This is a genomic window from Bacteroidota bacterium (assembly GCA_018816945.1).
GTDB lineage: Bacteria > Bacteroidota > Bacteroidia > Bacteroidales.
Genome location: JAHIVC010000069.1, coordinates 1 through 57,671, shown reverse-complemented (window position 1 = coordinate 57,671; position 57,671 = coordinate 1). Strand labels below are relative to the sequence as shown.

The 57,671-nt window shown below is 36.4% G+C and carries 48 protein-coding genes (1 of these 48 running past the window's edge); 37 read left to right on the top strand and 11 right to left on the bottom strand.

The genetic code is table 11. The features are described from left to right. The 24 genes from KKG99_10360 to KKG99_10245 form a co-directional block, all read left to right on the top strand. A protein-coding gene (locus KKG99_10360) for a PRC-barrel domain-containing protein (protein MBU1013400.1) crosses the window boundary here: on the top strand, positions 1 to 411 show its 3' portion. The gene continues 117 nt to the left of window position 1, outside the view; the window shows 411 of its 528 coding nt (coding positions 118-528); its start codon lies off the left edge, out of view; it ends in the stop codon at positions 409 to 411. A gap of 38 nt (positions 412 to 449) precedes the next feature. Beyond that, the gene (locus KKG99_10355) at positions 450 to 1,241 is read left to right on the top strand and encodes an alpha/beta fold hydrolase (GenBank protein MBU1013399.1); all 792 of its coding nucleotides are present in this window, start codon (positions 450 to 452) and stop codon (positions 1,239 to 1,241) included. A gap of 8 nt (positions 1,242 to 1,249) precedes the next feature. Continuing rightward, positions 1,250 to 2,404 (top strand): hypothetical protein, encoded by a 1,155-nt coding sequence (locus KKG99_10350; protein MBU1013398.1) that lies wholly within the window; start codon positions 1,250 to 1,252, stop codon positions 2,402 to 2,404. Between the two features lie 14 nt (positions 2,405 to 2,418). Beyond that, on the top strand, positions 2,419 to 2,733 hold the full coding sequence (locus tag KKG99_10345; protein MBU1013397.1) for an HPF/RaiA family ribosome-associated protein: 315 nt from the start codon (positions 2,419 to 2,421) through the stop codon (positions 2,731 to 2,733). 1 nt (position 2,734) lies between these two features. After that, the gene (locus KKG99_10340) at positions 2,735 to 4,222 is read left to right on the top strand and encodes a catalase (protein ID MBU1013396.1); all 1,488 of its coding nucleotides are present in this window, start codon (positions 2,735 to 2,737) and stop codon (positions 4,220 to 4,222) included. 27 nt (positions 4,223 to 4,249) lie between these two features. After that, entirely contained in the window at positions 4,250 to 5,101 is an 852-nt protein-coding gene (locus KKG99_10335) for an alpha/beta hydrolase (protein MBU1013395.1), read from the top strand. Between the two features lie 309 nt (positions 5,102 to 5,410). Then, entirely contained in the window at positions 5,411 to 5,596 is a 186-nt protein-coding gene (locus KKG99_10330; protein MBU1013394.1) for a hypothetical protein, read from the top strand. Positions 5,597 to 5,771: 175 nt separating this feature from the next. After that, entirely contained in the window at positions 5,772 to 9,653 is a 3,882-nt protein-coding gene (locus KKG99_10325; GenBank protein ID MBU1013393.1) for a PAS domain S-box protein, read from the top strand. A gap of 63 nt (positions 9,654 to 9,716) precedes the next feature. After that, entirely contained in the window at positions 9,717 to 10,439 is a 723-nt protein-coding gene (locus KKG99_10320; protein MBU1013392.1) for an RluA family pseudouridine synthase, read from the top strand. Positions 10,440 to 10,699: 260 nt separating this feature from the next. Further along, positions 10,700 to 12,544: a U32 family peptidase gene (locus KKG99_10315; GenBank protein ID MBU1013391.1), complete on the top strand. Its 1,845-nt coding sequence runs from the start codon at positions 10,700 to 10,702 to the stop codon at positions 12,542 to 12,544. 299 nt (positions 12,545 to 12,843) lie between these two features. Further along, positions 12,844 to 13,281, top strand: coding sequence for a hypothetical protein (locus KKG99_10310; GenBank protein MBU1013390.1), 438 nt, complete (start codon positions 12,844 to 12,846; stop codon positions 13,279 to 13,281). A 1-nt stretch (position 13,282) separates the two neighbouring features. Beyond that, positions 13,283 to 16,510 carry a M4 family metallopeptidase gene (locus KKG99_10305; protein ID MBU1013389.1) on the top strand — a complete coding sequence of 1,076 codons (3,228 nt, stop codon included), beginning with the start codon at positions 13,283 to 13,285 and terminating at the stop codon, positions 16,508 to 16,510. Positions 16,511 to 16,849: 339 nt separating this feature from the next. Then, positions 16,850 to 17,620 (top strand): N-acetylmuramoyl-L-alanine amidase, encoded by a 771-nt coding sequence (locus tag KKG99_10300; GenBank protein ID MBU1013388.1) that lies wholly within the window; start codon positions 16,850 to 16,852, stop codon positions 17,618 to 17,620. A 330-nt stretch (positions 17,621 to 17,950) separates the two neighbouring features. Continuing rightward, positions 17,951 to 19,150, top strand: coding sequence for an MFS transporter (locus KKG99_10295; GenBank protein MBU1013387.1), 1,200 nt, complete (start codon positions 17,951 to 17,953; stop codon positions 19,148 to 19,150). Between the two features lie 152 nt (positions 19,151 to 19,302). Then, positions 19,303 to 21,705, top strand: a complete 2,403-nt coding sequence (locus KKG99_10290; protein MBU1013386.1) for a glycoside hydrolase family 127 protein — start codon at positions 19,303 to 19,305, stop codon at positions 21,703 to 21,705. A 101-nt stretch (positions 21,706 to 21,806) separates the two neighbouring features. Next, a complete protein-coding gene (locus KKG99_10285; GenBank protein ID MBU1013385.1) occupies positions 21,807 to 22,280 on the top strand; it encodes a hypothetical protein in 474 nt (157 codons plus the stop codon). A gap of 34 nt (positions 22,281 to 22,314) precedes the next feature. After that, entirely contained in the window at positions 22,315 to 23,148 is an 834-nt protein-coding gene (locus tag KKG99_10280) for a GntR family transcriptional regulator (GenBank protein MBU1013384.1), read from the top strand. Positions 23,149 to 23,572: 424 nt separating this feature from the next. Beyond that, positions 23,573 to 23,944 carry a hypothetical protein gene (locus KKG99_10275; GenBank protein MBU1013383.1) on the top strand — a complete coding sequence of 124 codons (372 nt, stop codon included), beginning with the start codon at positions 23,573 to 23,575 and terminating at the stop codon, positions 23,942 to 23,944. A 292-nt stretch (positions 23,945 to 24,236) separates the two neighbouring features. After that, entirely contained in the window at positions 24,237 to 25,583 is a 1,347-nt protein-coding gene (locus KKG99_10270; GenBank protein ID MBU1013382.1) for a DEAD/DEAH box helicase, read from the top strand. Between the two features lie 46 nt (positions 25,584 to 25,629). After that, positions 25,630 to 26,595 carry a 23S rRNA (adenine(1618)-N(6))-methyltransferase RlmF gene (gene rlmF, locus KKG99_10265; GenBank protein ID MBU1013381.1) on the top strand — a complete coding sequence of 322 codons (966 nt, stop codon included), beginning with the start codon at positions 25,630 to 25,632 and terminating at the stop codon, positions 26,593 to 26,595. A 163-nt stretch (positions 26,596 to 26,758) separates the two neighbouring features. After that, a complete protein-coding gene (locus KKG99_10260) occupies positions 26,759 to 27,574 on the top strand; it encodes a ZIP family metal transporter (protein ID MBU1013380.1) in 816 nt (271 codons plus the stop codon). Positions 27,575 to 27,761: 187 nt separating this feature from the next. After that, positions 27,762 to 28,679: a hypothetical protein gene (locus KKG99_10255; protein MBU1013379.1), complete on the top strand. Its 918-nt coding sequence runs from the start codon at positions 27,762 to 27,764 to the stop codon at positions 28,677 to 28,679. 3 nt (positions 28,680 to 28,682) lie between these two features. Further along, positions 28,683 to 29,129 carry a YhcH/YjgK/YiaL family protein gene (locus KKG99_10250; protein MBU1013378.1) on the top strand — a complete coding sequence of 149 codons (447 nt, stop codon included), beginning with the start codon at positions 28,683 to 28,685 and terminating at the stop codon, positions 29,127 to 29,129. A gap of 170 nt (positions 29,130 to 29,299) precedes the next feature. After that, positions 29,300 to 30,214, top strand: a complete 915-nt coding sequence (locus tag KKG99_10245; GenBank protein ID MBU1013377.1) for a hypothetical protein — start codon at positions 29,300 to 29,302, stop codon at positions 30,212 to 30,214. Between the two features lie 81 nt (positions 30,215 to 30,295). Here KKG99_10245 and KKG99_10240 read toward each other — a convergent pair whose 3' ends face one another. Further along, complete coding sequence (locus KKG99_10240; protein MBU1013376.1) at positions 30,296 to 31,540, bottom strand: NAD(P)/FAD-dependent oxidoreductase; 1,245 nt, start codon at positions 31,538 to 31,540, stop codon at positions 30,296 to 30,298. A 371-nt stretch (positions 31,541 to 31,911) separates the two neighbouring features. Here KKG99_10240 and KKG99_10235 point away from each other — a divergent pair, with 371 nt between their 5' ends. Then, complete coding sequence (locus tag KKG99_10235) at positions 31,912 to 32,913, top strand: methyltransferase (GenBank protein MBU1013375.1); 1,002 nt, start codon at positions 31,912 to 31,914, stop codon at positions 32,911 to 32,913. A 143-nt stretch (positions 32,914 to 33,056) separates the two neighbouring features. Continuing rightward, positions 33,057 to 33,815 (top strand): NYN domain-containing protein, encoded by a 759-nt coding sequence (locus KKG99_10230; GenBank protein MBU1013374.1) that lies wholly within the window; start codon positions 33,057 to 33,059, stop codon positions 33,813 to 33,815. Positions 33,816 to 34,046: 231 nt separating this feature from the next. On the opposite strand, the gene KKG99_10225 is transcribed toward KKG99_10230, so the two are convergent. The 3 genes from KKG99_10225 to KKG99_10215 all read right to left on the bottom strand — a co-directional run bounded on the left by KKG99_10225 (position 34,047) and on the right by KKG99_10215 (position 35,517). After that, the gene (locus KKG99_10225) at positions 34,047 to 34,739 is read right to left on the bottom strand and encodes a CPBP family intramembrane metalloprotease (GenBank protein ID MBU1013373.1); all 693 of its coding nucleotides are present in this window, start codon (positions 34,737 to 34,739) and stop codon (positions 34,047 to 34,049) included. Between the two features lie 65 nt (positions 34,740 to 34,804). Beyond that, entirely contained in the window at positions 34,805 to 34,996 is a 192-nt protein-coding gene (locus KKG99_10220) for a helix-turn-helix transcriptional regulator (GenBank protein MBU1013372.1), read from the bottom strand. A gap of 11 nt (positions 34,997 to 35,007) precedes the next feature. Then, positions 35,008 to 35,517, bottom strand: coding sequence for a hypothetical protein (locus KKG99_10215; protein MBU1013371.1), 510 nt, complete (start codon positions 35,515 to 35,517; stop codon positions 35,008 to 35,010). Between the two features lie 161 nt (positions 35,518 to 35,678). Here KKG99_10215 and KKG99_10210 point away from each other — a divergent pair, with 161 nt between their 5' ends. From KKG99_10210 to KKG99_10200, 3 genes are all read left to right on the top strand, one after another. Continuing rightward, complete coding sequence (locus KKG99_10210; protein ID MBU1013370.1) at positions 35,679 to 36,788, top strand: aminotransferase class I/II-fold pyridoxal phosphate-dependent enzyme; 1,110 nt, start codon at positions 35,679 to 35,681, stop codon at positions 36,786 to 36,788. 282 nt (positions 36,789 to 37,070) lie between these two features. Continuing rightward, complete coding sequence (locus KKG99_10205) at positions 37,071 to 37,763, top strand: aspartate/glutamate racemase family protein (GenBank protein MBU1013369.1); 693 nt, start codon at positions 37,071 to 37,073, stop codon at positions 37,761 to 37,763. A 91-nt stretch (positions 37,764 to 37,854) separates the two neighbouring features. Continuing rightward, the gene (locus tag KKG99_10200; GenBank protein MBU1013368.1) at positions 37,855 to 38,943 is read left to right on the top strand and encodes a ketoacyl-ACP synthase III; all 1,089 of its coding nucleotides are present in this window, start codon (positions 37,855 to 37,857) and stop codon (positions 38,941 to 38,943) included. Positions 38,944 to 38,971: 28 nt separating this feature from the next. On the opposite strand, the gene KKG99_10195 is transcribed toward KKG99_10200, so the two are convergent. Then, on the bottom strand, positions 38,972 to 39,457 hold the full coding sequence (locus KKG99_10195) for a low molecular weight phosphotyrosine protein phosphatase (protein ID MBU1013367.1): 486 nt from the start codon (positions 39,455 to 39,457) through the stop codon (positions 38,972 to 38,974). Positions 39,458 to 39,569: 112 nt separating this feature from the next. On the opposite strand from KKG99_10195, the gene KKG99_10190 reads away from it, so the two are divergent. The 3 genes from KKG99_10190 to KKG99_10180 all read left to right on the top strand — a co-directional run bounded on the left by KKG99_10190 (position 39,570) and on the right by KKG99_10180 (position 42,126). Beyond that, entirely contained in the window at positions 39,570 to 40,208 is a 639-nt protein-coding gene (locus KKG99_10190; GenBank protein ID MBU1013366.1) for a cyclase family protein, read from the top strand. A 95-nt stretch (positions 40,209 to 40,303) separates the two neighbouring features. Then, positions 40,304 to 41,662, top strand: a complete 1,359-nt coding sequence (locus tag KKG99_10185; GenBank protein ID MBU1013365.1) for a M28 family metallopeptidase — start codon at positions 40,304 to 40,306, stop codon at positions 41,660 to 41,662. A 35-nt stretch (positions 41,663 to 41,697) separates the two neighbouring features. Next, complete coding sequence (locus KKG99_10180) at positions 41,698 to 42,126, top strand: GNAT family N-acetyltransferase (GenBank protein ID MBU1013364.1); 429 nt, start codon at positions 41,698 to 41,700, stop codon at positions 42,124 to 42,126. A gap of 16 nt (positions 42,127 to 42,142) precedes the next feature. Here the strand turns inward: KKG99_10180 and KKG99_10175 are convergent, their stop codons facing one another. Together KKG99_10175 and KKG99_10170 are read right to left on the bottom strand one after the other, a co-directional pair. Beyond that, positions 42,143 to 42,952 (bottom strand): carboxypeptidase-like regulatory domain-containing protein, encoded by an 810-nt coding sequence (locus tag KKG99_10175; protein MBU1013363.1) that lies wholly within the window; start codon positions 42,950 to 42,952, stop codon positions 42,143 to 42,145. Between the two features lie 233 nt (positions 42,953 to 43,185). Further along, entirely contained in the window at positions 43,186 to 44,856 is a 1,671-nt protein-coding gene (locus tag KKG99_10170) for an LTA synthase family protein (GenBank protein ID MBU1013362.1), read from the bottom strand. A gap of 698 nt (positions 44,857 to 45,554) precedes the next feature. Here KKG99_10170 and KKG99_10165 point away from each other — a divergent pair. Beyond that, positions 45,555 to 45,938, top strand: a complete 384-nt coding sequence (locus tag KKG99_10165; GenBank protein ID MBU1013361.1) for a hypothetical protein — start codon at positions 45,555 to 45,557, stop codon at positions 45,936 to 45,938. A gap of 74 nt (positions 45,939 to 46,012) precedes the next feature. Here the strand turns inward: KKG99_10165 and KKG99_10160 are convergent, their stop codons facing one another. From KKG99_10160 to KKG99_10145, 4 genes are read right to left on the bottom strand one after another with little or no spacing between them, the layout of a single operon-like run. Continuing rightward, a complete protein-coding gene (locus KKG99_10160) occupies positions 46,013 to 46,339 on the bottom strand; it encodes a hypothetical protein (GenBank protein MBU1013360.1) in 327 nt (108 codons plus the stop codon). Between the two features lie 20 nt (positions 46,340 to 46,359). Then, positions 46,360 to 46,839, bottom strand: a complete 480-nt coding sequence (locus tag KKG99_10155; GenBank protein MBU1013359.1) for a hypothetical protein — start codon at positions 46,837 to 46,839, stop codon at positions 46,360 to 46,362. A gap of 39 nt (positions 46,840 to 46,878) precedes the next feature. Continuing rightward, positions 46,879 to 47,385 carry a hypothetical protein gene (locus KKG99_10150; protein ID MBU1013358.1) on the bottom strand — a complete coding sequence of 169 codons (507 nt, stop codon included), beginning with the start codon at positions 47,383 to 47,385 and terminating at the stop codon, positions 46,879 to 46,881. Positions 47,386 to 47,405: 20 nt separating this feature from the next. Beyond that, the gene (locus KKG99_10145; GenBank protein MBU1013357.1) at positions 47,406 to 49,100 is read right to left on the bottom strand and encodes a patatin-like phospholipase family protein; all 1,695 of its coding nucleotides are present in this window, start codon (positions 49,098 to 49,100) and stop codon (positions 47,406 to 47,408) included. A 391-nt stretch (positions 49,101 to 49,491) separates the two neighbouring features. On the opposite strand from KKG99_10145, the gene KKG99_10140 reads away from it, so the two are divergent. From KKG99_10140 to KKG99_10125, 4 genes are all read left to right on the top strand, one after another. Then, positions 49,492 to 50,646 (top strand): hypothetical protein, encoded by a 1,155-nt coding sequence (locus KKG99_10140; protein MBU1013356.1) that lies wholly within the window; start codon positions 49,492 to 49,494, stop codon positions 50,644 to 50,646. A gap of 24 nt (positions 50,647 to 50,670) precedes the next feature. Continuing rightward, entirely contained in the window at positions 50,671 to 51,585 is a 915-nt protein-coding gene (locus KKG99_10135) for a cyanophycinase (GenBank protein ID MBU1013355.1), read from the top strand. Between the two features lie 336 nt (positions 51,586 to 51,921). Next, positions 51,922 to 54,987, top strand: a complete 3,066-nt coding sequence (locus KKG99_10130; GenBank protein ID MBU1013354.1) for a hypothetical protein — start codon at positions 51,922 to 51,924, stop codon at positions 54,985 to 54,987. Positions 54,988 to 55,399: 412 nt separating this feature from the next. Beyond that, positions 55,400 to 57,508, top strand: a complete 2,109-nt coding sequence (locus tag KKG99_10125; GenBank protein ID MBU1013353.1) for a carboxypeptidase-like regulatory domain-containing protein — start codon at positions 55,400 to 55,402, stop codon at positions 57,506 to 57,508. Positions 57,509 to 57,671: the final 163 nt, after the last annotated feature.

Sequence of the window (57,671 nt, the reverse complement as noted above, 5' to 3'; positions counted from 1 at the left end):
ATTGGAAAAGTGGATCATTTACTTGTAAATAAGATCGCCGAACGTGTGGTTTATCTCGATGTTGAAGTTGATGAAACATTAATAGAAGAGGGATTTAACACGTATCAAGATCGCGTAAGCGACGGTGTACACGAGTTTTTAAACAAGGATGGGGAAAATCACCTGATTATTCCCATCGGCATGGCAGTTATTGATAAGAAAAATAAATTAGTGAATACCAAGCAGATTGATGGTTCAACTTTTGCTAAAACCAAACGGTTCAAAAAAGGAGATGTTATTGATTTTGGGTACGAATTAAATGTAATTCGCCATTACAGGGGAGATCACACTATTCATAGTTCGAATACTGTTGATGGATTTTACGACCGCGAAGAGTTCAGAAATTCATTTCATAAGAGAGATGTGGAATAAATGAAAGCAAAAAGCGTATGCGTAGCTCGGGTAAAAATATGAAAATTATAGCAAACAATATCATTGTCAGCTACACAGACGAAGGATCGGACAATAACCCTGTTATTATTTTTATTCATGGCTTTCCACTGAATAAAGCGATGTGGAACAAGCAGGTCGGAGAATTAAAGGAAAATTACCGTGTAATTACCTATGACATTCGTGGGCATGGAAATTCCGATGCAGGTGATGAGGATTTCTCTATTGAGCTTTTTGTAATTGATCTGCTCAGTTTGATGGATGCCCTGAAGATTGATAAAACCATACTCTGTGGCTTTTCCATGGGCGGATACATTGCGTTAAACGCCATTGAAAACCATCCCGAGCGTTTTATTGCGCTTCTTTTATGTGATACAAATTGCACAGAAGATAAGCCCGAAGCAAAAGAAAAACGGATGAAGGCCATTGAAAGTATCAAGGAACAAGGATTGGAACAATATACGGAAGAAAGTCTGAAAAAACTTTTTGCTCCAATATCATTTTCAAAACATATAGAAGAAATAGCTATTGTGAGGGAAATGATCATGAAAACATCAAAACAATCACTCTACAAAACCTTGTATGCTTTAGCGGAACGTAAAGAAACCTGCTCTAAACTGCATCAAATAAAGGTGCCGGCACTTATTATGGTGGGAAAAGAAGATGAAATTACGCCTCCTGATATAGCCTTGTCGATGCATGAAAAAATAAAAGGTTCCACCATTCATATTATTGAACATGCCGGGCATTTAAGCAATATGGAAAATCCGAACCAATTCAATGAACAATTAAAGAAATTTTTAAAAAAATAATATAAACTATGGAATTGCTTACAAAAGAATTGATTCAGGAGCTCCTTTCAGTAGATCGGTCGCCCTGTCTTTCGCTATATATGTCAACGGACAAAACCCATCCTGAAAACCTTAAGAATCCTATCAGGTTTAAAAACCTGGTCAGTCAAATGGAGGAATCGTTGCTCCAAAAGTATTCAGTCAATGAGGTAGAGAGATACCTGGAGCCTTTGGAATCTCTTGTTAACGACAATAATATTTGGAATTATACTAAAGATGGACTGGCTGTTTTTAGTGCAAAAGGAATGTTTAAAGTTATAGGATTGCATAAATCGGTTGAAGAATTGGCAATTGTGGCCGATAGCTTCCATACCAAACCGCTCCGGCAATATTTGCAATCGCTTGATCATTTCCACGTTTTGGGTTTAACCCTTCATGATATTCGTCTTTTTGAAGGTAACCGTCACTCACTTACTGAAGTTGAACTCACTTCGGATACTCCAAAAACCATAACAGAAGCACTTGGTGGTGAATTGACCGAAAAACATTCGACAGTTGAATCGTATGGCGGCATCGGAGGTGAAAGTACGCCAATGCACCACGGTCAAGGTGGCAAAAAAGAAGAAACTGAAAAAGACGCTGAAAGATTTTTTCGTGTGGCTGCGAGCGCTATTTACGAACATCATTCGAAACCTTCAGGCTGGCCACTTATTCTTGCTGCTTTACCCGAACACCATAACCTTTTTCAAAAGGTAAATAAAAATCCTTTGTTGTTATCCAAAGGAATTGCAATAAATCCTTCATCAGTTTCACCGGATAAACTTGCAAAAATGGCCTGGGAAATAATGGAACCGGAGTATAGCCTGAAACTTGACACCCTGGTCGAGCGGTTTGAGCAGGCTAGAGCAAATGGCAAAGGTAGTGATAACTACAAGGAAGTTGCTGTGGCGGCAGTTGAGGGACGGGTTGATACACTAATTGTTGAAGCCGACCGGATTATTGCTGTCAGGGTAACAAATCTGGTGACAGGAAATACACAGAAAAAAGATATGAAAAATCCTAAAGTAGATGATCTGCTTGATGATATGGGAGAACTTGTAATAAAGATGGGGGGGCAAGTAATGGTACTTCCACCCGAAAAAATGCCTTCTGAGACAGGGCTGGCAGCAATATTTCGTTATTAATTAAATGAAAAGAAATGAAAATACAATTTAATACAGATAAAAATGTAACCGGGAATGAAGAACTTATTGCTTCGTCAAATTCCTTAATATCGGAAGAACTAAGCAGGTTCAGTCAACACATAACAAGGGTAGAAGTTCATCTCTCGGATGAGGATGGCAATAAAGACGGGTTAAACGATAAACGCTGCATGATGGAAGCCCGACTTGCAGGTATGAAACCAATCGCAGTTACCGACCATGCAAACACCCATGAGCAGGCTATTTTTGGCGCAATAGACAAATTGAAAACTTCTTTGGAAAAAATAACCGGACGTTTAAAAAATTATTAAAATGGAAAAGAAAAAATTATCAACAGCAAGCGGCAGGCCTTACACTGAGTTTGATAATTCGCAGTCTGTTGGCAACCGCGGACCCATTTTGTTACAGGATTATTTTCTTCACGAAGATATGGCGCATTTCAATCGGGAACGTATTCCTGAAAGAGTAGTTCACGCAAAAGGGACAGGTGCATTCGGCACCTTTATCGTAACCCATGACATCACCCGATACACTAAGGCGAAAATATTTTCAAAAATAGGCAAGCAAACAAAATTATTTGTCCGCTTTTCAATTGTTGGTGGTGAAAAAGGTGGTGCTGACAGTGAACGTGACCCTCGTGGTTTTGCGGTGAAGTTTTATACCGAAGACGGCAACTGGGATTTAGCGGGCAATAATACACCGGTATTTTTTATAAAGGACCCGAAAAAATTCTCTCACTTCATACACACGCAAAAGCGGGATCCCAAGACAAATTGTAAGAGCCCTACCATGATGTGGGATTATTTTAGTTTGAATCCCGAAAGTTTGCATCAGGTAATCATCCTGATGAGCGACAGAGGAACTCCGTTTTCCTATCGGCACATGCATGGTTTTGGTAGCCATACCTTTTCTCTTTTCAACAAAAACAATGAGCGGATTTGGGTAAAATTTCATTTTGTAACCTTACAGGGGGTGAAAAATTTCACTGCAAAAGAAGCCGATGAAATGAAAGGAATTGACCTTGATCAGGCACAACGGGATATGGTGGAAGCCATTGCCAAAAATGATTTTCCGAAATGGGCATTAAAAATTCAGGTAATGACCGACGAACAGGCTAAAACGTTTAAATGGAATCCGTTTGATATCACAAAAGTATGGTTCCACAAAGAATTTCCATTGATTGACGTGGGTATCATGGAATTGAATAAAATTCCGGAAAATTATTTTCGTGATGTAGAACAAGCTGCATTTGACCCGGCCCATGTTGTTGACGGCATTGGTTATTCACCCGATAAACTGCTGCAAGGACGATTGCTTTCTTATCCCGATGCACAGCGTTATCGCTTAGGGGTGAACTATGAGCAGATTCCTGTAAACCAATGTCCTTACGGACATTCAAATTACCAACGTGACGGACTTATGCAGGTTGGAGATAATGGAGGTGCCAATCCGAATTATCGCCCCAATAGTTTTGATGATATTGTTGTTGACGAAAGTTATAAAGAACCGCCTATGCAGATGGAATCGACTGTTGCCGATTGGTTTGACCGTAACGAAAACGATGATGATCATTTCACACAGCCGGGCTTGTTGTACAGCAAGGTTATGTGCGAAAAGAACAAGGAAAATCTTGTCGGCAATATTGTAGGTTCAATGAAAGGCATTTCCGGAAAAAAGAAAGATGAAATTATCAACAGACAACTGTCTCATTTCTTTCGTGCCGATCGTCAGTTAGGAATGGCCGTAGCAAAAGGATTGGGAGTTACTATTGACGATAAGAAATTGAATCATTTAAAGTAATATCAAAATAATTTAATATTCAACATAATGGAAAAATTAACTGAAAATTTAATTTCCGGTAAGGCCAGAGCAGAATACATTGAAGTTAAACCTAATGTTCGCCTTCATATTACAGATGCAGGTGAAGGCAGACCAATTGTTTTGATACACGGTTGGCCCTTAAGTGACGAAATGTATGAATACCAATACAATACTTTGATAAAAAATAACTTCAGGGCGATAGGTATTACCTTACGGGGTTTCGGCAAATCAGATAAACCCTACGGAGAATATGGTTACGACGTACATGCTTCGGATATTAAAGAGGTTTTATGTAAACTGGATGTAAAAAACGCTGTTTTGGTAGGTTTTTCGATGGGTGGTGCTATTGCGATCCGGTATGCTTCAGTGGACGATGGAGCTCATGTTTCCAGGTTGGTATTGGCGGGAGCAGCAGCCCCGATTTGGACACAACGCAACGATTTCAAATTCAACCTCCCTAAAAGTGCAGTTGATGAATTAATTGCATTGAACGATAAGGACAGGCCACAGTTATTGGCCAATTTTGGTAAGATTTTCTCTGCAACCGAAACTTCATTAAATGAAGGAATACGTAGTTGGTTAAATAACATTAATCTCAGTGCATCTTCTTATGCAACTGCCCAATGTTTAATTGCTTTACGTGATACCGACCTACGAAATGATATGAAGAAAATTAACATTCCAACTTTGATCATGCATGGCAAAAAAGATAAAATATGTTCTTTTGATTTAGCTGAACAGATGAAAGCCGGTATCAAAAATTCACACATTGTTGCCTTTGAAAAAAGCGGTCACAGCATGTTTTTGGAGGAAACCGACAAGTTTAATTCAGAGTTGATAAAATTTGCCAAAAAATAAGTCGCAAAACAGAATGTCATGGCAAAAAATTCAAAAAAGGGATCAATCTTAATAGAAGAATAATATGCTTCTGAATTCCGTCTTTCGCCGCTTATTTTAATCGGCGAAAGACGGAATTCTAATCCTCAATGCCAATTTCCTTCAAAAATGGCTTATTTGAGGATAATGGTAAACAATTAATTCTCGGAATTGAATAAACATAAAATTGTGTGAATAATGTAACTCTTATGCAGAATTGTGTAATGTTTTTTAAAGGAATGATCCTGAACTTTGTGAAGTACGATTTAGTAACAATTTAAATTTATTATTATGCCATTATTAACAATCATTATCGTCATTTTAGTTGTTGGGGTGATACTTTGGCTGATCAATAGCTTCATTCCCATGCAACGCACAATTAAGGGAATTCTTAATGCAGTTGTTGTAATCATCCTTGTGATTTGGCTGCTGAAAGTATTTGGATTTCTGGACAGTTTGCAGAACATAAATATTTAATGGGTTCAATGTCTTGTAATTAATTATTAAAAAATGACCTGAACTGGGATTCATTGACTGTGTGCCGTATTTGTCAATATAATATGCCAGGGAATATGAGATCAAATGTGAACTAAGGTTATTTTAGAAGATTGCAGTGCTGATCATATTGGTGCTGCATTAACAATTATATATCATGAGAAAGTCAATAGTTACAAATAATCATGAGAAAAAATCCAAAAAAAAGGGATCAATATTTATGATAGAATTATATGCTTCCGAAACCCGCTACCGTCGGCTGTTTGAATCGGCGAAAGACGGGATTCTGATTCTTGATGCTAAAACCGGGAAGATTGTTGACGTTAACCCGTTTTTAATTGATTTGCTGGGCTATTCAAAAAAAGAATTTATTGAAAAATCAATCTGGGAAATTGGTGCTTTTCAGGATATTATTGAAAATATAGATAAATTCCAGGAATTGAAACAAAAAGAATATGTTCGCTATGAAGATTTACCATTGGAAGCATCGGATGGACGTAAAATCCATGTTGAATTTGTCAGCAATGTTTATTTAGTAAACAATACTAAGGTCATTCAATGCAATATACGCGATATCACTGAAAGAAAAGAAACGGAAGCTGTTCTCGAAAAAACCAGAAAAGAACTCGCGAAGATTAAAACATCCGCAGATGAATTAAATGAATTCACTGAGAATATAATCGACACGGTACGTGAACCATTACTTGCAATTGACAAAGATTTAAGGGTAATAAAAGCCAGCAGTTCATTTTATAAATTTTTCAAAGTAAGCGCTGAAGAAACAATTGGTAAGCTTATCTATGAATTAGGGAATCACCAATGGGATATTCCAAAACTGAAAGAATTGCTGGAAGAAATCATTCCTGAAAAAAATTTTTTTGATAATTACGAGGTTGAACACACCTTTTCTGCCATCGGTAAAAGAGTAATGCTTTTAAATGCACGTCAGGTAAAAAGGGCATATGGAAAAGAAAAGATTATTCTTCTTGCCATTGAGGACATTACTGAACGAAAAGCCAAAGAAGATACCTTACAAGAAACACAAAGGGAAACAAGTGGTTCTTTAAACATTCTTTTGGAGCTTATGCATGCACCAATTATTATATGGGACACTTCCATGATAATAAAACGTTTCAACCACAAATTTGAATTACTGAGCGGTTATGATTCAACTGAAGTTATCGGTAGAAGAATTGATTTTCTTTTTCCAAAAGAAAAAATTGCTGCAACACTTGAATTGCTAAAAAATCATCTTGACGATGAACAAGATATTGATGAAATAGACATTTTAACAAAAGACAATCATATCAAAACAGTTTTGTGGAATTCGTCGCGTATTCTGGATGAGGAAGGAAAAAATATTATTGCAACAATTTCACAGGATATAACAAATCGAAGGCAATCGGAGTTGGCACTGCGAAAGAGTGAATCTCACCTCCGCACACTTGTGAATACTATCCCCGATTTAATCTGGCTAAAAGATACGAATGGAGTGTTCCTCTCGTGCAATCCGATGTTCGAACGTTTTTTTGGAGCAATTGAAGCTGACATCATTGGTAAAACCGATTATGATTTTGTTGACCGGGAATTGGCCGACTTTTTTCGCGAAAATGACCAAAAAGCTATAGAGGCAGGTAAACCGACCAGCAACGAAGAGTGGGTTACCTTTGCTAACAATGGACATCGCGCCTTTCTGGATACCATCAAAACCCCTTTATACGATTCAGACGGAACAGTTCTAGGTATTCTGGGAATTGGGCGAGACATTACCGAACGGAAGCAGGCAGAGGAGAAATTGAAAAATTCTGAAGAAAGATTTAAGATTTTATTTGATTACGCACCGGATGCTTATTATCTGACTGACCTGAAAGGTACATTTATCGACGGCAATATTGCAGCAGTTAAAATGCTGGGCTATAGTAAAATTGAGCTGATTGGGAAAAGTTTTTTTAAGTTAAAACTCATTTCTCCGATTCAACTCTCAAAAGCATCTGTGCTACTTGGTAAAAATTTATTGGGCAAGGCTACCGGTCCCGATGAATTTGTAATAAATAATAAAAATGGTTCAGAAATAACGGTTGAAATCAGCACGTACCCAATAAAAATACAGGATCAAAGTATCGTATTGGGTATAGCAAGAGACATCTCTGGGCAAAAACAGGCAGAAAAAGAAATCGCAATGCTTGCTCATTCGTTGAAGAGTATAAATGAATGTGTAAGCATTACCGATCTGGAGGATAAAATCATTTTCGTGAACCAAGCGTTTTTAGATAATTATGGCTATAAGCTTAAAGAGTTGATTGGGAAACCAATTAGTTTGGTGCATTCTACTAAAAATGAGCAGAACCAGGTTAGTGAAATTCTACCCGCCACAATTAGAGGTGAATGGCATGGTGAGCTATTTAACAAAAGAAAAAATGGGAGCGAATTCCCTGTTTACCTTTCAACAACCGTTGTAAAGGACAAAGACAATAAAATATTAGGACTTATTGGTGTTGCAACCGATATAACCGAACGAAAAAATTCTGAAAATAAACTTAAAGAAAGCGAAGAAAAATTCAAGACAATTACCGAGAACTCCGCTGATGCAATTTTCATTACCGATAAAGAAGGCAAATACATATACGTCAACAAACAGGCTGTTGATTTATTGGGTTATTCAAAGGAAGAATTACTGAAGTTTACAATTGCCGATATAACACCCAAAAACAGAATGGAAGAGTATTTTCAAATCTTTCAGCAATTGTTTATAACCGGCAGTTCCTATTCCGAGATAGAACTTGTGAAGAAAGACGGGAGCTATGTAGACACAGACCTGAATACCGTTCAGCTTCCCAATGGATGGATTTACGGCAGTTGCCGCGATATTTCAGAACGAAAAAAATTAGAAAACGAATTGATCAAAGCCAAGGAAAGAGCCGAGGAAAGCGACCGCCTAAAAACCGCTTTCCTGAATAATGTTTCGCACGAAATCAGAACTCCCTTGAATGCCATAATGGGCTTTTCAGGATTTCTTAACGACCCTGACTTGAAACCAAAAAAACGCCAGGAATTTACCGATATCATCCTTCAAAGCAGCGATCAGTTGCTTGCCATTATTGATGATATAATTCGAATTTCCTCTATTGAGGCCGGGCAGGAAAAAATTCAGAAAAATGAAATTAACATTAATTTAGTATGTGACCTTATAAAAGAGCAATTCTCCTCAAAAGCCAGTGAAAAGAATGTTAGGCTTAGTTTGAAATCCAGATTAACCGATGATCAGGCAATTATTATTACCGATGCAACCAAACTAACGCAAATACTCACCAATCTTATAAGCAATGCCCTTAAATTTACCCAACATGGTTATATCAACTACGGCTATAAGGTAAAAGACAGCCAATTGGAATTTTATGTGGAAGATTCAGGTATAGGTATTCATTTGGATATGCAAAAAATAATATTTGATCGATTTCGTCAGGTTGAAACCACCGCTACACGAAATTTTGGCGGTTCTGGATTGGGTCTGTCTATCTCAAAAGCCTATGTTGAAATGCTTGGCGGTAAAATGTGGTTAACTTCCGAATTGGGTAAAGGTTCAGTATTCTATTTTACCATTCCATACAAAAATACAAATCCGAAAAAATTACCTGAAATACCCTCCATCAAGGGATTGAATTTTGGATTTAATACCACTAAAACATTATTGATCGCTGAAGATCAGGACTCTAATTTTATGGTTTTGGAAGAAATGTTGTCGCATTCTGGAATAAACATTATCAGGGCTGAAAATGGCCTTGAAGCTGTTAAGTTATGTAAATTTAACCCGCATATTGATTTGGTGTTGATGGATCTTAAAATGCCTGAGATGGATGGTTACGAAGCCACAAAACAGATAAGAGAATTTAAGCCTGAATTACCCATAATTGCCCAAACAGCATACATTACCGAAGCTGACAGAATTAAAGCCTTAGCTTGTGGTTGTTCCGATCATATAAGCAAACCGATTAACAAACAATTGTTGCTATTTAAAATTAATGAACAACTTCATAAATAGATACTAATTTTTAGACAAAGGCACAGCTTCAATCCATCACATTTCTTCATATATTTGTTGTATATGCAAGAAATAACCCCATCTTTTAAGGGCCCTTCCAAAAAACACCAACCCAAGGGGCTCACCATTCTATATGAAGATATGGATATTTTGGTCGTTAATAAAGAGTATGGCCTCTTAACCATTAGTACCGACAGGGAAAAAGAAAAAACAGCTTACTTTTTGTTGAATGATTATGTAAGGAAAGGAAATCCAAAATCAAAAAACCGTGTATTCATCGTGCATCGCCTCGACAAAGACACTTCAGGAATCCTGGTTTTTGCTAAAAACGAAAATGCTAAACGTTTTTTACAGGAAAATTGGAACAGCTTTAGTAAAAAATATTTTGCGGTTGTTCATGGCCCGATTCAGGAAAAAGAAGGCATGATCACCTCCTATTTACTCGAAAATGCTGCACACAGGGTTTATTCGGTAAATGATCCTGAAAAAGGGAAATTATCGCAAACAGGATATAAGGTAATTAAAGCGTCAGGGAAATACAGTTTGCTTGAAATCGCCTTGTTGACGGGCCGAAAAAATCAAATTCGTGTACATTTTTCAGAAAAGGGACATCCTGTATTAGGCGACAAAATTTATGGGATCCCCGAAAAAGGGATCAAACGACTGGCCTTGCATGCCGCTTCGCTGAATATCTTGCATCCCTATACAAAAAAGGAAATGAGTTTTGAAACCGAAATCCCGGCTTATTTTAAAACGCTGGTTGTAACTAATCAGTGTCAAGAATGAGCGGTTGTGAAGATGTCTTCTTTGTGATACTTAGTGTCTTCTTTGTGGTTCTTTGTGACACAGCTATTACACAAAGTTACCCAAAGTAGCTCAAAGAGACACAAAGCAAAGAAAGATTTCATTCAAATACCTTAATTTTATTGACTTGCTGTTGACTGATTAGTTACCGCTGGTTTAATCAAAAGAATTCCCCCTCACGAAAGCATCACCCTAAAAGAATATGGAGCGAAAAGCGTTGTATATTTGCCCTTTTGTTTGAGATGAAGGCAATTGAACTTTTAGCACCCGCAAAAAATCAGGAAACAGGCAAGGTTGCCATAAACTATGGCGCTGATGCCGTTTATATTGGAGCTGATCGATTTGGGGCCAGGGCAGCTGCCGCTAATTCGGTGGCAGATATTGAAACGCTGATTGAATATGCCCATAAATACAAAGCAAAGGTTTTTGTCACGCTGAATACCATTTTGTACGATCATGAATTGGAAGAAGCCGAAAAGCTGATCCATCAGATTTATAATGCAGGTGCTGATGCACTGATCATTCAGGACATGGGGATTTTGCAGATGAAGCTCCCTCCCATCCCACTCCATGCCAGTACGCAAACCAATAATTATGATCCCGAACGGATCCGCTTTTTTGACGAACTAGGGTTCGAACGCATTGTGCTTGCACGTGAACTCTCGCTCAACGAAATCCGGAATATCAGAAGCCAAACAAAAACTGAACTGGAGTTTTTCGTTCACGGTTCCTTATGCGTAAGTTTGAGCGGACAATGCTATTTCAGTCAGGCTGTTACAGGGCGAAGTGCAAACAGGGGCATGTGCGCCCAAATGTGCCGTCACCCCTATAACCTGATTGATGGAGAAGGCAATAAAATTATATTGAACAGCCATTTGCTTTCTCTTAAGGACCTGAATCTAAGTAATCATTTGAAAGAATTGATTGATGCAGGAATTACAAGTTTGAAAATTGAAGGAAGGTTAAAAGACAGCAATTATGTAAAGAATGTGGTCAGCTATTACCGAAGAAAACTGGATGAAATTTTTGCATTGGGATCCGATTATAAAAAACCCTCATCCGGAAAAACTCAAATCAATTTTGAACCTGATCCGGAAAAGAGCTTCAGCAGGGGAAGTACAAATTATTTTTTATCAGGGCACGGGAAAAATCTGATCAACAAATATTCGCCTAAATCGATGGGCAAAAGACTTGGGATCGTAGATATGGTGGGTTCGGATTTTATTACCATAACCACGAATGAAATATTGCACAATGGAGATGGGCTTTGTTTTATTAAAAACAATGAATTGATTGGGATCAGGGTTGAGAAAGTACTGGATCATAAAATATATGTCAACAACAAATCAAATCTTATTCATGGGACCGAGCTTTATCGTAACTACGATCATGAATTCAATAAAACACTTGATGCTGATAAATCCATACGCAAAATTTCCGCAACTATTAATTTGGCAGAGAAAGAATCCAAACTTCAATTTGAGCTTATCGACGAGGATCAAATCAGCTCTGTTTATATCCTTGATTCTTTACCCGAACTAGCAAAAGATTCGGAACAGGCAACAAAAAATATTATTGCTCAGCTTTCTAAATCAGGAAGTTCAATGTTCGATATAAAAGAGGTGAAAATTAATTACGAAACTGCCTATTTCTTTCGTATTTCCGAATTGAATGAAATTCGCAGAACCCTTTTTGAGAAACACGAAAAGCTTCGCATTTTAACTTTTGCCCGAAAAGATTCGAAGGTAGAAAGTAAGAATCCAAAATTACCTCACACTGAGGTTGGGTTTTCTGAAAATATCTCGAACAAGAAAGCAATCCGGTTTTACAAAGAGCATGGGGTAGAAAAACTTGAGGAAGCATTGGAAATCAGCACAGTGAAAGAAGCTCAACTGCTGATGACCACTCGTTACTGCATCAAACATGAATTGGGATTTTGTGAAAAATTTCAGCATGCGAAAAATACCCCGCCTGAACCACTTTATCTGGAGGATCAGAACCGGAAATACTTGTTAAAGTTTGACTGCAAACATTGTTTGATGCAAATAAGACTTGACAATAAGCAAATGAAGGATAGCAAATACTAAAAAATAATTCCAGGGTACTGAATGCTTGTTTAATGAAATTGTGAAATAATAAAATATTTACTCTACTAATCTTAGGCTACTTATAATTTTCATTTAATATTACTCATAATAAATTTTTCATATATTTATGATGAAAATCTTTCCGCGGGGATTCAAATTGCAGATAAAAGATTTTCTACTACAATCTTGTTATGTGTTCAATCGACCTAAAAATCGATAAAATATAAATAAAAAACGGTCTTGCTCCTTACTTTACAGAGAATGGAGTATTTAATATTTTTTTAAACAAATTGTAGCTCATGCATAATATGACCTCACGCAAACTGAAAATTACGGTTCTAATCTGTTTTCTTTTTTTGGTAATCAGTTGTGCCACAGAAAAAAACCGAACCGAATTAGCAAATATTTTTACCGAAATATCATTTGGAAGTGGTGGCGGTTTTACAGGGGCAAGCAGCAATTATCTCTTAAAAAATAACGGTGAGGTTTATAAAATTGTAAATACAATCCCAGAAAAAATAAATAAAATTTCAAGGAAAGAAATTAAAAGAATCACAAACTATGTTAAAGAAATTGGGTTTCAAAATCTGAAATTTACCGAAAGAGGTAATATGACTTATTTTATTGAAATAAAATCGAATATCCGCACCCACAAAGTTACCTGGACCGATGGTTCAAAATCGCCTGAGCTTGTAGAATTTTACAAAGTATTGGTCAATACACTAAAACACAATTAACATGAAAAAACTGATATTTCTTTCGTATGCGCTCCTCATTTCAGCTATTTCATTTGCTCAACAGGGAAATAATTTTAAGAGCCGTACCAAAACACAGACGAATAATTCTCCCAGCGGTTTCACATTCAAAACAATCTCAAATAATCCGAATTTGAAATCAGGTGTCCTGAATTCAAATCATAATTTCCCCGTTTCGGCAACACTGCAAGTCCCCAAAATCAGCAATCATGATTCTGTGCAAAATTTGGTATCAGATGGAGGTTCCCCCATTTTTTTTGAGAGAACAAATAGTAATTTAAAATCAACAAAAGTTGAAACAAGTGAAGAACATTTCTATTCGTTTTTTGAATCGACAAAATCAACTACAAAACTTCTCAAACCCAAAGATGAATTGATAATTACCAAAACGGAGACTGATAGTTTAGGGATAACCCATGTAAAGGCCCAACAATATTTTAAAGGAGTAAAAGTGTATGGAGCCGAATCATACTTGCATATAGGTGCTGATAAAGATTTATTTACAGGTCGGATTGAACTTTTGAATCCGGCAATTGAATCTAGCCCCGGTATCGATAAACAAACAGCAATAAATATAGTTAGTGATGACCTAAAAGCACGAACCATTTTAAAAAACCTGTCAACAAAAGAAAAAGAATTATTAAAGTACGATCGACCGGAATCAGAATTGGTTATTTACGATGGTAAACTGGCTTACGAAATTTCATATCGCCCCAATTTCATTGAGGAATGGAAATATTTTGTCGATGCAAACAGCAGAGAAATAATCCATTTCTATAATAATACAAATTCTGATGGCCCGACTATCGCAAGTGCTTATGATCTGAACGGAATATTACGTACGATAAATACTTATCTCGAAGCCGGAACCTATTATCTGTATAATATCTCCGAAGCTATGTTTAACTCAACTAAATCAGAGGGTATTATCATGACTTTAGATGCAAATAACACTTCAACTACCAATTTAAACTATTCATTTGTTACATCAACAAATAATACATGGACAAATCGTGCCAGTGTTTCGGCACACTACAATGCAAAGCAAGCATACACATATTTTAAAAATACTTTTAACCGCAATTCCATCAATGATCAGGGAGGCGATATTCTCTCACTTGTAAATGTTGCTGAAGATGATGGAACCTCGATGGAAAATGCTTTTTGGAATGGGCGAGCTGTATTTTATGGAAATGGAGGTACATACTTCAAACCTCTTGCAGGGGCATTAGATGTTACGGCTCACGAAATGGGGCATGGTGTTGTTTCAAATACGGCTAATTTAGAATATTACGGACAGCCGGGAGCAATCAATGAAACCTATGCTGATATTTTTGGATCAATGGTCGACCGTGATGATTGGCTGATTGGTGAAGATATCGTAAAATCGCCCTATTATCCATCCGGTGCATTAAGAAATATGGCCGATCCACATAATGGTGGTAATTCGAGTCACTATTACTGGCAACCCAAACATTTATCGGAAATGTACGTTGGTGAGGAGGATAATGCCGGTGTTCATATTAACAGCGGAATTGGCAATTATGCATATTATCTTTTTGCTACAGCAGTAAGCAAAACAAAAGCAGAGAAGGTTTTTTACCGGGCCCTGAATAATTATCTGGTCAGTAAATCAAAATTTATTGATTTTCGGCTTGCAGTAGTGCAATCGGCAAAAGATTTATATGGGAACAACTCCTCGGAAGCAACGGAAGCCGGTAAAGCTTTTGATGCAGTTGGAATTTATGAAGACAGCCAAATAAATTACGCTCAGGAATATGAGGTTAACCCCGGACAAGAATACCTTCTAACATACGATACAGACACATTAAACGCAAATACCCTATATAGAAGCTCGACTACTGGCACTAATTTTATGGCTTACACAACCACAATCATGAAAGGTAAAGTTTGCGTTTCGGACAATGGCGGTACAATTTTATTTGTTTCGAATGACCATAAAATCAGGGCCATGAGTTCTGACCCCAATGCACCCAATGAATACATTGTCTCGAATGAAGCATTTTGGGACAATGTAACTTTATCGAAGGATCGTAATAGATTGGCAGCTATTTCAACCCAAATTGATACTGCTATTTATGTGTATGATTTTATCACACAACGTTGGGCAAAGTTCAAGTTATATAATCCCACCACCAGCAACAGCGGCGACAAAGCCGGTGGAGTTCTGTATGCAGATGCCATCGAGTTTGATCATACAGGTGAGTATGTTATTTATGATGCTTACAACTCCATCAAATCAACCCTATCGGCAGATATAACATACTGGGATATTGGAATTATCAAGGTTTGGGACAATCAAACTGATGATTTTGGCAATGGATTAGTAACCAAACTTTATGGTTCGCTACCCGATGATGTAAGTATTGGAAATCCTACTTTTTCAAAAAACTCACCCTATATCATCGCATTTGATTATATAAATGGTTTTTCAAACGAATATGCCATATTGGGGGCAAATTTATTAACCGGGAATGTAGAAACGATAACTACAAATGCAACGGTTGGTTTTCCATCTTTTTCAAAAAATGACGATAAAATTGCATTTGCGGCACTGAATACCAGCAGCAGGCAGGTAGTTGCAAGTATAAACCTTGCTTCGAGCAAAATAGCAGGAAGCGGCTCAGCCAGTATCATTGCAATAGATGCAAAATGGCCCGTTTTTTATGCAACCGGTGTAAGAGATTTAAAACTTGAACCCGTCGCAAATTTTACTGCCGATATAAAAACAGGTTCAGCTCCCCTTACGGTTAAATTTTATGATTTATCAATCAATAATCCTACCGGTTGGAGTTGGATATTTACAGGTGGATCGCCTGCTACCTCGAGTTTACAAAATCCTTCTGTAGTTTATAATTCACCGGGAACCTATCAGGTTAAATTAACCAGTACAAACAATGCAGGTAATAATAGTATTACAAAAACTGCATATATTGTTGTATCCACAACTACCGCTATTGATGAACCTTCAGATAAACTTTTCACCTTTTATCCTAATCCTGCATCCGACCGAATTTATATTTATGCTGAAAAATATTTCAGATTAAGAATATTTTCGAGTATAGGTGAACTCGTAAAAGACATCTACAATGAGAAAGAAGTTGATTTATCTTCATTGCCTGCTGGATTTTACATATTAAAATTTGAGACAGAAGGGAAAATTATTACATCGAAAATAATTAAACAATAGAAATTAAAACTTTATTATTAAATCTAAAATTCTTCTTGACAAAACTGCTTCATACTGGGGCGTTTTTTTACAATTGGATAATGAACATTCTGATCAAATGAATCGTTCAGAGATGTGACAAATTAAAGATAATGGTATAAATTTTAAGAAAAGTAACGATTGAATTTTTTACTATTAATCAACGCAAACAACATTCCTTTTTATTTGAGAATAATGACTATCCTGATTTAAGCCAAGAAAGAATATTCAATAAAACGAATAAAAATGATAAATTGATCGAGTAGAAAAAAATTAATTGATTAAAAACCAATAAGTAAATATAACACACACTCTCAAGCCATGAAAGCATCATCAATCGCAGATCACGAGAATTCATTTCAAACCTCAGGACTAGATTCACAAGGGAAAAAACATATTCTAAAGCCGGTCAATATTCCGATAGTTGGTGAAAACTTATCCTTGAACTACACCGAATGCCGTTTAGAAAATAATGATGAATCTTTTTTCTACAAAAACGAAATCAAAAAGGAAAAGATTGTTCTGCATTTTACGGCAGGTTATTTGAAAGGAGATATCTCAACCATGACAAGTCCAAATAGTCATGTTTCTGTTCCATTTATAATTGGACGGAGCGGCAAAATATTCAATCTTTGGTCCTCAAAATACTGGTCCTATCATTTAGGCCCCGGAACTGTTGGAGGTAACAGTAATATGAGTAAAAAAACCATAGCCATTGAGATTTCCAATATTGGCTACTTAAAAAAAATTGATGATCGTTTGGTCACAGTTTATAGCAATACTGATGATTACTGTAATCTATCAGATGTGGAGTATTATACTCTTATTCAAGCAGGTTTCCGTGGACAAAACTATTTTGCTTCATTCACCAATGAACAGTACGACAGCATTATTCTGCTTCTAAGGTACCTAACGGCCAGATATAATATTCCCCGAACATTTTTAGCTGAAGATAAGCGATATGAAGTTCTAAATACTTCTGATGCAAATTCGTTCAAAGGGATTTTAAGTCACATCAATTTCCGCCCGAATGGAAAATGGGATTTAGGCCCTGCCTTTGATTGGGCAAGGGTTATGGAAGGTTTAAAATGAATTGACTAAACCACTATTGGATTAAAATCCATATGTTTGATTTATAAACAGGATTCATTTAGTAAGCACAAAAAAAACAATTACAAATATCATACAATATTCAATGCACCAAGTATCAAATTCAAACAATACAAAAACCTATAATAATATTGGGAATTGGAATCGTCACACTGAGCATCGCCGAAGTGTCGAAGTGTGGAATTTGTTCTGTCTGGGCAGATGTAATTTATAATTTGTAATTTGTAATTTTTGTAGAAATTTACAAAAACTAAATTAGCTGTAATGAATTTGCAGTGTTTTAACCATTAACTTGATAATAAATTCATTGCATTGAAATACATCACAAAAACAGTCTGGATTTTATCAATTGTAAGCTTTTTCACCGATACTGCCAGTGAAATGCTTTATCCAATTATGCCTATTTATTTAAAATCAATCGGATTTTCAATAGCCCTAATTGGAATTTTAGAAGGAGTTGCAGAAGCTACTGCAGGATTGAGTAAAGGATACTTTGGAAAACTTTCGGACAATTCGGGCAAAAGAGTTCCGTTTGTTCAAATTGGTTATGCTTTAAGTGCACTGTCAAAACCGATGATGGCATTTTTTGTTTATCCGATATGGATTTTCTTTGTGAGAACCATTGACCGCTTTGGAAAAGGAATCAGGACTGGAGCCAGAGACGCCATATTATCCGATGAAGCGACTCCGCAAACAAAAGGGAAAATATTTGGCTTCCATCGGTCGATGGACACCTTTGGAGCAGTTACCGGTCCATTGCTGGCATTATTTTATCTTTATTTCTACCCGGAAGATTATATCACTCTTTTTTATATTGCTTTTATTCCCGGTTTGTTTTCGATTTTTGCTTCTTCTTTTCTGAAAGTTAAAAGAAAAAATATTCCCGAACCTAAAAAACCAATTTCTTTTTTTTCATTTTTGAAATATTGGAAAGTCAGTCCAAAAAAATATCGCAAAGTTGTCATCGGGCTTCTTGTGTTTACGCTATTTAACAGTTCTGATGTTTTTCTCTTACTTAAAGCAAAGCAAGCCGGGCTTGACGATATCGCAGTAATAGGAGTTTATATTTTTTACAATCTGATATTTGCTTTGTTTGCTTTTCCCATTGGGATGATAGCAGACAAAATCGGACTGAAAAAGATGTTTATTTTCGGACTTTCCTTGTTTGCCATCGTGTATTTCGGGATGAGTTTCAGTACTCATATTTATACTTTCATTGCTTTATTTTTCCTTTATGGTGTTTATGGAGCAGCTACCGAAGGAATTTCAAAAGCCTGGATAAGTAATATCACCGATAAAAAAGATACAGCTACTGCCATAGGCACTTTTTCCGGGTTCCAAAGCATCTGCACTATGATTGCCAGTTCAATGGCCGGATTAATCTGGTTTACTTTTGGTGCGAGTTGGACCTTTCTGGTGACAGGATTTACAACTATTTTGGTCATTTTATATTTTACAATATCTGTTAAATACAATGATTCTGACAAATTGCTTAATACAGTTTCAACTTGATCATTTAAAACAATTTTTATACATCTATCAACTCTACTAATTCACCTTTCGCTTCAATCAATGCTAATATTATTTTTGTATTTTTGAATTGAGGGAGAACTAATCACTTCAGTACTTTCAAAAAATAAATTATTTATTCAATTCATTACCTCATGATCAAAAAAATATTATTATGCGTCTTTGTTGTTTCATTCATATTTTCATGCAATAAGGCAAAAGAAAAAACAGCTAAACCATTGATATCTGTCCCATTTACCTCAGTTCATTTAAGCGATCAGTTCTGGGCACCAAAAATAGAAATCAACCGAATAGTTTCAATTCCTTCAGCATTCGGGAAAAGCGAGGAAACCGGACGCATGGATAACTTTGCCTTGGCCGGAGGATTGATAGAAGGCGAACATCAAGGTGACTATCCTTTTGATGATACCGATGTTTACAAAATACTGGAAGGAGCCTCCTATACGCTTGCAGTACAATATGACAAAAATCTTGATAACTATCTCGACAGCCTTATCACTATGATTGGTGCGGCCCAGGAAGACGATGGCTATTTATATACCTGTCTGACCAATCAATGTCAGCGTTTGCAACGCTGGTACGGTAAGGGCCGCTGGGATCGATTGAATAGTCATGAATTATATAATTTCGGACATCTTTATGAAGCAGCAGTGGCACATTATCAAGCAACAGGAAAAAGAACTTTGCTCAACATTGCCCTAAAAAATGCCGATTTGGTTAATACCGTTTTTGGTCCGAATGAAGGACAGAAAAAAGCACCATCCGGGCATCCGATTATTGAAATGGCATTGGTAAAACTCTACCGAGTTACCAACGATGAAAAATACCTAAAGTTGGCTCGCTTCTTTATTGATGAAACCGGAAAAGGTACCGATGGTCATAAACTTAGTGAATACAGTCAGGATCATAAACCAATCGTTGAACAGGATGAGGCGGTTGGACATGCAGTTCGTTTTGGATATTTGTATTCAGGAGTCACAGACGTAGCTTCGCTGATGAACGATCAGGCCTTGATGGATGCCACAAAAAAAGTTTGGGAAAATGTGGTTTCTAAAAAACTCTACATCACAGGAGGAATTGGTGCGTTGGGACAAGGAGAAGGATTTGGTGCTAATTATGAATTGCCAAACATGACGGCCTATTGTGAAACATGTGCTGCTATTTCAAATGTCTATTGGAACTACCGCTTATTTCTAAATGAAGGTGATTCGAAGTTTTATGATGTATTGGAACGCTCACTCTACAACAATATTATTTCAGGAGTTTCACTTAGCGGTGATAAATTTTTCTACGATAATCCACTTGAATCTGCCCATAACCACGATCGTGCGCCATGGTTTGGATGCGCTTGCTGCCCTGGAAATGTTACCAGATTTATGGCTTCTGTTCCAGGATATGTTTATACTACTGATGAACATAGCATCTATGTAAACTTATTTGCTACAGGTAAGGCATCCATCGCACTAGGTCAGGACACCATCGGTATGAGTCAGCAAACTAATTATCCTTGGGATGGTAAAGTGCTTATTATAATTGACAATGCCATCACAAGCCAATTCGGGCTAAAAATCCGCATTCCGGGTTGGTCACAAAATGAGGCAGTTCCATCGGATTTATACCAATTCACAGATCAAAGCCTTGAGAATTACACCATTCGTGTTAACGGAAAAGAAAAAATTCCGGAAATAGTAAATGGTTATGCACTTTTGGAGAACAACTGGAATAAGGATGATCAGATTGAAATTGATTTTCCAATGCCAGTACGTAAAATTGTTGCCAATCAAAAAGTGACCAACAATGTTGGCAAATTGGCTTATCAGCGAGGGCCAATTGTGTACTGTTTTGAAGACAAAGATAATGATGATGGATGGATGTTCGATGAGTTTGTAAGTTCCGATGAACCAGTTGAAAGTCAATTTGAAGAAAGTCTGCTAAATGGGGTTGTTACGCTTTCAATGCATGGCAATAAAGTAAGCATGAACGGTGATACAAAAATCATAGAACCTATTAAATTAAAAGCCATTCCTTATTATGCCTGGAACAATCGTGGCAAATCTAATATGTTGGTATGGATGCCAGATAATGAATCAACCACCATTCTAAAACCAACGCGATCTCTGACAGAATCAGCCAATATCAGCACTTCAGCTGATAATATTCCGGGGCTTAATGATGGTTTCGATCCTAAAAATTCAGGCGATACCGATAAATCGTATTTCTATTGGTGGCTAAAAAAAGGTTCAGAAGAAACTGTTGATTACTTATTCAATGAGCCACAATCTCTTACTGAAACCTCCGTTTACTGGCTAAACATGGAACATTATGATGGGAATTTCAGGGTGCCAGAAAGCTGGGAATTATTATATCAGGATAAAAATAATAATTGGGTAAAGGTCGAAACAAACAATGCTTATACAACTAATCTTGATCAGTATAATACCGTTGTTTTCAATCCAATAAAAACAAAGGGACTAAGGATTAAAGCAAAATTACAGAAAGATAATTCGGGAGGAATATTGGAGTGGAAAGTAAAATGAAATTGATTTTTGAGCGTAATAAAAATTAATTTATTGTAATCAAATTTGGTGTTTCTCTTTTTACCACTGCTATAAAAAAATGTTTATATTTAATCCTGACTATGAAGGCCGCATCGATAAAAGAACTTAAGTTAGAATTAAGTACCCGTTCTCAAAAAGAACTGACAGAATTATGCATGCGTTTGTCAAAATACAAAAAGGAGAATAAGGAATTATTGACTTATCTTTTGTTTGAGGAAGGCGATGAAGCATCCTATATTAAAAATGTGAAATCTGAAATTAAAGATGAATTTAAACTGATAAATACGGCAAGTTATTTTTACATTAAAAAGAGCGTTCGTAAAATTTTACGCAATGTTAAAAAGTATGTTAAATATTCGAAGAAAAAAGAAACAGAGGTGGAATTACTAATGTATTTTTGTACTGAATTTAAAAATACAGTTCCATATATTGAAAAAAATATAACACTTGATAATATTTACAAACGTCAAATAGAAACCATTAAAAAAGCAATATCTTTCTTACACGAAGATTTACAATATGATTATAATCAGGAACTAAAAGTACTTTTATAAGCCCTGATACAAATAGCATTTAGGATAGCGAATAATGATTGAAATAGGAAAATATAATAATTTAAAAATTTTACGCCGTACCCCTTTTGGTTTGTATTTAGGTGACGAATCTGGCAATGATGTGTTATTACCCACTAAATATTGCCCAAATAAATTTGAGATGGGTGACGAATTGAAGGTTTTTGTTTATCTCGATCATAATGAAAAAGAAATTGCGACCAATATCATCCCGAAAATATTATTGCATGAGTTTGCGATGCTTCAGGTTAAAGATGTTGCAGATGTTGGAGCTTTTATGGATTGGGGTCTGGAAAAAGATCTCTTCGTTCCGTTCAAAGAACAACGTCAACGGATGAAAGAAGGAAGATGGTATATTGTTTATTTAGACATTGACCGGAACACCGACAGACTTTATGCCAGCAATCAGATTGAAAAAATACTACAAAATGAAGATATCAATTTAACAGCTGGTGAAAAGGTTGATTTATTGGTATTAAAAGAAACAGATTTGGGATTTACAGTAATTGTAAATAACCAACACAAAGGCTTGATTTATGAAAACGAGATTTTCAAGCCACTAAACTTAGGTGATAAGCTATTAGGGTATGTAAAAAATATCCGTGAAGATAATAAAATTGACATTTCCCTTCAGCCTATTGGCTTTGAAAACTTTAATGATGTAAATACTGAACTAATATTACAAAGGCTGTCGGAAAATGAAGGATTCATGGCAGTTACCGATAAAAGTTCTCCTGAAGAGGTTTATTCAACTTTTGGGATCAGCAAAAAAGCATTTAAAAAATCGCTTGGTTCATTATACAAACAACGAAAAATAAGCATTGAGCCAAACGGTATTAAACTAACATAATTATAATTTTAAAAAAATAGTGCCATGGGAAAAGAACAAAATGCAAAAAAAGAGGTTAAAAAAGCCCCAACTAAAACCTTAAAAGAAAAGCGGCTTGAAAAAAAGGAAAAGAAAGCTAAAGGTGGACAATAAAATTATTTAGTTTACTTCTTATTTTCTCAAATATAACCTCTACAGCAGGATCAAAACAAATAATATATTTTGATCCTGCTGAAAGCATTATGGGTCTATTTATTGTACTTTATTTCACAAATTGACCTTTTAAAAAATTCCATGTTTTTTTTGATTACTAAAAGCAGGATTGATATTAAATATATTTTTGGCGCAACCTTTCAATTACTTTTCGCATCTGTTTATCATTAATTGGTTTTAAATACTATCCAGTTAAATTTCTAAGCATTTATTAAATAAAAGTAATTCTCAGATGAAAAAACCGTTGATTTTATTAGTTCTGTCTTTAATACTTATCTCGTGCGAGAAAAAGAAAGATATCCAAAATGAAAATTTTGTTCCGGAAAGTGAAATCCCGGTTTGGCTGAAAGAAAGAATTGCTGCCGATAAAATTGCATCGCTTACTGATCAATATTCAAGTTTAGAAATATCGGCATGGATTAGGTATAAATATGAGGGTAATTATTTTTTTGAGAACCACAACCTCCTAAGCTCTTCTTTTCCTCCGGTATACAATTTTCAGGGTTCGATTGTTCCATTAAACGAAGAATCCTATTTAAATTATCAAAACGTTAAGTGTTGCAAGCAATTTGTGTGGAAAGGTTCCTCTTACATCGATTTTTAATCCAAAGAATTTAAAAACGATTTATTTTAATTTGTTTGGTCACTTTGTTGAGAATCCATTTTGTATCATGCAATAAAACAAGGGAAATTGAAGTAATTTCATCACACAATATGTTTGACCATTAAAGCAACAGATTGTTAACTTTTATCTTAACATCATTTTTATCTAAAATCCGATGTCTAAAGTCTTCATTTCTATGAATAGAAGAAACGCAACATGTTAAATTACAGTATTTGGTAAGCTGGGATTGGCTTCTTGAATATATACCCTACCTTTGTAAAAAAATATTTTTATGAATTCGTTCGGGAATTTAAATCTTTCAAAGCAATTGAATAATGCAATAGCCGACTTGGGCTTTGAGAAAGCAACACCCATTCAAATAGAAGCTTATCCTGTAATTCGTTCGGGCAAAGATATCGTTGGTATTGCACAAACCGGCACAGGAAAATCATTTGCATACATGCTGCCTCTTTTGCAGGATTTAAAATTTTCCGATCAGGTAAATCCGAGAATTTTAGTTTTGGTTCCGACTCGCGAATTGGTTTTGCAGGTAGTAGAACAAATACAAATCCTGACAAAATACATGAATATCAGGGCCTTAGGAGTTTATGGCGGAACAAATATCAACACTCAAAAAATAGCCGTCGCGAAGGGTACGGACATCCTGGTAGCAACCCCGGGCCGTTTATACGATCTGGCTTTGAGCAGGGCACTTCAATTGAAAGCGATAAAAAAATTGGTGATCGATGAGGTGGATGTAATGTTGGATTTAGGTTTTAGGTATCAATTAACAAACATTTTTGAACTGCTGCCTGAACGACGTCAAAACATCATGTTTTCGGCTACCATGACCGATGAAGTTGATGCATTGATTGACGATTATTTTACTACTCCGGTTAAAATTTCCATTGCCTTAAGCGGAACCCCTTTAGATAATATTGAACAACAATGTTACCCTGTGGAGAATTTTTATACCAAAGTCAATTTGTTAAAGTATCTTTTGAAGGATAAAACGGAATACGCAAAAGTACTTGTTTTTGTATCCAATAAAAGAATCGCTGACCGTTTATTCGAAACCTTAGACACTGAATTTGGAAAGGAAAGTTGTATCATCCATTCGAATAAGGCACAGAATTACCGAATGCGATCAATTCGTCATTTTGATGAAGGAAAATACAGGATTCTGATTGCAACTGATGTAATGGCCCGCGGTTTGGATTTGGATAAAATAACCCATGTTATCAATTTCGACACCCCTAATTATCCCGAAAATTACATCCATCGGATTGGCAGAAGTGGAAGGGCCGAATGCGAAGGTAAATCCATTTTGTTTTATACCGAAAAAGAATTGGTGCTGAAAGAAGCCATAGAATCATTGATGTTGTTCAAAATCCCTACTCTTGAATTTCCTGCTGAAGTTGAAATATCAAAAGAGTTGGCTCCGGAAGAACGCCCTGTAATTATTGAGCCCTTTAAACAAAAAATAAAGCAATCTTATGCAGGACCTGCTTTTCATGAGAAATTAGAGAAAAACCTTAAGGTAAATCAAGGAGGTTCTTATTTAAGGAAGATGAAAAAACATAAGCGACCATTGACCAGAGGCGATAAAATTGCCAATTTAAAAAAGAAAAAAAAATAGCGAATACCAGGCACCGAATTGCAATAAGTAACAGTCAAGAATTTCAATGCTACCTAAAAAGAAAAAACATCCAAAAGTAAAATTCAAATTACATCCGCGCAACAAACATCGTTCGCGTTATGATTTTAAGCAACTCAAAACAAGTTGTCCTGAATTAGAGCCTTTTGTGAATTTAAATATTTATGGGGATGAATCCATCGTTTTTTCTGATCCTGAAGCAGTAAAAATGCTAAATAAAGCCTTACTAAAACACTTTTACAACATTGAATATTGGGATATCCCGGAAAATTATTTATGTCCGCCAATTACCGGCAGAGCTGATTATATTCATCATATCTCCGATTTATTGGCTTCATATAATTATGGGAAAATGCCAATCGGACCAAATATTAAATGTTTGGACATTGGCGTTGGTGCTAACTGTGTTTATCCAATTATAGGGAATATGGAATATGGCTGGTCGTTTATTGGTTCAGATATCGACCCCATATCTATTGAATCTGCCAATAAAATAATAGCTCAAAATAAAACCTTAAAAGGGAAAATTGAATGCAGGTTACAAAATGATCCTAACGATTTTTTTTATGGGATAATCGCAAAAGATGAACCAATTGACATATCCATTTGCAACCCACCATTCCATGCTTCGAAAGCTGAAGCACAGGCAGGAACAATTCGAAAGCTAAATAATTTAAACGATAAAAAGATTATCGAACCCATTCTAAACTTTGGCGGTCAAAGTAACGAATTATGGTACAAAGGGGGCGAAGAACGTTTTGTAAGAAACATGATCCGTCAGAGTAAAAAATTTGCTCTGAATTGCTTTCTATTTTCATCTTTAATTTCTAAACAATCGACCCTTAAAAGTGCTTATAAAATCCTGGTAGAAGTTGGAGCGCTTGAAGTAAAAACCATTCCCATGGGGCAGGGAAATAAAACCAGCCGACTCATTGCCTGGACTTTCCTTGACAAAGAAGATCAAAAAAAGTGGAAAGATACGAGGTGGAAATAATTTTAGATTCCTACACTTTGTTCTCGTTTAGATTTTATCAATCAATATTGCAAATAATTTCTTATTCCGTACAAATAATTCCATAGAACCATATCAGGATTTTTCTAACTTTGACTCTAATAAACAGATCATTTTTACTAAATCATACTAAATAGAACAAAAAATGAATTTAGATTTTTTACTAGAATATAATCCCGTTTTACTTGCACTTTTTGCTACACTATTTACATGGGGCCTCACTGCAATGGGATCATCCATGGTTTTTTTCTTTAAAACAATCAACAAAAAAGTACTAAACTCCATGCTTGGTTTTGCAGCCGGTGTAATGATCGCTGCCAGTTTTTGGTCTCTACTAAAACCTGCCATCGAAATGGAAGAAGCAAATGGTGGTATTGGATGGATACCGGCCGTTATTGGATTTCTAGCGGGAGGTGCTTTTTTATTTTTGGTTGATAAGATTCTACCTCACTTACATTTAGGGTTATCAATTGATAAAGCTGAAGGAATAAAAACTTCATGGCAACGAAGTGTATTACTTGTTTTATCAATTACCCTGCATAATATTCCTGAAGGATTGGCGGTAGGGGTCGCTTTTGGAGCATTGGCAAATAATCCCGATACAGGAATGTTAGCCGGTGCAATAGCCCTAACCATTGGCATTGGATTACAGAACTTTCCTGAGGGGGCAGCGGTTTCAATTCCTCTCAGAAGAGAGGGCTTTTCAAGGTTAAAATCGTTTAATTACGGGCAACTTTCAGGCATGGTTGAACCAATTGCAGGGGTTACGGGTGCCTATTTGGTTTTGACCATGACCCCCATTCTCCCCTATGCTCTTTCATTTGCCGCTGGAGCAATGATATTTGTTGTTGTTGAAGAACTGATCCCCGAATCTCAAACCGGACATGAAACCGATTTATCCACAGTAGGTGCTATGCTGGGATTTACCGCCATGATGTTTTTGGATGTGGCACTAGGATAAGATATTTTTAAACAACTTTCCTTCTTATTAAATCAAAGAAATAGTTCATAACTATTTTGTGTTCAACATATAAAAGATATTCAGAAAGCTTTTAAATTTACATAAGCTAAGGTATATCTTGTTAAAAATCAAATGCGTTTTACAAAATTTAATTTTCAAAATAAGTATTATAAAAAAGGAGGTTCTTATGAAAAGGTTGATTCTTGTTTTAATGTCACTCTTAATGGGTGGTTTTGCATACAGTCAAAACTGGTCGCTTAAAGATATTGGTGTAGGTATAATTGTGGAGGATGAGAATTACGATAAAGAACTGAAAATTATGGAGAGAGGTTCGGTTTGGGATGCCAAAGAATTATATGAAAATGGTGCTCAGGCAGGAAAGTATAAAGGCAATCAGTTATTTGCGGCATGGATCCAAGGCCCTCATACCGATGCTTATAAAAACAGTTATGGTGTTACAGTTTGGTTATATAAATACAAAATCACTTATCCCGATGGTAAAACTTTTGAAGCCGGCCCATCCGGATTTTACACTCCCGGATTTACTTATTTTGGCATCAAAACAGGTGGGTACACTACCGGAAATTGGAAGATCGAATGGTTTATTTGGAACCGTGACACACAAGAAACAAGGCTGGTAGGTACGTCTGAATTTCAGACAACCTATGGTAAGCCAACAAAACAATCTGTTTCAGGATGGCAGGTAAAAGATATTGGAATTGGAATCTACGATCAGACAGAATATGATAAAGTACTTAAGATCATAAAAAGAGGCGATACCTGGTCCCAAAAAGAACTGTACGAATCGGGCTATCTGGCCGGCAGGGAAAAGGTTTTTGGAACATGGATTGAAGGACCTCCGACCAGCACTTACTTAAATAGTTACGGTACGCCCATCTGGTCGTGCAAATATGTTGTCACTTATCCCAATGGCAGTAAAAATGAGTTCGGGCTCTATGGCTTTTATTCACCTGGGTTTAATACCCTATTCATCAATGTAGGTGGGAACACTTTCGGAAAATGGAAAATTGAATACTATATCTGGAACCGAGATACGAAAGAAACTATACTGATCGATACCAGAGAATTTAACCTCATCCAGTAATTCATGATCATAGACAAAATTGGAAATTACAAATTATATACTGGACTTAGTCCGCTTATTTCTAAGGCATTAGATTACATCAACGATACTGATTTATTAGGTCTGGAATCAGGCAGATATGAAATTGAAAAAGACGACCTATTTGCCCTCATTCAGGAATATGATACGAAAAATCGGGAAGGTTGCAAACTCGAAGGGCATTTTAAATTTATCGATGTACAGTTCATTATTTCAGGGGCCGAATTCATTGGTATATCAACCTTGAACAATCACATTCAAATTTCAAAAAGTGAGGAGCGTGATATTGCTTTTTATGAAGGTGACCCGACATTTTTCAAGTTGGAAAGAGGTATGTTTGCCATCTTTTTCCCTGATGATTTACATATGCCAGGGATCAAAATAGTTCAGGGTTTAAATGTAAAGAAGCTGGTCATAAAAATACGTATTTGATGTTACAACTTTATTGCAATGATAAGTATTTGATACTAATTAAAACATAAATCTGTGAAAAATCAGAGTTATTATTTTTTGTCTGATCAGTAAATATAATCATGAAATCGTATTTTTTTATTTCAATTTTTTTACTTGCATCAATTTTTTCAAATTCCCAAAATATTGAAATGGATTTTGTTATTCAAAAGGGGAAGGTGATTTATGATTTTTCTTTTGCTGAATTGGCAATAAGGTATTTGGAATCTGGGGATTCTAGTTATTTAAATAAAATTGCTAATCTTCCAGCCACGGAACATCTTTTAAATCATGCAATAGCCTATAAGAATAACATCTCTCATAATAGCGGCCTCGATTTAGTAATCTCATTATTAACCCCCATTGATGATAAAAGGAAAGTATTGGATGCCTTTAAAAGCAATCTACATTATGCGAAGACAAAGATTGCTGAAATCGATTTACCACAGAAAACTTGTTTGAAATACCTTCCTGAAGATTTTAAATATTCGAGCAATCTGTTTTTTACATTTGGTTACGATTTAGGGGTTGTTTTTGGGAACAATGCCAGTTTGAATTTGGCACATCCACATTATGTAGAACATCAAAATGAAATCAAGTATTATTCCATTCATGAATTACATCATGCTGGTTTCGTGACGATTAAAAATAACGCCATGCCATCTCTTGATATCAATAAATACAAAGAAATGACAGATTTGATCGCATATTTCACACACTTGGAAGGGATGGGTACTTATGTTCCGTATTCGCTTAGAAAAAAAGAAAGAGCGATGGAAATTGACAAAGATTATATTGCGATTCAAGATGCAGGGCTAATGCAATCATATGAATCTGCGTTTTTTGAAATCTATTTTCATTTCAAAAATAATCCAAGCAAAATACTTACTGATGAAGACTGGGACAAGCTATCTGTCTTATCTGATGAAAAAAGACTTTGGTATAGGGTTGGTGCCAAAATGGCTCAAACAATTGACGACAAATTAGGGAGAAAAAAATTGGTAAAGCTGATTTCGGAACCTTCCGTAAATTTCATTAATACATATTTATTACTGAAGAAAGAATAATTATACATTCATAGCATAATTTAGTTGATATGGTATATTATTAAAGATTTTAGGTAATTTATAAGGCAAGGTAAGAGATAATCATTCTTTTTTCATACACGAATCACCGGCCAGCCAGCCCGTCGAATAAGCTATTTGTAAATTATAGCCACCGGTTTCTGCATCCAGATCGATCAATTCACCTGCAAAATAAAGACCTTTAACCAGCTTTGATTCCATGGTTTTGGAAGATATTTCGTTCGTGGAAACACCGCCTGCGGTAATAATTGCTTCTTTGTAGGATCGATGGCCCGTAATTTTAAAACGCAGGTTTTTAATTAAATGCCGGATTTGTTTCCTTTCTTTTGAAGAAATTTGATGGCATTCTTTTTCGGGATCAAATCCTAAAAGATCAAGGAAAACAGGCACCATGGAAGCTGATAACCAGTAATGGAAAAGATTGCTGATCTTCTTTTTCCCATGTTCATTGATGTCTGTAAGCAATTGATTATCGAGTTCTCTCTCATCAAGCATAGGCTCCAAGTCAATGGTAATCTCAACTTTCTGATTTTCCTCCAACGCTGTAACCGCTATTCTGCTTAGGGTCAAAATAATAGGGCCAGAAAGACCGAAGTGCGTAAAAATCATTTCACCCGAAGCTTCACCTTCTTTCTTATCATTTACCCAAAGTACAGCCTTCACATCCTTTAAATTAAGCCCTTGTAAATTTTGAGCAAGTTTACCTTCTGTGATCAGAGGTACAAGTGCAGGCCTGACATTTTCAATGGTGTGTCCAACTGCTCTTGCTAACTCATAACCATCCCCGGTCGATCCGGTTGCAGGGTATGATTTACCCCCTGTTGCAAGAATAACATTCTGAGCCGGATATTTTCGTCCGTTAGCTTGAACACCTTTAATCACATTGCCTTCAGTAATAATTTGTTCCACTCTATGTCCACACTGGATTTCAACCTTCATTTCTCGAACCCATCTTAACAATGCATTTAATACATCCGATGATTTATTGCTGACAGGGAAGTATCTTCCTCCGGGAATTAAAACCGAATCGACACCATACTTCTTTAATAATCCAATGATCTCTTTTGAAAAAAACCCGGAAAAAGCATTCCTTAAAAAACGGCCATCAGGATAAACATGAGCAATGAAATCTCCGATCGGAGCATTATTGGTGATATTGCATCGGCCACTTCCTGTAATCAACAATTTCCTGCCTTCTTTAGGCATTTTCTCCAATAGCAGAACTCTTCCTCCCAATTCGGCTGCTCTTCCTGCTGCTATTAATCCGGCAGGCCCCGCTCCTACAACAATGACATCAAAATTATTCATATGAAGCAATGTTAACAATTATACGTAGGCCAGGTTTCATCTTTTTCGTTCGATATATAAAAGTCAAAATTACATATTCTTGGAACAGTACAATAGATAAACTGTTGAATGCAACGAATAGTAATTTAGGTTTGATCATTTTACATTTTACATTTTACATTTTACATTCAACATTTTACATTTTACATTCATCATTTTACATTCATCATTCATCATCCATCATTGTAGCTGGCAACTATATATTTTGTAATTTCGGGTCGAACTAAGTGGAGCTAAATAAAAACAACTTGACAACAGCAATCGATAAAATCAGAGCAAATCGTCCGCAACCTATCCTCACAGCTATTGAAATTATTCCATACAAAAACCGCATGGATCCGCAAGAAGCAATTGATGCACTATTAGCAGGGTTTAATGTTTTGATCATCGATTTCTATAGTACCGGGCTTAACATTTTGCAGACTTTAAAAATATTTATTGAAGAAAATCAGCCTGATCAAACTTTCATTTCTCAACATAAGTCCCGAACACTTTATCAGGAATTATCAAATCGAATATTATTATTGATTCGGAATCATCGACTAATTGTAAGGAAGGCCCCTGAAATTGGCTGGTTTAAAATATTATACCCCGAATTAGACGAATTTTTATTGCCTTTTCCTCAGGTTCAGGGTTTGAACAGTGCCTGGCAATGGTTTGAAAATGGTATTGCTATGCCTGGGCTCGACCGAAAACTCCATCCTTATTATGGAACCTACTTCCCTACCCGATTCGAGCATTTGAAGCTTTTTGATAAATGGTTAAAGCAATATAATGGAGAAAAAAAATCTGCCATTGATATCGGGATTGGCTGTGGGGTTCTTTCTTTTCAGATGCTTAAACATGGTTTTGAAAAAATATGCGGAACTGATTCTAATCCTAATGCCATTATCAGTGTAAACGAAGACTTAAAGAAAAACAACCTTTTTTCAAAAATTGATTTATTTCATGGCGATCTGTTTGCTAATTGCGATTTAAAAACCGAATTAATCGTATTCAACCCACCCTGGATTCCGGCATCTCACAACATAGAAGGATTAGATAAAGCCATCTATTACGATGAAGACCTATATCCACGCTTTTTTGCCGAAGCAACAAAACATCTTAATGCTGACGGACGGCTCGTCATTTTATTTTCCAATCTGGCCCAGATTACCAAATCGAGTAAAACGCATCCCATTCAAATCGAATTAGCAAATGGAGGACGTTTTCAGAAGGAATTATTGTTACAAAAAAAGGTTGGTCAGGCCTCTAAAAAAACCAAACGGAATCAAAACTGGCGTGAATCTGAATTTGTAGAATTATGGGTATTAAAATCTTTGTCTAATATCTAAGGTCTAACGTCTTATATCTTAATTTATTAAAACGCTTATGAAATCGGAAGTCTGTACTTTAATGTTTTCTTATATAGAACTAACATTAATTAACTTTGATTAAGCATTCTTTTTCATTACCTTACGTTCATTATTAAAAACCCATGAGAGAAAGATCTGATATTAAATTAGCAGTTTTGATCGATGCAGACAATATTCCTTATTCAAATATTAAGGGAATGCTCGATGAAATTACAAAACTTGGAACACCCACTATTAAAAGAATATACGGCGATTGGACAAAGCCGACTGTATCGGGCTGGAAGCCCGCACTACTCGAACATGCCATCACTCCCATTCAGCAATACAGTTATACCAGCGGAAAAAATGCAACAGATTCAGCGATGATCATTGATGCAATGGATATTCTGCACAATGAAAAAGTGGATGGATTTTGTTTGGTTTCGAGCGATAGCGATTTTACGCGACTGGCTACACGACTCAGGGAATCGAGTATGTTTGTGATTGGTATAGGAGAAAAGAAAACCCCACGCCCCTTTATTGTTGCTTGCGATAAGTTCATTTACATCGAAATAATCGGAGCCATTGAGATTTCAAAAAAAGATATAAAAACTACAAGTTCAACTGCAAAAGATAAAAAACCGGCATTTGAACCGATAGACAAAAAATTTACTCAACTATTAAAATCGACCATTGAAGATTTAGCCGATGATGATGGATGGGCTTCTTTGGCGGCAGTTGGTGCATTGATTAATAAAAAGAGACCTGATTTTGATCCACGAAATTATGGATTTTCAAAATTGACCCCATTGATAAAATCTTTGGGCGAGCATTTTGAAGTTGACGAAAGAGAGGTTGAAAAATCGCGCATCAAACATATTTATCTAAGGATAAAAAAGTAAGAACTCAAAGATACAATCAACAGTTTTACACTTATGTTAACCCCTCGACTACGCTCGGGGTTCAATCATTTTAGACCTTGGTACACTGAACTTTGATATTAAGCGATAGCCGAAATGTAAAACAAAATCCTACGAGGGTTTGAAACCATCGTAGGGTAGATGGCCAACTCATTGAATGAATTCCTTTAATCCAGTATAACAAATCTTTAACCCCGATTGGAATTGTCTCTGTTAAACATTTTGACTTATCAGGGCACCTAACAAAGCAAGTAAGTTTCCCGACATGTGAACAATGATCGCATAAGCATTATTGTTGTACTTCTCCTGGTAATAGCCGGCAATTAAACCCAGACTCATCGTAAAAATTACTATTCGCAATATAAAAAAGAAATCTGCATCTGTTGTTATTAAACATAAATGCTCCAATCCAAACATTAATGCACTTATGATGACAGGTAAACTTAACCTGATTTTTAAAAAAGGTATGCCGTTTTCGCGCAAAGGTTCTAACATATTCAATAAAAAGCCACGAAATAATAATTCCTCAGCGATACTGGCATAAATAAACACGAAAATAAAAACCTGCAATGGGGTTAATTGTGCAAGCAATGGATGCGGTTCGATCTTTCCTCCAGCCACTTTGGTGATAATTGTCATTAATATATTAACAACTATGGTTATAACTATCGCATAAATAATTGGTTTAAAAACCAACTTTAACTTTGGCAGTGATAATTGATAAGTTAAACTCCTCTTCATCGCGATAATTCCAAGTATGGAAAGCAACAGCATTATCGTATGAGTCGCGAAGGATGAAGCGATAAACGCATTGTTAAAATGTATTAAACTACCAATAATTACTGCCGATAAATAGATCGCAACCGTTATTGTAATTCCATAAACAATTCTTTCACTGTTTTTCATTTAATTTAGTATTTATGATTAACGCTTTTTAAAATCACAGGATTTAAATCAATCAGGGTTAACCTTTAATCCAGTTGAAACAAATCTTCCACTTTCACCTCAAAAAAAGCAGCCATCTTGAGTGCCAGTTGAACCGACGGGTTAAACTTTCCACTTTCGATCGAATGGATGGTAAGCCTTGAAACCTCTAATGCCTTTGCCAAATCGGCTTGGGTAATGTTCTTTTTTGCTCGTTCAATTTTGAGGGTATTTTGCATTTCTTGCTTGTTTAAACTGTGAATGTGATCATATCGAAAATAACTAACCCGATCAAAAACAGAATGGTAATTCCCATGATCAGAAACGATCTGGCAGATCGATGTTCTTCAAAAATCCATTTTGGATTGAGTGCTAAATATATTCTGAATAATATTTGATACAAAACAAGCATGCCTTCAATAATATAAATGATCAAATACATATTCAGATCCACCGAATTCAAACCAGTACAAACAAGATAAAATGAAATTCCAAGAATAGTCCAGGCATAAATTAATTTCAATAACGAATATCTGATCCTTTGAATACGCTCATCATCATCTATCTCTTTGCTGAAATTCAGCATAATCAAACTTAAAATAATTACATAATGAATAAGTAAAAGCGTACGTTCTTCCCATCCCGGATCATACGTCAGGTTCAATAGTTTTTGGACGATTAATAAAAGCACTCCAATAAAGGCGAAAGTCAAGCCGACCATTTTATATTGCGGGTCGGCTAAAGCGTTAAATTTTCTCATATTTATTAATTTAGGTTAAAATAGGGTTTTTAATATCACCGCAAATGTATAGTTTTATATACATTATGTCAAGTTATATTTACATTATTTTTTCAAAATCCACTCCCACCATAAAAATAAGATTATGTATCTTTCGTATCAATAAGATAACTGATATCTACATGAAAATACAACCCTTCAAACTCGAACGTTACTTTGCCAAATATGAATTTTCAGCTCCTTATTTATTGAGTTGTTCCGATTGTGAACCATTAGGTCAAAGTGAACTTTTAGCGATGGCCGATGAAGAATCAAAAAAACTCTGGAACGACCTGATCCTATCATACACCCATTCGCAGGGACTGCCTTTATTGCGTCAGGAAATTGCTAAACTATATTCGAAAATCAGTCTGGACGAACTGATTATACTGGCACCTGAAGAAGGCATCTTTATTGCGTTGAATGTGCTTATCAATAAAGGTGATCATGTTATTTCAATTTTTCCTGCTTATCAATCCTTATATGAGATTGCAAAAAGTATAGGGGCAAGCATTTCAAATTGGGAGCCAAATACAAAAGGCAGCTTTGAAGTTGATGATTTATTTTCTTTAGCAACTGACAAAACTAAATTAATTATCATTAATTTCCCTCATAATCCCACAGGCGAAACAATTTCGGGAGAACAACTTCAGCAAATTATTGAATTTGCAAGAAAAAAGGATATCATTATATTTTCAGACGAGATGTACCGTCTGTTAGAATATGATTCATCTGACCGATTAAAAGCAGTCGGTGATATTTATGAGAAAGGAATTTCATTAGGTGGAATGTCGAAGTCATTTGCATTACCGGGTTTAAGACTTGGTTGGTTAGGCACCCAAAATAAATCCTGGATCAGGAAAATGATTGAATTTAAAGATTATACCACCATTTGTCCTCCGGCTCCATCCGAAATTCTTGCCCTCATTGCATTGCGAAATAAAGAGCATATATTGAACCGGAATTTGACAATCATCAAGAACAATCTTGTAATTCTGGAAGCGTTTATCGATAAATATTCAGCCATTTTTAAGTGGAACAAACCCAAAGCCGGGCCAATAACATTTCCTGAATTGATAATCCAACAAGACATTGATAAGTTTTGTAAGGATCTGGTTGACAAAAAAGGGTTGATGCTTTTACCGTCTTCAGTATATGATTATCCTCATAAAAAGGTAAGAATTAGCTTAGGCAGAAAAACTTTCGGAGAATCCTTAACAAAACTGGATGAATATTTAACAGATTATAGTTAAGAAAAGGCATGTTATTGCAATTTTTAAGTTTTTACAGAAAATTTCTTTACTGTTAATTATTTCATTCATTAAATTGAAAGATTAACCCTTCTTTTAACTCTGTCAATCATAAGCATTTGTTCTAATGAAGTTTAGCCTCACATCATGCAAAAAAGCAAATAAAATGTACAGCTAATTTTTAATTCTGGCTAATAACCGGCAGGATGTAAAAATCCAAATAAGGCGTCTATGTTATTTATTATCCTTAATTTTGTCCGATTATTAATTAACCAGAATTTTATTATGCAAACGATTGGCCTAATTGGAGGCATGAGTTGGGAGTCGTCATTAGAATATTATCGCCTCATCAATCAATTTGTGAAGGAAAAACTAGGTGGCATGCATTCGGCTCAGAGCTTAATGTATTCAGTAGATTTTGAGCCTATTCAGCAACTTCAGCATAAGGATGAATGGGACAAGCTAACCGGGATGATGATCGATGCCGCTAAACGGCTTGAAATGGGTGGGGCCGATCTTATTGTTATATGTACCAACACAATGCACAAAATGGCTGATGCCGTAGAACAAAATATTAATTTACCGTTGATCCATATTGCAGATGCTACCGCAGAAGTAATCAAAGATCAAAAATTAAAAAAAGTTGCATTATTAGGCACCAGATTTACAATGGAACAGGACTTCTACAAAAAAAGGTTGGCCGATCGTCATCAGTTAGAGGTTGTGATCCCTAATAATGAAGAAATGAATATTATTCATCACATAATTTATAAAGAACTGTGCATGGGGCAAATAAAGGGTGCTTCAAAAAAAGCATTTCAGGATATCATTGAAAGACTGGCACAAAATGGAGCAGAAGGAGTAATACTGGGTTGTACCGAAATACCATTACTTATCAAACAAAAAGATGTTTCTATCCCAATATATGACACTACGACTATTCACGCCCGCAAAGCCGTTGAACAGGCGATTTCATAAATTTTCAAATAAAGGTACTAATGTTAAATACCATAATATTTTCACCATTCTCATTTATCTTTCATAATATTGCAAATTTTAAATCAAAATCATGAATCTTAACACATACTCAACGATTATAGGCAGTGGAAGTTTTATTCCAAAAAATATCGTTAAAAACAGCGATTTTATTAATAATGAGTTTTACGACGCGGAAGGGATTAAAATTCCAAAGTCAAATGAAGAGATAATTACCAAATTTAAAGAAATTACAGAAATTGAAGAACGAAGGTACGCAAACAAAGATCATGTAGCTTCCGATCTTGGGTTTTTTGCTGCAGAACTCGCGCTCGAAAATGCCCAAATCGACAAAGAAACGCTTGATTATATCATCGTTGCACATAATTTTGGAGATGTAAAAAGCACCATTCATAAAGTGGATATTGTTCCAAGTTTGGCCGCGAGGGTTAAAGCCAGGTTGAAAATCGAAAACCCATATTGCGTTGCCTATGATTTACCTTTCGGTTGCCCGGGATGGATTCAGGGGATAATTCAGGCTGATTATTTCATCAAATCGGGGGATGCAAAGAGGGTTTTGGTAGTTGGAAGTGAAACTTTATCCCGAATTTCTGATCCCCATGACATTGATAGTATGATTTATTCGGATGGTGCAGGTGCAGTTATCCTCGAAGCCAAACAAAGTGAAACACCTGTGGGAATTCTTACTCACAAAACCCGTTCTGACACATTTGAGCATGCCGACTTACTTAACATGGGTCATACCTATCATAAAACTAAAGGAGACGAGCGAATTTATATTAAAATGAATGGTCGTAAGCTATACAATTACGCACTGTCTTATGTTCCGCAACTGGTAAAAGATACACTTGATAAAATTGAACTTCCGATCTCAAAAATCAGCAAGGTTTTAATTCATCAGGCTAATGCCAAAATGGATGATGCCATTCTGAATCGACTTTTCAAATTATACAATATTAAAGTACAGGATGTACCAAAGAATGTAATGCCTATGACCATTGCCAAATTTGGAAACAACTCAGTAGCAACCGTACCGATACTTTATGATATGATTATGCGGGGCCAAATGGAAAACCATTCGATGAAATCAGGCGAATATATTGTATTTACTTCTGTGGGTGCGGGGATGAATGTAAATGCATTTGTTTATAAAATGCCTTAAGTATTAATGTTATCTTCAAACGGTTTTCTTATTTAAACTTTGTGGAATAGAGGTCCTTGATCTCGTCAATCAACCCCTCTGAGCTTTCTTCGAGGATATCCAATACCTTATCAAATCCAAGACTTCCACCATAGTATGGATCTGGAACATCTCCTTCGTATATTTCACTATAATCGGTCATCATTACTACCTTGTTTTTTTGAGTCGGATTCTTGGTCATCCCCATCAAATGCTGATAATTATTCGCATCCATGGCTACAATTATATCGAAGGCATCTAAATCACCGGGCACGATTTCTCTGGCTATGCTTATTATATCATATCCTCGTCTTTTAGCGTGTAAAATCATACGGCTGTCGGCTGCCTCACCTTCGTGAAATCCTGAAGTACCTGCACTATCCACTTCAACATTCCCATCCAGATGATGTCTTTTTATTTTCTCTCTGAAAACAGCTTCAGCACCGGGCGATCGGCAAATATTTCCTAAACAAACAAATAATACTTTCACACTCATACAAATTTAATTAAGTATGCAAATATAAAGATATTAACTTCAGTGCTATTTATATCTCTTAAATTTCAATAAATTCGCATCATATATTTTAACTTTTAACAAAAAAACGAGTATGTCAATTATTGATTTATCACATAGCATAAAATCAGGAGATTTAGTATTTGAGGGAATGAAAATGCCTGAATTAAAGAGTTTGAGAAATGTTAAAGATCATGGCTTTGCCATCACTTCAATTGAAATGCATTCACATAATGGGACCCATATCGATGCTCCTTCACACATGATTGATCAGGCAAAAACCCTTACCGATTTTCCAATTTCAAAATTTCATGGAAAAGCCATTCAAATTCCTTGTCATGAATTCGCAAATCAAGAAATTCCATTATCATATTTATTGAAATATGAAGCTGATATTCAGCAATCTGAGTTTATTATCTTTAATTCGGGTTGGTATAAAAAATGGAATACAACAGACTATTTTGATCATTTTCCGGTTCTATCTTTAGAATCTGCTATCTGGTTGTCAAACTTCAACTTAAAAGGGATTGGGCTTGATATTATTTCGATCGACCATATTAAAAGTGAAACTGTCCCTGTTCATCTTACCCTTTTGAATAAGGAAATATTAATTATTGAGAACCTGAACAATTTAGATCAATTAGGAACCGAATTTTTCACTTTCCAATGTTTTCCTTTAAAACTTGACCGAATTGACGGTTCTCCGATCAGGGCGATAGCCATGACAGAATAAACGTGAATTGGTAAAAATATGATTACACTTTTCATAACTTTACATTCAAAATATTGAATTTTATACTTATTAAATATTTACCTAAAGCCTAACTCATGAAAAAATCAGCCTTATCATTCGTATTTAGCTTCATTTTGGTTTTTATAGCCTATCCTCAAACAACCGTCGTTCGCGATCCGGCTATTAAACAAATGGTCGACGAAATTTCAAGTAAGAATATAGAAGCGACTGTACGTAAACTGGTAAGTTTTAATTCAAGAAATAATTTAAGCGTTCAAAACGACACCAGGCAAGGTATTGGAGCAGCCTGGAACTGGATTAAAACTGAAATGGAAAAGTCCATCCCTTCTTCAAACGGACGCTTAAGTGTTGAATTGGTTAAATATAAAGCCGGTGGTGAAGGTCAACGAATCAAAACAGAGTTGGAATTACAAAATGTGGTTGCCACACTTAAAGGAAACGATCCGACTGATGACAGGATATTTTTAATCAGCGCACATTTGGATTCCCGTGCTGAAGACAATAACGACGGAAAAGTGTTCGCCCCGGGAGCAAATGATGATGCTTCAGGAGTAGCGGCCATCATGGAATTGGTGCGCATCATGTCTAAAAAAGCATTCTCCGGAACCATTATTTTTACCGCTGTTTCAGGTGAAGAACATGGACTACTTGGTGCCGCTAATATGGCATCAATTGCAAAATCCGAAAACTGGAACCTTGTTGCCATGCTCAATAACGATATGATCGGGAATAGCGGATCGAGCGGAACTTTGTTGAACGACAATATGAAAGTACGCGTATTCAGCGAAGGTATTCCTCAACTTGAAACTGAACAAATGGCTAAAGCAAGGGCGTATTCTGCCATGGAGAATGATGGCAAAGCCAGACAATTAGCACGTTATGTGAAGGAAATAGGCGAACGTTATGTTGACCAGTTGAGTGTTACACTCATTTATCGAAATGATCGTTTCGGCCGTGGTGGTGATCATACTCCTTTCTGTAAATTAGGTTTTATAGCCGTTCGAATTACTGAATTCAATGAGAACTATGATAGGACCCATCAGGTTGTAAGAGAAGAAAATGGGATCCATTACGGAGATACTCCAGAATTTGTTGATTATGAATATGTGCGTAAAAATGCAGGGATCAACCTGGCAACTTTAGCCAATTTAGCATTAGCTCCTTATGCCCCTGAAAATGTTGGCATTAGTTTAGCCGGACTCAGCAACTCAACCAATCTGAGCTGGGAAGCACCCTCCAAAGGTAAAAAGCCGGCCGGGTATTATGTATTGATGCGGGAAACTTATCAAGCGTTGTGGGAAAGAAAAATATTTGTAAAAGAAACTTCTATTGAGCTTCCTTATTCAAAAGATAATTATTTTTTCGCAGTGCAATCGATTGATGCTGATGGACATGAAAGTGAAATTATTTTTCCGGCACCTGCAAGAAGATAATAAATCAATGATTAAGGTTTAAAAAGAGAATTATAATGCAGTTACCAGAATTCATATTTTCGGAAAAAGTCCCTGAAACAAAAAAGTTTTTGGAACTTTTTTTAACTACCGGATGGAACAATTCATACAAACTTTCTGATAAGGAACTAGAGTATGCAATACACAACAGCTGGTACACCTATTCAGCATACGACGGGGATCAATTGGTCGGTTTAGGAAGGCTCATTAGTGATGGTATTATACATGCCCTCATCATCGATTTGATTATTTTGCCTGAATACCAAAGTAAGGGTCTTGGAAAAAAGATACTGGAACAACTTGTACTTAAATGCAAAACGCATCAAATAAGGGATATACAATTATTTTCGGCAAAGGATAAAGCAGGATTTTACGAAAAATCCGGTTTTACACGACGACCTGAAATATCTCCGGGCATGGAATTAAAATGGTTCAGAAAGGATTAACCTACGTGTTCGAGGCTCATTCTTTTAAGGTATACTCCTGAAAGCATTCCATAATGCGATTATATAGCTGAATATCGGTACAGGCGAGAACAAATGCATCAGTAAGATTGCAGTAAGCAATAAAATCATTTACTTCCTTTTCATCTTTTAAACCTGTTAGTTTACCAACTACTTCAAAATTTAAACGTTCTCCAACTTTTAATCTGATTTTGTCAGCTATTAAAAGCTTATTATACTTCTTTTCATTCTTAGCATCCCTGCTGAATAATTTATAAATCGCTGTCACCGGACTTCCGAGACTGATCCCTCCTCTGTCATCCAGATAATCGATGGGTTTTGTGTTTTGTGATAACATTGCCAAATTCCGCCTAAATGCCTCTTGAAGTGCTTTGGCATTGATTTCTTCGGGCGTCATTTCATAATTCAGGATTTCATGCTTAAATCGTTCATAAGTTGGAAATGGTCTAATGACCACTTCTGTTAAATCATAGATCCTTGGCACTAAATCGATATTTATTTCAATCGATTCATTATAAACAGAATCATTCAGATAAATGAGCCGGCTTTCGTATCCAATGGCTGAAATTAACATGCTGTCGATAGGGCTGAGTTCAAATTTGAATTCACCATAAAGATTAGTGGCGGTACCCATTCTTTTTTCAGGGATATAAATATTTGCAAAAGAAATAGGCTGTCCGCTTTTTTGATCTTTAACAATCCCTTGAATTATTACCTGACCAATTAAATGCGATTGGAGGCTGATCAACACGGCTATACTTATGAATATCTTACTTAGCTTATATTTGCGACAACCCACTTCTTTCATTTATTAATGACCAAATTTACGCTGTTTGGCAAACCATCGCTAAATATTTAACATCCATTAATGAATTATAGGATTTTTTAACAATTAGATAGACATTTTATATGTCAAGTAATATAAATAATTACCGGATCAATTATTTTATAAAGATCACTTGCGTTTAATGAATCCAAAGTTCAAAAGGATATTACACTATGAAAAAGCACATTGAAGCGATGATTTTTTAGAAGATAAAACTAATCGACCGTCATCCTGTTTTCAATAATCCGATTATTATACTGCTGAACAAAAGCTTTGGCAAAATCCTCCATTTTCAGTTGCAATTCTTGGTTATTGCCATGTAAATTATTTTGCAATAAAATATCTTTTTTGTAATCGAATAGAGCCACTGTTTTTGTACCGTCAAAATGTAAAACAAAATCGCCATAAAATACCTGATAAATTCCATTTACATAATTTACAAGAAAATGATTTTCTGCATTTAAAGCGTCATTCCCAAACGAAAAATAGGATTTATTATAATTAATCATTCCCAATAAAGTTGGCATAATATCAATTTGCTGGATCAATTTTTCAGAATTCCCCTTCAAATTCAATTTTTCATTTGCTGAATAAAAGATGATCGGAACACTAAATAATCCCGTTGATGTATTATACTCATCGTGAGTTGGCGTACTTTGACAATGATCGGCAGTGATAACAAATATTGTATTTTCAAACCAGGGCATTTTTTGAGCCGCTTCAAAAAATTCTTTTAGCGCAAAATCTGAATATCCGATTGTTCTATATATCGGATGTTTTCCTTCGGGAAATTCATTTTTATATTTTTCAGGCAGGTCATACGGATGATGTGAACTTAGCGAAAAAATACTTGTAAAAAATGGTTGCTCGAATTCATTAATTTTTTTAGCATAATACTTGAAAAAATCTTCGTCCCAAATCCCCCATAAATTTCCGCTTTCTCTTGTATTTATTTTATTTTCACTAATAAATTCATTTTTACCGAAATAATGATCAATGCCAATTAAATTTGTTAACGCCGAAAAACCCATTGAGCCATTTGGAGCTCCATGAAAAAATGAAGTATGATAATTTTCCTCCTTTAAAATTTGGGGTAAACTTTTCAAATTATTACTGAAATATTCAGTCAAAACAAAGGGTTCACCAAGCGAAGGAATCGAAAGCATGGTACTGGGTAAAATATCAATTGATTTCCGACCATTGGCAAATGAATGTTGAAAAACCAGACTGTGAGTGCATAAGGAATCAACAAATGGAGTATAACCGTAGAGATTATTATTAAAAAAACCGATACTCTCCTTTCCAAAACTTTCAAGAATGATCAATACTATATTGTATTTTTTAACCGTATCATTGGGATTTAAAACACGAATTGGATTGTATATTTTTTCTAAATCTGCTTTATCCGAAAAATAGGTTTTTTTCTCAAGCGAATGATGAAAAATGGTTTTTATAAGGCAGAACGGGGTATTCAAAACCAAATGAATTTCTGCCTGATTTTGCACATAATCCCCGGCATTGCTCATCGTTATCGGGCGCGTACTGTGAAGGATTCCACCGCGGGCCCCAATTACAAAAATTGCTGATACGATCGGTATCAAAAGCAAAGCTTTTATGTAATATTTAATGGATGGTTTTTCAGCCAAAGTTGGCATTTTTATTTTTTTATACAAAAAAATCATTAACCACATTAATAGGATCAAAAACAAAACCATATACCAATAGTCAACAAAAAAATTCAGGAAAAGCGGCACCAGATTGTTTTCGTTACCAAATTGCGAAAACACACTAAAAGTTGTACGACTTAAAGTAAATGGAAAATAAGCAACATCCATTAAATTGGCCAAAAGAGCAATTCCATTGCAAATAAAAAACAGATATTTCATAAAGCTCTGAAATCCTTTTTTGTAACGAAATTGAAAAGGAATTATGCTCAATATAATAACCAAAGAATTGGTGTATAAAATTGCAACTGTATCGAAAACCAATCCTCCTATAAATATATTTGGCAGTGAGCTCAAATGTGAATTTGAGAAATAATTCTGATTGAAAATATAAAATATAATGCGCGATAGCATAAAAATTAAATACACCAACAATAATCTAAATATCAAAACCTTATAAATTGGTTCAGGTTTTAAATAATTGAGTATTTTTTTCAATATATTGATCATGTTATATGCGTAGTTATAAAGTAAAATGTAAAGTAACTGACAAAACCTTAAAAGTATGTTAGTTCCATGAAATTGACCCTGTTTTATGTTTACTGTTTACACCGAAAATATTTACAGTGCCGGCGAAATTACAAATAAAAGTTTAATCCTCCTTCGCGTTCCGCTTCGTCGGACGAGAAGGTATGGTTTAATTCCCCGTAGATTGCTACGGAAATGATAGTCCAGAGCTTGCTCTGGGGTTTAATACCATTTATTGGGTCAGCCGATTTTCACCTGGATTGTAGCTAAGAATCAAATCAGATTTACGGAATCAGCTATTGCAAAGCACGCTTTTTTTGATTAACTTACACCTTAAATCCTAATTAATCAGGACTAAAGCGCGTTAACTGTTCAACTTAAATTCGAGAATTATGAAAAAGTCATTTTTTGCCTTTTTGTGCATTTTTATGTTTTCAGGTATTTATGCCTTTGGCCAAGAATCTGCTGCTCAGGCAGAAGCTACAGCATCTGCAACAAGCAATACACCATGCAATCTCATGGAAAAGTCGGCTGATAGAATTATCCTGACTGCCAATTCCTTTGATAAACCCTCACTGAAGAATCCGGCAATTGAAAAACATGTGTTAAAAGCATTGGTATATGCTCGAACTTGCGATCTTGAGGATGCATTAAAAAGCCTGGACGCATTGGATGCCATCCTGAACCAACCAAAATATATTGGTATTTTGGACGGACGAGCCACTGAATTAAGATCATGGCTTATTGTTTGCTACAACTACCCTTGCCCGAACTAAACGGTTTACCTCAAAATGGATTCAACCGCTCATTATGGGCGGTTTTTTTAAATAAAGTCATTTTTAGCATGAAATCAAAACACGGCAGAAATGGCAGCATTCACAGCTTTTTGTAAAACATCAAAGGCTGCATTGGCTGCTTTTTGTGCAATGGCTTTCGAAATAACGGCCAAGGCATTAAGCTCAGCTTCCAGTATCAGTTTTTCATCCTGCAATCGTGATTCAAATTTTTCCTGATTCAGATCGCCCGTGATCCTTAACTCGGCCAACAGTTCCAACCTATCCTTATCCCTCTGAAGGAATTGATTAGCAGTATCTTTAACTTCAGACCAATGGTCGCTAACGGTTCCTTTCATAGCAGCAAGCATATCTGCAAGTACTTTATTGATATCGAAATTCATCTTTATAAATTTTTGGTTCATTATTTGGGTGGATTGCCTGCAATTTTTTTACCTTCTTCTGCAACCTGCATGGCATAAAATAAATCGCTGAAGGTTTTCCGGTTCAATTTCACAAGTCCATCGCTAAGGGTATTGTCTTTTTTATGTTCCTCTTTATACTTTACCCAAAGCTCGAGGGTAATCTCACAAATCCTTGTTGAATTTTGGTTCAATGGCCTCACTTTATTTTTACTGAGCAATGAATTCAGTTCTACTTCAATGTCAAGATATTGGAGGACAAAATGTTCAAAAGCCCTGCCATTGTTACTAGTGGTTGATAATTCCAACATAGTCAGGTAGAATTTGTCAACCTGTTTGGAAGTCTGGTCAATTTGTTGAGCAATAGAATCATCGTAAGTAGGAATTAGGGTTACCCTGCACGATGCACCTAAAAGCAAAACAATCATAGCCAAAAACATGATTTGTATATATCTTGGCTTACTTATGATGGAAGTTTTCATATTCTGTAAAATATTATATTGTTAAAATCTAGTCGATTGTCAGGAAATAATGCTTTCCAACTGAAATTGAGACGCGTATTTTTGATGAGGTACTTTCATTTCGTACATATTCTCCTTGGCCCTGCGGAGGTCCCATTGCTTTCGGGCCGCATTCACGATCACCCCTATCACCAGTCGGATGGCTATATATTCAGCCATTTCGGGTAGATAAGGCAAATCGATGTGCTTATTGGCAAGCTTCGAAAGCCTCGTAATTAATCGCTTGGCTTCTTCATCATCGATACCTTTATCCATGCTTCTGACCAGATCGTAAAATTCATTTGGTAAATTATCGTACAAAAAGCGGTCGATTTTGATGATAATCTTAATCAGGATTTTCTCCTCACCGGTTTCCGAAATAATGGGAACTTTGATCCTTTCATTTAATCTTTTTGCCAGATCTTTTAGTTCATCGTCGGTCAATTGCGTCCGTTCTTCAGGCGGAGCAAAATAGTTGTCGAGCAAATCCTTAAATTGTTCCTGTGTTAATTCATTGATTGTTGCCATAGTTTTTTAGTTTGAGATTGTTAATTTCTATACTGATCATGCAGCCAGTAAGGATTTTTAATAAATTTTTTCCAATCGTTTGCAAAGACTTTAATCATCTCATCAAGCAATTCGGGATCAACCTTTGCCTTTGAACTTTTTAAGTCAACGCAATATTTCAGGAGGTTAAAACACGCGGTAAACTGCCCGCAACTAACAAGGTTTTTAAGCCGGTAAACTTTTTTATCTTCAACCGAAAACCAAAGGGTGGTTCCCATTTCGCTCGCTATTTTAGCTGCAGCATAAATGCCGTCGCCCGGATCTGGGATTTGCCCACGTTTTACTTCCGGTTCTTTTTCGTCCGATTTGCCATTTTGATATTGTTCTTTGGTGAGTTCATAAATGAGGGCGGTAATTCTGCGGTCTTTCAAATCCTGGTGTTCATAAAACAAATTATAGTTAAGTCGGCGGATTTGTTTCAGGAATATTTCACTGATCATTTTCATGGCCGAAGTACCTCGTTCTTCTAGCATTCGCTGGATTAATCGCAGGCGAAGGTTTTCGAAATAAACAAGTTTATCCCGCATAAAGTGTGGCAGCATACCCATCACCCAACCCCATGTTTTTAATATTTTATGAACGATCTTATCAATAAATAATCTGGCGCCACCGGCTAAGATTGCAAACATTACCATGGCACCCCCACCAATGAACAGCCAGGTTCCGTTTTGGCTGTAAAAACCCCCGATCAAAAGTGCTGCAGCAATAGGTATTGGTAGCAGCCAAATCCACCAGCTTGACCTTAACTTTTTCACGACGGTTTGATATATTTTTTTAGGGCTTGCAGATCCATCTTCACCATCAAGGCTCAGTTTCGATGCTTGCCATGGATCCATGAAATAACTCCCTACATCGCAAACCATGATCAGATCGTAAGGTTTCCCTTCTTTTTCACGCCTGACGTTGATATTCATAATACTACCTATCCCCTGATTATCCACAATCCCCCCGTCCATGATCCCGACGCCTTTTTTAAATTCCTTTTGCGCTTTGATGGCAACATAGGTCGTTGAATTATGATCACTTACATAATCATCCGGTAAAACCATGGGTTCGAATCCCATCGGGAAACATGAGGAAGAAGCAATGGCATCAGCTATTTTCATATCGTTTGAAAGTGCATCGAGATTGGTGTTCTGTAAATGATAGTTCCCGAAAATCCCGGAAGTCTGGAAACGAAAAGCCAAGCCGAATGAAAAGTCGGTAGCGTTAAAACAGATGTCTTCCAAATGTGATTTTTGTTCCCGAAGGCACCTAAAAGTGTTGTTTGCTAGCAATTCAGCATAAGCCAGGGCAAAAGCATTGATCAAGGACCGCTTTTTATGTGAATTTTTCCACAATTCGTTTGAATCGAGTTTAGCTAGGGCAATACCCAAAAGTCTATCTTCTTCAAGGGTTTTATAAAAATGTGTATAAAAGGTATTAAAATCCTTTCCTTCGGCTGCAGAACAAGCATAGGTAGCACCGGTTAAGGTTCCTCCGCTTACGGTACTCAAACCTTTTACATTTTCGAGGAGTGATTTGTTGCGGATACGGGCTTGGTTTAAGTATGACAATATACCCAGCCCAAAAGTGGAGGCACGGTAACCGCCACCACTAAAGGTCAGCGCGATGTTCTCAAAGAGTTTTATCGGCTGGATGGTTTTCTTTTTTGGAATTGGCATAGCTATTTTCATTTAAGGTTGCTTTATTGTATTTTTATTCGGATGATTATAATTTGGCGTTTAAATTTGTTTGCATTTTCAAAATCATATTGAATAAAACCAAATTCTAATAAGAGTTTATCTTTTTATAAACCGTTCTCCTTCCGTAAAATTCACGAGCTGTTTTAGTACCCGGACAGGGCTGTCCGTTAAGTATTTATAGTACTCCAGAGCGCTAATATATAAATTATTTCGATACGTAAAATATTTTTTCAGTAAAAGTCATGGTAGTATTAAAATAGCACGATGGATATCCGAACCTTCTGTTTTCCTACGCGTGAAATTGATATAAAAAATGATATACATCTATTTCCGTTTGAGATTATTTTTTTACTAATTTCACTTCATTCAAAAAAAATAAATTGTGGACAGACGAGATTTTGTAAAAATGGGGGGCATGCTTGCTGCAACCGCTGCTCCCTTAAGTGCCATCCCGGGAATCAGAAGTACAAGAATTTACGATGATTTGAAAGGTAGCGTAAATTTGACAAGCGACGGTTTAGGATTAACACCGAAAGAATATGCCAACCTGCTCATGAAATTAGCCGATGAGGGTAAAATCAAAGCCGATTATTACTCCAATGGTGGCGTGGTGGAAGAATTGGAACATAAATTTGCCCAATTGCTTGGCAAGGAATCTGCCGTTTTTATGCCTACGGGAACCCTTGCAAATCAGTTGGCTGCAAGGCAATTGGCAGGAAATGCAAAAAGGGTGATCGTTCAGGAACAAAGTCATTTTTATAATGATACCGGTGATTGTGCGCAAAACCTCAGTAGCTTAAATCTCATTCCCCTGGGTCAAAACGCTGTTGAGTTTACCTTGGAAGAAGTAATGCATACCGTTGCAATGACAAAAGGGGGAAGGGTTTTAACAAAAGTTGGCGTTATTTCGATCGAAACACCCGTTCGTAGAAAACATGATCAGATTTCGAGTTTTGAAAATATGAAAAAAATATCGGATTATGCCCGAAGCGAAAACATCAAAATGCATTTGGATGGGGCCCGCTTATTTGTTCAATGCGCCCACACAGGGAATATCCCTGCTAAATATGGCAGTTTATTCGATACCGTTTATACTTCTTTATGGAAATGTTTTAATGCCGCATCAGGGGCTATTTTGGCCGGATCAACTGAATTCACCAAAGATCTGTTTCATGTAAGAAGGATGTATGGTGGTGGATTACCTTATGCATGGCCTTTTGCTGCTGTTGCACTTTATTACGCCGACGGGTTTATCGATGAATATAAATTAGCTTATGAAAATGCTGAGAAATTCTTTTCCAGGATTTCACAAGATCATAGGATAGAAGTTCAACGATATGAAAATGGGACCCATGTCGTGAAACTGATGATCAATCATCCTAATCTGAATAAACTCAAACAGGAACTTGACAAAAAACACATTGAGTTTCCCGATCCGGTTCAGGATGGGTTTGTATTAAAAATAAATCCTTCCTTTAATAGAGAAACACCTGAATATATAGCCGGCATTTTCCTTGAATCCTTAAATAAAACCTAGTCATTCAATCTTTAAATTTAAACTATGCGTAAACTTAAATTTTTCACGAATTTTACCCTTATTTGCTTTTTTTTAATTAACGGACCGGGTATTGTCCATTCCTATGCTCAACAAAAAACGGGCAATGCATCAAAGAAAGTACTTGATTTTATCGGGCCTGAAAAAGGCACCCTGATCATCATTGGTGGTAATGCCCGAGATCCCATATTCTTGGAAAAGTTTAAAGAATACGCGGGTGGTGATGATGCCAAGATTATTATCGTCCCCACTGCTTGGGAAGATGATCAGATTGAAAAGGATTCAGGCTTTGTGAATTTTAAGGCAAGGTTTGAAAAAGCAGGATTTAAAAACGTAACTGTATTACATACCCGCGATTCGAAATTAGCGAATGATCCTGAATTTTATACATCCATCACCTATGCAACAGGGGTTTGGTTCGATGGGGGCCGTCAATGGCGGATTGCAGATGGATTTTTAAATACCAGGGCCCATGAAGAATTTAACAAATTGCTGGATCGTGGCGGCGTCATAGCCGGTTCGTCAGCAGGTGCATCTATTCAGGGTTCTTACCTCGCCCGTGGCGATTCGAAAGGAAATACGATAATGATGGGCGATCATGAAGTGGGTTTGGGATTTTTGAAAAACAGTGCCATCGATCAACACATCCTGGTTCGTAACCGTCAGTTTGATATTTTTGAGATACTTAAGAACCGACCGGAATTATTTGGGATAGGTTTGGACGAAAACACAGGCATCGTGGTTAAAGGCAACGAATTTGAAGTCATCGGAAATAGTTTTGTTGCCATTTATGATGGAACCCGGTTTTCAAGGGAACGCGATACCATTTACCAACTTCCTGCCGACTCAAAAGAATTTTATTTCCTTCGCAAAGGCGATAAATATAATTTGAAAGAGCGGAAAGTGAATCTGGAAAGATAATGTGCTAATTTGAAAATTTGAAAATGTGATGATTTGAAAATTAGCCAGTTTATAGGGGGTCAGACCACAGACCACTAATATCTAATGTCTAAAGTCTAATATCTAAAATCTATTATCTAACGTCTAAAATCTTGATACCCTGCCTGCGTGTCATACTTTCTGTATTCTACATTCTACATTTCATTAATCGATTCCCTTTCATTTTCCGTCATTGATAGAAATTACTTCATTGTACATCGACTTTATTAAGTTCCAATTCAAAATACGGTTTTTTTTGAATATCTTGCATCAACAAGCGTTACATTAATCAAAACAAAAACTTTAATTTATTTATATATGAACCATTTACTAAAACAGGCTTTATTATTGGGTTATATGCTGGTTTTAAGCATCCCGGCCATTTACTCGCAAACGAAAGATTCAAATCAGGAAGACAATGTATTTAAAGATTTAAAATTCCGAAACGTAGGCCCTACCCGTGGTGGCAGATCAACCGCTGTTGCCGGAATCACTACACAACCAGGCACTTTTTATATGGGCGCAACCGGAGGTGGTGTTTGGAAAACCGAAGATTATGGCATCAACTGGAACAATGTTTCGGATGGTTATTTTGCTTCCCCTTCTATCGGAGCCATTCAGGTTTATCAAAATAATCCCGACATCGTTTATGTAGGTACGGGTTCAGATGGAATTCGCTCGAATATCATCGTCGGGAAAGGTGTTTACAAATCCGGTGATGCCGGAAAAACATGGGAACATATCGGCCTAAAAGATGCAGGATTAATTGGCGCTGTTGAAATTCATCCCGAAAATCCGGACATCGTTTTTGTGGCTGCCATTGGTCAACCCTTTCAACCCAATAAAGAACGAGGGGTTTACAAAACCATGGATGGAGGCAAAACCTGGGATCAGGTCTTGTTTATTGCCGATACCGTTGGTGTTGCAGATATTGAATTTGCCCCAAACAATCCCGATATTATTTACGCTGCCGCCTGGAGAACCGAACGCAAACCATGGACAATTATCAGTGGTGGTGAAAATGGTGGCATCCATAAATCAATTAATGGTGGTAAAAGCTGGATCAAACTTATGAATGGTTTACCTGCGGGGATCATCGGAAAAATTGATCTGGCAGTTTCAAAAGCCGATCCACAACGTTTGTATGCTTTGGTGGAAGCCGCTGAAGGCGATGCCGGACTTTTTCGATCCAACGATCAGGGTGAATCGTTTACCCGGATCAGCGACAATATGCGCTTGCTCGATCGTCCGTTTTACTATTGCAATATCGAAGCCAACCCCGTAAATGCCGATGCGCTTTTTGTAAATTCCACGAGCTTTTATAAATCAGTGGATGGGGGTAAAACCTGGGAACGCAGAAGCACGCCTCACGGCGACAACCACGATATGTGGATCAATGAAAAAGATACCAATATTTATATACAAGCCAATGATGGCGGGGTGAACGTGACCCTGAACGACGGCATAAGCTGGTCGACACAAATCAACCAGCCTACCGCCGAGCTTTATCAGGTCGATCTCGACGATCAAAACCCCTATTGGCTTTATGCAGGGCAACAGGATAATACAACCATTGGAGTGCCTAGTTTGCCTCCTTATGATGCACCTGGCGGACCAACTGCTTACTGGATTGAGGTTGGAGGTTGCGAAACCGGGCCCACCGTTCCAAAACCCGGAAACCACAATATTGTTTATTCAAATTGCAAAGGACATTTTGGGGTTTTTAATAAAATTACCGGACAGGAAAGAACCTATACCGTAAATCCAAGCAATATTTATGGCCACAATCCAAAGGATCTGGAATTCCGGTTCCAACGGGTTTCACCAATTCATGTGAGCCCGCACAATCCGGATGTGGTTTATATGGGCTCGCAATACCTGCACAAAACTACGGATGATGGGTATAGTTGGGAAATTATTTCACCCGATTTAACCGCTTTTGAAGCTGATAAACAGGTGATTTCAGGAAGCCCGATCACTCGCGATATCACGGGAGAGGAATATTACAGCACCCTATATGAAATTAGTGAATCACCGCTGACTAAGGGTTTAATATGGACCGGAGCTAATGATGGCCCCGTAAATGTTACCCGCGATGGAGGGAAAACATGGAAAAATGTGACCCCTCCCTATTTATTGCCGGGTGGCCGTGTTGATTGTGTCGAACCCTCTCCGCATCAATCAGGGAAAGCATATATAGCCGTTTTGCGTTATCAATTGGGCGACTGGAAACCTTATATTTATAAAACCAAAAACTACGGCGAAAGCTGGATATTATTGACCAACGGCAAGAATGGCATCCCTGCCGATTTCCCGACCAGGGTTGTGCGCGAAGATCCTGAAAAAGAAGGCCTGCTATATGCCGGTACCGAGTTTGGCTTATTCGTTTCGTTCGACGATGGCGAAAACTGGCAATCCTTTCAGCAAAACCTGCCTGTTACGCCCATAACCGATATTAAGGTTTACCGAAAAGATATAGCCGTATCGACCATGGGCCGCTCATTCTGGATCATGGACAATGTGAGCCCTTTACATCATTATGCAGCAATGCAAAAGGAACATAATTTTTTAATGAAACCTGTTGAAACTTATCGTTTACGTTACCGGCAAACCAGGGGGAATGAAATTCCATCCTACCCTGCTTCTGCCGTAAATATTGATTATTTCATTAAAACCGTTCCTGAAGGAGAAATTAAAATGAGCATTCTCGATGCCGATAAAAAGCCCTTACAAACTTATGTAAGCAAAACACAAAAAGTGGCACAGGAAGAAGGAAACGAAGACATGGCCATGAGTTATTATTTTCAGCCCGGCCAAGCCGTTAATTTGAGCAAAACAGCAGGCTTGCACCGTATCCAATGGGATATGCGACATAAAGGGGCCTGGGATAAAAACCCGCGACGAAGTTTCAGCAATGGTCCTTATGTTGCTCCCGATAAGTATTTTGTAAGCCTCGAAATTGCAGGAGAAGAATTTGTGCAGGAATTTAAGGTAATGGCCGATCCCCGTTTAGCCGAAGTCAATACAGGAGTTAAGGAATTGAAAGAACAGGAACAATTTGCATTAAAAATCGTGGACATGACTACCGAGGCCAATAAACTTACCGACCAAATTTTAACGCGACGTAAAGAAATTGCCAAATTGCAAGCCAAAAAAAGCAGGAAAAAATTACAGCAGGAAGATGCACAGCTTAAAGTACTGGAAGATAAAATAAAAATGAGTGAAGGCATTTATATGCAGCCGCAGCTAAACGACCAGATAAGTTTTTTGATGCGATCGGTTACGGGTGCCGACCAACAACCTGCCATAAACACCTATTTGCAATACGAAAAACTGAAAAAGCAATTGGCCGAAATACAAGATGCCTTTAAGAAAATAAAATAGCTTATTCTACCTAAGAAACCACTCCAAATTTGGGGTGGTTTTTTTTATCGGTTTAAATTTCAAACACATCTGTATTTTTTATATATTTGATTTTTCTCCCCGAATAAAAACTTAAATCATATGTAATGTTTGAAAGATTTATAAAATATATAGAAACACAAAAGCTGCGCTATACAACCCATACCTGTCCGCCGCAGGTGGATAGGGGGATAAAGTTCACTTTATGGATTATATATATTAGTTATAAGCAAGTTTATGTCGTTATAAAAGGCATTCACAGATAAAAAATGACATTCATATAAAACGTTGATAAATAATAAAATGGAGACCAGAACTACAATTTTTTAGGTATTACTTTAACAAAAAAATGTATTTATAAATATTTCCACACAAAAATTTAAAAACCAATAAAATGAAAGCTTCAACCAGATTAGTTTTTTTGCTTATCCTTGTTTTTGTGACAATAAACACATTGTCACAAAATGGATTAGAAGGTAAAAAATCAATTTATCTTCAGTTAGGTGCTTCCGGGGGTTTTTCCCCAAATCTCTCACAACCTGTTTTGATTCCACAAATAGGACTCGATGCAGCTATAGGAATACTTGGATTTCGGGTTAACGGACAGTTTTTCAAAACTTCACCGGAATTTGATGTCAATGGCTATTTAGACCCCATTAAATCGGTACTTACCATTTCAAATCTACAGGAGAAAAATTCCAACGTTTTACTGGGTTTCTCTTCTTATCTGAACTTAGGTAAAAAAGATTTAAGAATTCAACCCGGAGTTGGTCTTAAGTACTTGATGCAAAGAGGCGCAACTGCCACCGCTGTATATAACCAAACACCAGAAACAACTATTTTGAAATTTCCTGATGGGGATGCTAACCGAAATTTATTAATGATTGAACCAAATATTAGGGCTTCCTACGGAAAACCAGGTCAAATGTTGCGATTTTTTATTGAAGCTGGATATACAATACCAGCTGGTAAGAATGAAATTACATATTCTTCGCGTACCCTTACCAGTGTTGTTGATCCAAGAGGTAATATTGATTTAAAAGCACTATTAAATTCCAAGCAGAATACCACAACTGAGAAATTACTTCCTGCATTTGCTAGTGTTGGCGCTGGAATTCAAATAAAATTATTTTCTGGAAACGAAGCGAAAATAACTCATTCAAATATGCCAAACAATTATGGGATAAATGATGATGGGATTAAAAGATCCAACGAACCAGTTCCTGGGGCATTAATAACAGCGGAAATATGGAATGAAATTCAACAAAACTACACTACCGCTCTAAGCTCAAAAACAGATCATATAGGAACATATCATTTTAAAAATCTTAAACCCGGCAGATATCGTTTTACAACTAAACTTCCTGGAAAATTTTGGGATTGGGCAAAAAAATCAAGCAAGGAGAAGTTAAAAGAAAGTAGTGTGTATTTTAGATTAGAAGAAAATCTAATGTTACCCGGAACTATTATTCCACATGCTTTTGGGAGTAAAACAGCAAAAAGTCCTTTAAGATATGTTAGCCCTGATTTTTACCTTAAAGAAGAATCAAACGATATTACTGTAAGTATTTTTACATCAGTTAACAACTATGGCATCAATGATGATGGAATAAAAAAGTCAATTTCTCAAAATGAAATTAACCCAAATGACAGTTCTTCAAATCTTTTTCTAGTCGGTTGCCGTCGCTATATATCATATCATACATGGGGTGATGGTCCTTGTTCTTCTCCTCCAGGTAATGGCGGCACTATAACCTACTCTTATATCTGTGCTAATGGTTCTTATATCCGCTCAAGTCCAATGTTCTGCTGGCACATGAATAGTACAAACAAAATTATCAATAACAAGAATGATAGTGATTTTACAGTTTTACATTATGAGGGAAAGTCACAGTCAAAATGTAATTCCGATAACCCAATTTTATTATCTATTTTTGATATATATGAAAGCTACATGAAAACCAGCATTATTGGTAAGAATCTTACAGATGCCCAATTGGATAATATCCAAGTGAAGATAAACGATGATATAAAGACTTTTGTCGGTGATTCTCTCAACATAATAAAGGAAACTCAAATTATAGATAATCAAATTTATCATATGTTTGACGATTTTAGATTTAGATTACGCAACCATGCAAAATACAATGTTACTATTGATGATTGTGAACCTTGGCATAAAGGCTGGTGTTTTATTCTCGATTTTGGAGGCAATAATACAGAGAAAACTATTCCCACTCAATCAAAATTAGATTTCATTGAATTAAATGAAAATAAGAACACTATGATTTTATGCTATGATTTGTCGAATTTTTCTGAAAAACCAAGAAATGGAACTTATAATTGCACTGTACCTGAAATAGAGGTTAAGGATAATAGTTATATGCAAGTTATTAAATATGAAGCTGAAGGAAAAATTTCATCTACCAAAAATACTATTGGAAAAGTTAAAGTTAAAAACAATAAAGCGTATGTTTCCATGCGATATATAAACAAAAATTGACAGGTTAAGTAAAACCATGCCTATAATCGAGTAGGCTGCCCCACCAGCGTTAGCTGATGGGGAGAACCTCTCACACCACTGTACGTACGGGTCTCGTATACAGCGGTTCATTAAGATGTGGGGCAATCTTTACGTAGTAAGTAAGCAAAGCCTCGTAACCTCT

Coding starts and splice junctions, on each gene's coding strand:
- KKG99_10355 (MBU1013399.1), top strand. CDS start 450: ATGAAAATTATAGCAAACAATATCATTGTCAGCTACACAGACGAAGGA.
- KKG99_10350 (MBU1013398.1), top strand. CDS start 1,250: ATGGAATTGCTTACAAAAGAATTGATTCAGGAGCTCCTTTCAGTAGAT.
- KKG99_10345 (MBU1013397.1), top strand. CDS start 2,419: ATGAAAATACAATTTAATACAGATAAAAATGTAACCGGGAATGAAGAA.
- KKG99_10340 (MBU1013396.1), top strand. CDS start 2,735: ATGGAAAAGAAAAAATTATCAACAGCAAGCGGCAGGCCTTACACTGAG.
- KKG99_10335 (MBU1013395.1), top strand. CDS start 4,250: ATGGAAAAATTAACTGAAAATTTAATTTCCGGTAAGGCCAGAGCAGAA.
- KKG99_10330 (MBU1013394.1), top strand. CDS start 5,411: ATGCCATTATTAACAATCATTATCGTCATTTTAGTTGTTGGGGTGATA.
- KKG99_10325 (MBU1013393.1), top strand. CDS start 5,772: ATGAGAAAGTCAATAGTTACAAATAATCATGAGAAAAAATCCAAAAAA.
- KKG99_10320 (MBU1013392.1), top strand. CDS start 9,717: ATGCAAGAAATAACCCCATCTTTTAAGGGCCCTTCCAAAAAACACCAA.
- KKG99_10315 (MBU1013391.1), top strand. CDS start 10,700: ATGAAGGCAATTGAACTTTTAGCACCCGCAAAAAATCAGGAAACAGGC.
- KKG99_10310 (MBU1013390.1), top strand. CDS start 12,844: ATGCATAATATGACCTCACGCAAACTGAAAATTACGGTTCTAATCTGT.
- KKG99_10305 (MBU1013389.1), top strand. CDS start 13,283: ATGAAAAAACTGATATTTCTTTCGTATGCGCTCCTCATTTCAGCTATT.
- KKG99_10300 (MBU1013388.1), top strand. CDS start 16,850: ATGAAAGCATCATCAATCGCAGATCACGAGAATTCATTTCAAACCTCA.
- KKG99_10290 (MBU1013386.1), top strand. CDS start 19,303: ATGATCAAAAAAATATTATTATGCGTCTTTGTTGTTTCATTCATATTT.
- KKG99_10285 (MBU1013385.1), top strand. CDS start 21,807: ATGAAGGCCGCATCGATAAAAGAACTTAAGTTAGAATTAAGTACCCGT.
- KKG99_10280 (MBU1013384.1), top strand. CDS start 22,315: ATGATTGAAATAGGAAAATATAATAATTTAAAAATTTTACGCCGTACC.
- KKG99_10275 (MBU1013383.1), top strand. CDS start 23,573: ATGAAAAAACCGTTGATTTTATTAGTTCTGTCTTTAATACTTATCTCG.
- KKG99_10270 (MBU1013382.1), top strand. CDS start 24,237: ATGAATTCGTTCGGGAATTTAAATCTTTCAAAGCAATTGAATAATGCA.
- rlmF (MBU1013381.1), top strand. CDS start 25,630: ATGCTACCTAAAAAGAAAAAACATCCAAAAGTAAAATTCAAATTACAT.
- KKG99_10260 (MBU1013380.1), top strand. CDS start 26,759: ATGAATTTAGATTTTTTACTAGAATATAATCCCGTTTTACTTGCACTT.
- KKG99_10255 (MBU1013379.1), top strand. CDS start 27,762: ATGAAAAGGTTGATTCTTGTTTTAATGTCACTCTTAATGGGTGGTTTT.
- KKG99_10250 (MBU1013378.1), top strand. CDS start 28,683: ATGATCATAGACAAAATTGGAAATTACAAATTATATACTGGACTTAGT.
- KKG99_10245 (MBU1013377.1), top strand. CDS start 29,300: ATGGATTTTGTTATTCAAAAGGGGAAGGTGATTTATGATTTTTCTTTT.
- KKG99_10240 (MBU1013376.1), bottom strand. CDS start 31,540: ATGAATAATTTTGATGTCATTGTTGTAGGAGCGGGGCCTGCCGGATTA.
- KKG99_10235 (MBU1013375.1), top strand. CDS start 31,912: ATGGATCCGCAAGAAGCAATTGATGCACTATTAGCAGGGTTTAATGTT.
- KKG99_10230 (MBU1013374.1), top strand. CDS start 33,057: ATGAGAGAAAGATCTGATATTAAATTAGCAGTTTTGATCGATGCAGAC.
- KKG99_10225 (MBU1013373.1), bottom strand. CDS start 34,739: ATGAAAAACAGTGAAAGAATTGTTTATGGAATTACAATAACGGTTGCG.
- KKG99_10220 (MBU1013372.1), bottom strand. CDS start 34,996: ATGCAAAATACCCTCAAAATTGAACGAGCAAAAAAGAACATTACCCAA.
- KKG99_10215 (MBU1013371.1), bottom strand. CDS start 35,517: ATGAGAAAATTTAACGCTTTAGCCGACCCGCAATATAAAATGGTCGGC.
- KKG99_10210 (MBU1013370.1), top strand. CDS start 35,679: ATGAAAATACAACCCTTCAAACTCGAACGTTACTTTGCCAAATATGAA.
- KKG99_10205 (MBU1013369.1), top strand. CDS start 37,071: ATGCAAACGATTGGCCTAATTGGAGGCATGAGTTGGGAGTCGTCATTA.
- KKG99_10200 (MBU1013368.1), top strand. CDS start 37,855: ATGAATCTTAACACATACTCAACGATTATAGGCAGTGGAAGTTTTATT.
- KKG99_10195 (MBU1013367.1), bottom strand. CDS start 39,457: ATGAGTGTGAAAGTATTATTTGTTTGTTTAGGAAATATTTGCCGATCG.
- KKG99_10190 (MBU1013366.1), top strand. CDS start 39,570: ATGTCAATTATTGATTTATCACATAGCATAAAATCAGGAGATTTAGTA.
- KKG99_10185 (MBU1013365.1), top strand. CDS start 40,304: ATGAAAAAATCAGCCTTATCATTCGTATTTAGCTTCATTTTGGTTTTT.
- KKG99_10180 (MBU1013364.1), top strand. CDS start 41,698: ATGCAGTTACCAGAATTCATATTTTCGGAAAAAGTCCCTGAAACAAAA.
- KKG99_10175 (MBU1013363.1), bottom strand. CDS start 42,952: ATGAAAGAAGTGGGTTGTCGCAAATATAAGCTAAGTAAGATATTCATA.
- KKG99_10170 (MBU1013362.1), bottom strand. CDS start 44,856: ATGAAATATCTGTTTTTTATTTGCAATGGAATTGCTCTTTTGGCCAAT.
- KKG99_10165 (MBU1013361.1), top strand. CDS start 45,555: ATGAAAAAGTCATTTTTTGCCTTTTTGTGCATTTTTATGTTTTCAGGT.
- KKG99_10160 (MBU1013360.1), bottom strand. CDS start 46,339: ATGAATTTCGATATCAATAAAGTACTTGCAGATATGCTTGCTGCTATG.
- KKG99_10155 (MBU1013359.1), bottom strand. CDS start 46,839: ATGAAAACTTCCATCATAAGTAAGCCAAGATATATACAAATCATGTTT.
- KKG99_10150 (MBU1013358.1), bottom strand. CDS start 47,385: ATGGCAACAATCAATGAATTAACACAGGAACAATTTAAGGATTTGCTC.
- KKG99_10145 (MBU1013357.1), bottom strand. CDS start 49,100: ATGAAAATAGCTATGCCAATTCCAAAAAAGAAAACCATCCAGCCGATA.
- KKG99_10135 (MBU1013355.1), top strand. CDS start 50,671: ATGCGTAAACTTAAATTTTTCACGAATTTTACCCTTATTTGCTTTTTT.
- KKG99_10130 (MBU1013354.1), top strand. CDS start 51,922: ATGAACCATTTACTAAAACAGGCTTTATTATTGGGTTATATGCTGGTT.
- KKG99_10125 (MBU1013353.1), top strand. CDS start 55,400: ATGAAAGCTTCAACCAGATTAGTTTTTTTGCTTATCCTTGTTTTTGTG.